At 42.9% G+C, this 57,671-nt stretch carries 43 protein-coding genes (2 of these 43 cut by a window edge); 21 read left to right on the top strand and 22 right to left on the bottom strand.

What is annotated here, in order from left to right; translation table 11 throughout:
* The 5 genes from PJIAN_RS08180 to PJIAN_RS08160 form a co-directional block, all read left to right on the top strand.
* Positions 1–2,010: the 3' portion of a SusC/RagA family TonB-linked outer membrane protein gene (locus PJIAN_RS08180; RefSeq protein WP_068704663.1), read on the top strand. It extends 1,233 nt beyond the left edge of the window; the window shows 2,010 of its 3,243 coding nt (coding positions 1,234–3,243); the start codon falls outside the window, past its left edge; the stop codon is at positions 2,008–2,010.
* Between the two features lie 121 nt (positions 2,011–2,131).
* The gene (locus tag PJIAN_RS08175) at positions 2,132–3,586 is read left to right on the top strand and encodes a SusD/RagB family nutrient-binding outer membrane lipoprotein (protein WP_084252329.1); all 1,455 of its coding nucleotides are present in this window, start codon (positions 2,132–2,134) and stop codon (positions 3,584–3,586) included.
* A 30-nt stretch (positions 3,587–3,616) separates the two neighbouring features.
* Positions 3,617–4,168: a hypothetical protein gene (locus tag PJIAN_RS08170; RefSeq protein WP_068703916.1), complete on the top strand. Its 552-nt coding sequence runs from the start codon at positions 3,617–3,619 to the stop codon at positions 4,166–4,168.
* A 25-nt stretch (positions 4,169–4,193) separates the two neighbouring features.
* Positions 4,194–5,681 (top strand): calcineurin-like phosphoesterase C-terminal domain-containing protein, encoded by a 1,488-nt coding sequence (locus PJIAN_RS08165; RefSeq protein WP_084252370.1) that lies wholly within the window; start codon positions 4,194–4,196, stop codon positions 5,679–5,681.
* Between the two features lie 227 nt (positions 5,682–5,908).
* Positions 5,909–6,715, top strand: a complete 807-nt coding sequence (locus tag PJIAN_RS08160; RefSeq protein ID WP_068703913.1) for a hypothetical protein — start codon at positions 5,909–5,911, stop codon at positions 6,713–6,715.
* Positions 6,716–6,894: 179 nt separating this feature from the next.
* On the opposite strand, the gene cysK is transcribed toward PJIAN_RS08160, so the two are convergent.
* The 7 genes from cysK to PJIAN_RS08125 all read right to left on the bottom strand — a co-directional run bounded on the left by cysK (position 6,895) and on the right by PJIAN_RS08125 (position 15,582).
* Positions 6,895–7,845, bottom strand: a complete 951-nt coding sequence (cysK, locus tag PJIAN_RS08155) for a cysteine synthase A (RefSeq protein ID WP_068703911.1) — start codon at positions 7,843–7,845, stop codon at positions 6,895–6,897.
* 57 nt (positions 7,846–7,902) lie between these two features.
* A complete protein-coding gene (locus PJIAN_RS08150) occupies positions 7,903–9,204 on the bottom strand; it encodes an O-acetylhomoserine aminocarboxypropyltransferase/cysteine synthase family protein (RefSeq protein WP_068703909.1) in 1,302 nt (433 codons plus the stop codon).
* Between the two features lie 102 nt (positions 9,205–9,306).
* The gene (locus PJIAN_RS08145; protein ID WP_068703907.1) at positions 9,307–9,930 is read right to left on the bottom strand and encodes a thiamine diphosphokinase; all 624 of its coding nucleotides are present in this window, start codon (positions 9,928–9,930) and stop codon (positions 9,307–9,309) included.
* Positions 9,930–10,823: a hypothetical protein gene (locus tag PJIAN_RS08140; RefSeq protein ID WP_153802525.1), complete on the bottom strand. Its 894-nt coding sequence runs from the start codon at positions 10,821–10,823 to the stop codon at positions 9,930–9,932. The genes PJIAN_RS08145 and PJIAN_RS08140 overlap by 1 nt, the downstream gene beginning before the upstream one ends.
* Positions 10,824–10,833: 10 nt before the next feature.
* Entirely contained in the window at positions 10,834–11,496 is a 663-nt protein-coding gene (locus PJIAN_RS08135) for a helix-turn-helix transcriptional regulator (RefSeq protein WP_068703903.1), read from the bottom strand.
* A gap of 48 nt (positions 11,497–11,544) precedes the next feature.
* On the bottom strand, positions 11,545–13,479 hold the full coding sequence (locus tag PJIAN_RS08130) for a KUP/HAK/KT family potassium transporter (protein WP_068703901.1): 1,935 nt from the start codon (positions 13,477–13,479) through the stop codon (positions 11,545–11,547).
* Between the two features lie 192 nt (positions 13,480–13,671).
* Positions 13,672–15,582 (bottom strand): KUP/HAK/KT family potassium transporter, encoded by a 1,911-nt coding sequence (locus tag PJIAN_RS08125; protein ID WP_068703899.1) that lies wholly within the window; start codon positions 15,580–15,582, stop codon positions 13,672–13,674.
* A gap of 289 nt (positions 15,583–15,871) precedes the next feature.
* On the opposite strand from PJIAN_RS08125, the gene PJIAN_RS08120 reads away from it, so the two are divergent.
* The 4 genes from PJIAN_RS08120 to PJIAN_RS08100 all read left to right on the top strand — a co-directional run bounded on the left by PJIAN_RS08120 (position 15,872) and on the right by PJIAN_RS08100 (position 18,711).
* A complete protein-coding gene (locus tag PJIAN_RS08120) occupies positions 15,872–16,108 on the top strand; it encodes a CDGSH iron-sulfur domain-containing protein (protein WP_068704659.1) in 237 nt (78 codons plus the stop codon).
* A 212-nt stretch (positions 16,109–16,320) separates the two neighbouring features.
* Positions 16,321–16,812 carry a hypothetical protein gene (locus PJIAN_RS08115; RefSeq protein WP_068703897.1) on the top strand — a complete coding sequence of 164 codons (492 nt, stop codon included), beginning with the start codon at positions 16,321–16,323 and terminating at the stop codon, positions 16,810–16,812.
* Between the two features lie 754 nt (positions 16,813–17,566).
* Positions 17,567–18,079 carry a hypothetical protein gene (locus PJIAN_RS08105; protein WP_153802524.1) on the top strand — a complete coding sequence of 171 codons (513 nt, stop codon included), beginning with the start codon at positions 17,567–17,569 and terminating at the stop codon, positions 18,077–18,079.
* A 131-nt stretch (positions 18,080–18,210) separates the two neighbouring features.
* On the top strand, positions 18,211–18,711 hold the full coding sequence (locus PJIAN_RS08100; protein ID WP_068703885.1) for a hypothetical protein: 501 nt from the start codon (positions 18,211–18,213) through the stop codon (positions 18,709–18,711).
* Between the two features lie 74 nt (positions 18,712–18,785).
* Here PJIAN_RS08100 and alaS read toward each other — a convergent pair whose 3' ends face one another.
* From alaS to lepA, 6 genes are all read right to left on the bottom strand, one after another.
* The gene (gene alaS / locus PJIAN_RS08095) at positions 18,786–21,401 is read right to left on the bottom strand and encodes an alanine--tRNA ligase (RefSeq protein WP_068703883.1); all 2,616 of its coding nucleotides are present in this window, start codon (positions 21,399–21,401) and stop codon (positions 18,786–18,788) included.
* 24 nt (positions 21,402–21,425) lie between these two features.
* Positions 21,426–22,004: an adenylate kinase gene (locus tag PJIAN_RS08090; RefSeq protein ID WP_068703881.1), complete on the bottom strand. Its 579-nt coding sequence runs from the start codon at positions 22,002–22,004 to the stop codon at positions 21,426–21,428.
* A 59-nt stretch (positions 22,005–22,063) separates the two neighbouring features.
* Entirely contained in the window at positions 22,064–22,612 is a 549-nt protein-coding gene (hpt, locus tag PJIAN_RS08085) for a hypoxanthine phosphoribosyltransferase (protein ID WP_068703879.1), read from the bottom strand.
* Between the two features lie 109 nt (positions 22,613–22,721).
* Positions 22,722–24,728: a tetratricopeptide repeat protein gene (locus PJIAN_RS08080; RefSeq protein WP_068703877.1), complete on the bottom strand. Its 2,007-nt coding sequence runs from the start codon at positions 24,726–24,728 to the stop codon at positions 22,722–22,724.
* Between the two features lie 138 nt (positions 24,729–24,866).
* Positions 24,867–27,209: a transglycosylase domain-containing protein gene (locus PJIAN_RS08075; RefSeq protein ID WP_439951401.1), complete on the bottom strand. Its 2,343-nt coding sequence runs from the start codon at positions 27,207–27,209 to the stop codon at positions 24,867–24,869.
* Positions 27,210–27,275: 66 nt separating this feature from the next.
* Positions 27,276–29,063 (bottom strand): translation elongation factor 4, encoded by a 1,788-nt coding sequence (lepA, locus tag PJIAN_RS08070; protein ID WP_068703875.1) that lies wholly within the window; start codon positions 29,061–29,063, stop codon positions 27,276–27,278.
* 435 nt (positions 29,064–29,498) lie between these two features.
* Between lepA and PJIAN_RS08065 the strand changes: the two genes are divergently transcribed.
* Positions 29,499–32,660, top strand: a complete 3,162-nt coding sequence (locus PJIAN_RS08065; protein WP_068704655.1) for a TonB-dependent receptor — start codon at positions 29,499–29,501, stop codon at positions 32,658–32,660.
* A gap of 66 nt (positions 32,661–32,726) precedes the next feature.
* Here the strand turns inward: PJIAN_RS08065 and PJIAN_RS08060 are convergent, their stop codons facing one another.
* The 9 genes from PJIAN_RS08060 to PJIAN_RS08020 all read right to left on the bottom strand — a co-directional run bounded on the left by PJIAN_RS08060 (position 32,727) and on the right by PJIAN_RS08020 (position 41,100).
* Positions 32,727–33,950: a M16 family metallopeptidase gene (locus tag PJIAN_RS08060; protein ID WP_068703873.1), complete on the bottom strand. Its 1,224-nt coding sequence runs from the start codon at positions 33,948–33,950 to the stop codon at positions 32,727–32,729.
* Between the two features lie 168 nt (positions 33,951–34,118).
* Positions 34,119–34,469 carry a 50S ribosomal protein L20 gene (gene rplT / locus PJIAN_RS08055; protein ID WP_068703870.1) on the bottom strand — a complete coding sequence of 117 codons (351 nt, stop codon included), beginning with the start codon at positions 34,467–34,469 and terminating at the stop codon, positions 34,119–34,121.
* Positions 34,470–34,560: 91 nt separating this feature from the next.
* On the bottom strand, positions 34,561–34,758 hold the full coding sequence (gene rpmI, locus PJIAN_RS08050) for a 50S ribosomal protein L35 (protein WP_068703868.1): 198 nt from the start codon (positions 34,756–34,758) through the stop codon (positions 34,561–34,563).
* Between the two features lie 63 nt (positions 34,759–34,821).
* Positions 34,822–35,352 carry a translation initiation factor IF-3 gene (gene infC, locus PJIAN_RS08045; RefSeq protein WP_068703865.1) on the bottom strand — a complete coding sequence of 177 codons (531 nt, stop codon included), beginning with the start codon at positions 35,350–35,352 and terminating at the stop codon, positions 34,822–34,824.
* A gap of 148 nt (positions 35,353–35,500) precedes the next feature.
* The gene (locus PJIAN_RS08040; protein ID WP_084252328.1) at positions 35,501–36,808 is read right to left on the bottom strand and encodes an ABC transporter permease; all 1,308 of its coding nucleotides are present in this window, start codon (positions 36,806–36,808) and stop codon (positions 35,501–35,503) included.
* A 14-nt stretch (positions 36,809–36,822) separates the two neighbouring features.
* Positions 36,823–38,001 carry an ABC transporter permease gene (locus PJIAN_RS08035; protein ID WP_068703863.1) on the bottom strand — a complete coding sequence of 393 codons (1,179 nt, stop codon included), beginning with the start codon at positions 37,999–38,001 and terminating at the stop codon, positions 36,823–36,825.
* Positions 38,002–38,071: 70 nt separating this feature from the next.
* Positions 38,072–39,073 carry an HlyD family secretion protein gene (locus PJIAN_RS08030; protein WP_068703861.1) on the bottom strand — a complete coding sequence of 334 codons (1,002 nt, stop codon included), beginning with the start codon at positions 39,071–39,073 and terminating at the stop codon, positions 38,072–38,074.
* A 33-nt stretch (positions 39,074–39,106) separates the two neighbouring features.
* A complete protein-coding gene (locus tag PJIAN_RS08025; RefSeq protein WP_068703858.1) occupies positions 39,107–40,609 on the bottom strand; it encodes a TolC family protein in 1,503 nt (500 codons plus the stop codon).
* A 56-nt stretch (positions 40,610–40,665) separates the two neighbouring features.
* A complete protein-coding gene (locus PJIAN_RS08020; protein ID WP_068703856.1) occupies positions 40,666–41,100 on the bottom strand; it encodes a MarR family winged helix-turn-helix transcriptional regulator in 435 nt (144 codons plus the stop codon).
* Between the two features lie 250 nt (positions 41,101–41,350).
* Here PJIAN_RS08020 and PJIAN_RS08015 point away from each other — a divergent pair, with 250 nt between their 5' ends.
* The 11 genes from PJIAN_RS08015 to PJIAN_RS07965 all read left to right on the top strand — a co-directional run.
* Positions 41,351–42,574, top strand: a complete 1,224-nt coding sequence (locus PJIAN_RS08015; RefSeq protein WP_068703855.1) for a 3-deoxy-D-manno-octulosonic acid transferase — start codon at positions 41,351–41,353, stop codon at positions 42,572–42,574.
* A gap of 122 nt (positions 42,575–42,696) precedes the next feature.
* Positions 42,697–44,361 (top strand): nucleoside kinase, encoded by a 1,665-nt coding sequence (locus PJIAN_RS08010; RefSeq protein WP_068703852.1) that lies wholly within the window; start codon positions 42,697–42,699, stop codon positions 44,359–44,361.
* 24 nt (positions 44,362–44,385) lie between these two features.
* Positions 44,386–45,834: an RNA polymerase factor sigma-54 gene (rpoN, locus tag PJIAN_RS08005; protein WP_068703851.1), complete on the top strand. Its 1,449-nt coding sequence runs from the start codon at positions 44,386–44,388 to the stop codon at positions 45,832–45,834.
* Between the two features lie 22 nt (positions 45,835–45,856).
* Positions 45,857–46,882: an alpha/beta hydrolase gene (locus PJIAN_RS08000; RefSeq protein WP_201787353.1), complete on the top strand. Its 1,026-nt coding sequence runs from the start codon at positions 45,857–45,859 to the stop codon at positions 46,880–46,882.
* Positions 46,883–46,906: 24 nt separating this feature from the next.
* The gene (locus PJIAN_RS07995; RefSeq protein ID WP_068703850.1) at positions 46,907–47,632 is read left to right on the top strand and encodes a lysophospholipid acyltransferase family protein; all 726 of its coding nucleotides are present in this window, start codon (positions 46,907–46,909) and stop codon (positions 47,630–47,632) included.
* On the top strand, positions 47,595–49,145 hold the full coding sequence (locus PJIAN_RS07990) for an OmpA family protein (protein WP_172795590.1): 1,551 nt from the start codon (positions 47,595–47,597) through the stop codon (positions 49,143–49,145). Before PJIAN_RS07995 ends, PJIAN_RS07990 begins: the two co-directional genes overlap by 38 nt.
* A gap of 43 nt (positions 49,146–49,188) precedes the next feature.
* Positions 49,189–49,815, top strand: a complete 627-nt coding sequence (locus PJIAN_RS07985) for a hypothetical protein (RefSeq protein WP_068703845.1) — start codon at positions 49,189–49,191, stop codon at positions 49,813–49,815.
* Positions 49,816–49,831: 16 nt separating this feature from the next.
* Positions 49,832–50,599: a 3'-5' exonuclease gene (locus PJIAN_RS07980; RefSeq protein WP_068703843.1), complete on the top strand. Its 768-nt coding sequence runs from the start codon at positions 49,832–49,834 to the stop codon at positions 50,597–50,599.
* A gap of 253 nt (positions 50,600–50,852) precedes the next feature.
* A complete protein-coding gene (locus PJIAN_RS07975) occupies positions 50,853–55,142 on the top strand; it encodes a leucine-rich repeat protein (protein ID WP_068703841.1) in 4,290 nt (1,429 codons plus the stop codon).
* Positions 55,143–55,184: 42 nt separating this feature from the next.
* Positions 55,185–55,898, top strand: coding sequence for a hypothetical protein (locus PJIAN_RS07970; RefSeq protein ID WP_153802522.1), 714 nt, complete (start codon positions 55,185–55,187; stop codon positions 55,896–55,898).
* 311 nt (positions 55,899–56,209) lie between these two features.
* Positions 56,210–57,671, top strand: the 5' portion of a protein-coding gene (locus tag PJIAN_RS07965; protein ID WP_068703833.1) for a 2-isopropylmalate synthase. 35 nt of this gene lie beyond the right edge of the window; 1,462 of the gene's 1,497 nt are visible here — the first part of the coding sequence; it begins with the start codon at positions 56,210–56,212; the stop codon falls past the right edge of the window.

Here is a 57,671-nt window from a genome sequence, read left to right as displayed (position 1 = left end):
TCACGTGTGTTAAAAATCAGTGCTAAGAGCAGCTACACCTATCGTCAGTCTGACAATATTCCGGCGGTGGGATACAATAGCAACTCCATTTCCTATTTTCTGATTTTTCAGAACCCGAATGTCAATCTCGACTGGTTGCGCCCGATGTGGAGAACCGGACAGGAGAAGGTCAAGCAGTTGCAACCCTATAGCACCTTTATCGGGAATCCGTATGTGACGCTTTATGAAAATGTGAATCCTTCCGAAAAGCATAGCAACACGACATCGTTATCGGCCAACCTGCAACTGTCGCGCAAGCTGGAGTTAATGGTTCGTTCGGGCATCCAACTATCGGCAGAGATGTGTGAACAGCATCGGGCGGTGAGCGATGTGGTTTATCCCAACGGTTATTTCAAAAAGCAGAATATCCTGAATTATGAGTTGAACAGCGACGCGTTGCTCTCGTACCACGATAGTTTTACCAATGGAGTCCATATGAATGTATCGGGCGGAGGAAATATGATGTATCAATACTACGATATGCTGTCGGCTGCGGTCAACGGACTGATTACGCCGGGTGTATACATGCTGGCCAACGGCGCTTCCAATCCGTTCGTATCTACCGTGATAAAGAAAAAGGCGATCAACAGTGTCTACTACACCGCCAACTTCGATTATAAAAACAGACTGTTTCTGGATATCACAGGACGTAACGACTGGTCGTCGACTTTGCCCAAAAACAGTCGCTCGTTCTTTTATCCATCGGTGAGTACCAGTGCTTTGATGAATGAACTCTTTACCCTTCCGACGCAGATCAGCTATCTTAAACTGAGGGCTTCGTGGGCTCAGGTGGGTAACGATGCCGATCCGTATAAAACCTCGCCCTACTATACAACCAGCGCATTTGCCGGATCGGTAACGATGCCGACCACGTTGTATAACCAGAATTTCAAGCCTGAAATTTCGACGAACTTTGAGACAGGTATCGATTTCAGAATGTTCAAAAATCGTGTCGGTCTTGATCTGACATTTTACTACAACCGCACAAAAAACCAGATATTGGATGCGCCGATGGATCCCACCACAGGATATTCGCGGGCAACTATCAATTCGGGAAATGTGCGTAATCGCGGCATCGAGGTGGAGCTGAACGCGACGCCGGTTCAGACACGTTCTTTTCAGTGGAAATCGACCGTTACCTGGTCGAAGAATCAAAACAAAATTCTGGCTCTTGCTGCCGGATCGGACGAAAATCAGCTTATCAGCAGTATCGGTAGCGCTTCCATTATCGGTAAAGTGGGCGGAACCACAGGTGATTTGTGGGGATATAAACTGGTGCGTAATCCGAATGGTGATGTGATTATCGGATCCAACGGTTTGCCGGTACGTAGTGCTCAGATTGAATACGTGGGTTGTGCCTATCCTTCTTGGAAAGGTGGTTTTTACAACGAATTTACATATAAAAACGTGAAGTTTAGCTTCCTGCTCGATGGTCAGCTGGGCGGTCTGGTTTATTCGCATTCGTTCTACAAAATGGTGGAGCAGGGTAAACTGGCGTATACTCTGAACGGACGTTTACCGGGAACATCGTATTATATCGGATCAGACGATCCACGTATCAAAAACAATCCGAGCTTGTTTCAGCTGGGAGGTTACTATATGGTAGCCAAGGGCGTGGTGCAAAATGCCGATGGTTCCTACAGCCCGAATACAACCATGGTTACTGTGGGCTCTTTTTATCCCGAATATAACCGTATGGACAATGTGGAAACCAACTCTTTTTCGGCAACATATGTCAAGCTGAGAGAAGCTCGTGTTGAGTTTAATTTGTCGAAGAAACTGTTGAGCGCAACGCCGTTTACCAAAGCCTCGATTGCATTCTACGGCCGTAACCTGTTGTGCATATCGCACTATCCGATGTTCGATCCGGAGACAGTGGCATTAAACGGTTCTGCCCTTGTGCCGGGTATCGAAACCGGATCGCTGCCTACCACACGCTCGTTCGGCGCAAACATCAATATCAGTTTCTAATTCATACGCAAACAAAGAATAACGATGAAACGAACATGTCGCTTCACAGCACTCAAGAGAATTGGGATAAGTTCAGCGACATGAAGTTCCATACTACCTAACACGAAAAAATTATTATAGTATGAAAACAACAAAGACAATACTGTTCGGTTTATTGGCAACCATTACCTTGCTGATAACATCTTGTGGTAATTTCGACACACTCAATACCGATCCTACCCGCCTCACCAGCTCCAATCCGGGAACGTTTCTGAATCCCGTTTTGTATGGCATGGCTACTTACAACTGGAACCGATACGACGATTATACCTTCCCGTTGCTGCAAAGTGAGGTTTCTACCTCAAGCACAACCGGTGTAGGTTGGTATTTTATCAGCGATGCTGCCGGAGACGGTACCTGGACAAATTATTACCAGTGGTTGAATAATATCAAATCGATGCAAACCGTGGCGGAGACTATGCACGAGAATAATTATATCGCTGTCGCAATGACGCTGCGCAGCTGGATTTTTCAACTGCTTGCCGATTCGTTCGGTGATGTGCCCATGACAGAGGCTTGTCGGGGCGATGAGCAGCTGTTTACTCCAAAGTTTGACACGCAAAAAACGATTTACCAGAATGTGATTAATGATCTGGATTCGGCCAATAATCTTTTCAATACGGCGTCGGGCCTGAAATACAACACGGGAGGCGAGTTGTTGTATTCGACCGATGCGACGTTGACAGGCGGAGCATCTGCCGGCATTTTGAAATGGAAAAAATTCTGCAATTCACTTCGCATGCGGGTACTGCTTCGTGTTTTGAATGTGGATGGACTGAATGCTCAGGCTAAATTGGTGGAGATGGTAGGCAATCCGACCAAATACCCTGTATTTTCGTCCAATAGCGATGCAGCGTTGCTTTCGGTGTCGGGAGTTTCTCCACAGTTGGCTCCGCTGACACGTTCGCAGGACTTTACGGCGTATGCTTATCTGTCTGAGTTTTTTATCAACAACCTGAAGAACTGGAATGATCCGCGTCTTCCGATTTTTGCCACGCAGGCAACCAATAGCGGAGTGAAATCGTATATCGGTTATCCGAGTGGTTATAAGGTGGTGCCGTCTTTCAATGCTTCGCAGCCGAATGTGAACCTCGCGATTGCGCCCATGAAACTGACCCTAATGAATTATGCAGAGGTGGAACTGATTAAAGCCGAACTGGCACAGCGCGGAATTATAGCCGAAGATGCCAAAACGCATTATCAAAACGGTGTAAGTGCGGCTATCACACAATGGGGTGGGGTTGTACCTGCAAACTATTTTTCAAATAGTGCAGTTGCTTATGACGGCACGCTCGAACGTATCATGTTGCAAAAATTTTATGCGCTTTTTTTCTGCGATTGCCAGGCGTGGTACGAGATCAACCGGACAGGCTATCCAGTGTTGCCTCGTGGCGACGGTGTGGCTGTAGGAAATAATTTGCCTCATCGGTATAAATACCCAGCTGTATTGCAACGTACTAACATGAAAAATTATCAGGCAGCCAAAGCCAATATGGGAGGCGACGATTTCTCTGTGAAGCTTATATGGCAGAAATAAATTTTAAACTCAATAAAATAAATAGTAACGATGAAAAAATTGATTTACATTGGCCTGTTGCTGGTGGGAATGCCTCTGATTGCACGGGCGCAGACTTATACGGATATCGCGGCAGTAAGTCATGCCTCAGGAAACGAAGCAATCCGAAGTACAGCTTCGACGACAACAGAAAGTCGGACGCACTATCTCTTTACGATTTACGGCTCCATTCCAAATCCGAAGGTTTCTTTTGAAGAGGAACACTTTCTTGGTGGTGAGCTGACGGCAAAATGGAATGCTTTCAATCAAAACTACACGCATGTGTATAGTGTTTCAATCGGACCCTCTACATCGAATACGGAAATTGTGAAACCAGCTGTTTACAATGCTGTAAATAAGGTGAATGCTTACTATAAAAAAGCGGTCAAAAAAGGATTGGTTTCTAAAGAAGAGGCGATCCGTAAACTGAACCACATCTTCGATTGTGCTAATGTGATTTGCTTTGACGACCAATCGGAGCCGTTTGAACATGCAGTGAGTAAGGCAAATTCTCCTGAAGATATTATTTCCCTGTTTGATTGTGTGGATATAAAAGTAATTTGATGCAATGGTACATAAAATAATGAAAATGAGAAGATTTATTGAGTGTGTTGCTCTGTGTTGTTTGATGTTGCTATTGCCTCTGGCTGCTTGTCAGGCTCAGTTTGTGGGCGGGGAATCGCAGCAATTGTCAGGTGTAGTTTTGCCCGAAAAAGAGGGGATGACCGTCAAAGGGATAGTGGCAGATGAGGCAGGAAAGCCGGTTGCCGGTGTGGTGGTGAATGACGGATTTCATTTTACGACAACCGATGCTGCGGGAGTCTATTACCTGCCGTCTGATTTGATACGCAGTAAATATGTTTCTGTATCGGTGCCGGCGGCTTACCGGATTCACGCAAGCAAAGGCGTGGCCGATGGCTATTACGCCCGACTGTCCGGAGGGCAGGCAACAAATCGATGCGACTTTGTGTTGCAGACACGTCCCGATCGTTTATCTGCGTTTGAATATGTTGCCATGTCGGATCCACAGGTGCGTAACTACACGCAGTTGGATCGTTTTCAGAAGGAAACGGTTCCCGATTTGAAAAAGACATTTGCTCAGTTGGGGAATCGCGAAGTGTACGTCATGACTCTGGGTGATAACGTATGGGATGCCATGGATCTTTTCCCTGCCTATAAATCGGCTATCGGTTCGTTGGGCGTTCCGGTCTTTTCTACTATAGGAAACCACGATTTTAATCTGGCATATAATAGTCTTCAGAATTCGGAAGATCCGTCAAAGCCTTTTGCCGAAGAGATTTATGAAGCGACTTTCGGTCCTGTGGCGTACTCTTTTGATCTCGGAAAAATACATGTGGTAACGATCAGCGATATCGACTATTTTCAGGATAAAAAATACAAGGAACGAGTTCCTCAGGATCAGCTTGAATGGCTGAAAAATGATTTAAGCTACGTAAAACCCGGAACCACGGTATTTCTGAATATGCATGCTCCGGTTTTGAACAGAACATTCAATGGATCGGGAAACATTAAAAATCCGGCAGAGCTGTTGGATATACTGAAAAATTACAATGTGCATATATTTACCGGTCATACTCATTTTTATGAAAATGAGGAGGCAGCGCCATCGATATACGAACATAATATCGGCGCGGCTTGCGGAGCCTGGTGGGTCGGCGAAGTGAATCGTTGTGGTGCGCCGAATGGCTATCTGGTGGTGGATGTGAATGGTGACAGTGTAACGTGGCATTACAAAGCAACCGGACAAGATTTGTCGTATCAGTTTCGTGTATACAAACCGGGAGATTTTCAGATGCAGCCGGAATATCTGGTGGCAAATGTGTGGGATTGGGATCCGGCGTGGAAGGTGCAATATTATGAAAACGGAGAGCTTCGGGGGGCAATGGAGCAGTTTGCCGACGAAGATCAGGCCTTTATTGATATGAAAAAAGGTAAGCCGGAAGGCTATAAAACGGCTCATTTGTTTCGCATCAAGCCGACCAAAGGTGTTAAATATATTAAAATAGAGGTTGTGAATCGATTTGGAGAAGTTTATGATAAGAATATAAAGCTTTAATATTGAGTGATTTTGGCAAAGCCATCTGTAATGTAAAATGCAGGTGGCTTTTTTTTTGTATTGGCAATTGCTCTCTCTCTCTTGCAACGTTTATTTCTTTTATTTCATCTGTATATTAAAGCTATTTGACAAATATTAGATTAAAATACACAGGATCCCTTTGGTTTCTTCATTTTGTCAGAGTACTTTTATCTTATATAATGATTCAATCAATAAAGAGATTTGCTATGCGGAACTATTTCTTGTTATTTTGTGTTGTATTATTGGGGGCATGCACCCAATATCAGTACATTACTATCGATAGTAAGGTGTATCGGCCAGATCAACAGTCTTTTGTCTGGGAGAACGATACGGTAAGAATACGTTATGTCTTTTCCGGGTATAACTGTCCGTTGACTATTCAGGTGTATAATAAAATGACGCAACCTTTGTATGTCGACTGGAAAAAATCGGCAGTAGTTTATGGAGATGGTTCGCGTCTTAGCCTCTGGAATGATCAGATGAGTGTTAGTTCTACCACAGTTGGTGGGACGATGCGTATGGGCAACATTGCAGTAAATAGTGCTCAGACGGTCGGTATGATTGATAAAAGAGAACAAATTAGCTTTATTCCTCCCGATTCATACGTTTCTGTACGCCCGTTGGCCATTATGAGCAACTTTATAAAGCCCTTACCACAAGAATTGAAGAAAAGAGTGCCATTTGGCGATGAGGACGGCTCAAAAGTAGATAAATATAATTTTACTCCGGAGAATACACCTTTTACTTTCAGGTGTTTTCTGACATTGTCGACCAACGATAGCTTCAATAATTCGATTTACATTGATCAGCCGTTTTGGGTGTCCGAAATTATGCAGACATCTATGGGGCCATCTTCTGTGCTGGCTTCAGACAAGATGTTTTATGTCAATAGAACAACAACTTTCGGGCATATCATAGGAGGTGTTGGTACGGTCGCTGTCGTGGCTGGAGCTGTTTATCTGGAAGCTGCAACCGAACCCGGTCCTCCACCGCCACCGCATCACAGAAGATAAGAATTTTGGTTTGGGTGCAATAAAAAAAGAGTCGTCCGTTGCTGTAATGGCAAGGACGACTCTTTTCACAATCACTCACTTTTCAACCGTCAGGTATTTCTCAATACATGATGGTTTTTTTGATTCAGAGGGCTGAATCGATATATTTCAGAATTGGCAAAACATGATTTGGTTTGAGATCAGGGTATAGGATACTCATCAAAAGCGTAAAGCACCGTCGACAGGTATCGTTCGCCGGTGTCGGGCAACAGTGCAACAATGGTTTTGCCTTCGTTTTCAGGACGCTGTGCAAGCTCTAAAGCTGCATAAGCGGCAGCTCCGGAGGAAATACCAACCAGTAAACCTTCTGTCTGTGCCAGTTCGCGGCTTGTTTTGATAGCATCGTTGTCGGCAACCTGGAGTATTTCGTCTACCACTGCCGGATTATAGGTTTTGGGTTGGAAACCAGCTCCGATTCCCTGTATTTTGTGCGGACCAGGAGCGCCTCCTGATAAGACTGGCGACGATTTCGGTTCTACGGCAACAATCTTTACCGAAGGGTTAAATTCTTTCAGCGCTTCGCCGACACCACTAACGGTTCCTCCGGTGCCTACACCGGCAACAAAAATGTCAACTTTACCATCGGTGTCGCGCCATATTTCCGGTCCGGTGGTACTTTTGTGAATAGCGGGGTTGGCGGGGTTTTCAAACTGTTGCAAAATAATTGAGCCTGGGGTTTTCTCTTTCACCTCTTCGGCAATACGGATTGCTCCTTTCATGCCTTCGGTTCCCGGAGTCAGTACAATTTCGGCACCCAATGCTTTCAGCAGGTTGCGTCGTTCGATGCTCATGGTTTCGGGCATGGTCAGAATCAGCTTGTATTCTTTCACAGCCGATACAAAAGCCAGGCCGATACCAGTATTTCCACTGGTCGGTTCAATGATGGTTGCTCCCGGTTTCAGGGTTCCTTTTGCTTCCGCATCTTCAATCATTGATTTCGCAATACGTTCTTTTACACACCCAAGCGGGTTGAAATATTCGAGTTTGAAAACAACATTGGCTTTGAGGCCATGATTCTTAGCGAAATTAGCCGGTGCCAATAGCGGCGTATTACCGACTAAGTCTGTCAGTTGTGTTACAATTTTTGCCATGATAATAATATTATTATGAGGTAGATACGCACGGCCGTGTGTATCTACAATGGATTATTAAATTTTATCCAATGCCTGGGCCAGATCGCCCTTGATGTCTTCGATATGTTCGATACCCACCGAAATACGCAACAGGCCAGGTTCCACACCCGATGCCTTTTGTTCTTCGGGTGAGAGTTGCTCGTGAGTGGTCGCTGCCGGGTGTATAATCAACGATTTGGCATCGCCTACGTTGGCCAGATGACTCAGTAGTTGTACGTTGTCAATCAGTTTGTCTGCATTAGCAGGATCTCCTTTTACCTTGAAAGTGAGCACACCGCCAAAGCCGTTTTTGAAATATTTGGTAGCCAGTTGGTGGTATTTGCTGCTTTTCAGTCCGGGATAGTTTACATATTCCACTTTCGGATGCTGTTCAAGCCATTCGGCCAATGCCAGAGCATTACTTACATGACGTTCAACCCGCAAAGAGAGTGTTTCCAATCCCTGGATTAACAGAAATGAGTTGAATGGACTGATGGCGTTTCCCCAGTCGCGAAGGCCTTCAACACGGGCACGAATATTAAATGCGATATTTCCGAAAGGGCCGTTGAAACCAAATACATCCCAGAATACCAATCCGTGATAGCTTGGTGATGGCTCGGTAAATGCCGGAAATTTTCCATTCCCCCAGTTGAATTTGCCACTATCTACTATTACACCTCCAAGCGAAGTTCCGTGGCCTCCGATCCATTTGGTTGCCGATTCTACTACGATGGTAGCTCCGTGTTCGAGTGGCTTGAAGATCGCACCACCGGCGCCAAACGTGTTGTCCACAATCAGTGGAATGCCGTGTTTGTCGGCAACGGCGGCAATGGCTTCAAAATCGGGTACATTGAGGTCGGGATTACCGATAGTCTCCAGATAGATGGCTTTCGTTTTGTCGTCGATCAGCGCTTCAAACTCTTCAGGTTGATCGTATACAGTAAAGCGGACGTCAACACCCAGACGTTTGAATTGATTCTTGAATTGGTTATAAGTTCCTCCGTAGAGGTGTGGGGTTGAAACAAAGTTGTCTCCTGCTTCAACAATATTGTTGAGGGCAATGAACTGAGCTGATTGCCCTGATGAGGTGGCCAAAGCACTTACTCCGCCTTCGAGAGCTGCAACACGTTTTTCAAACACGTCGGTGGTAGGGTTCATCAAACGAGTGTAAATGTTTCCGAATTTACGTAGTCCGAACAGATCGGCGCCTTCTTTTGCGTCGTCGAAAACATACGAACTGGTTTGATAAATAGGCACTGCCCTCGATTTTGTGGTTGGGTCTGCCTCTTGTCCTGCGTGTACCTGCAGCGTTTCGAATCGTAAGTCTTGTGTAGCCATTTCTTTTTGTTTTAGTATAAATTTATACTGCAAAGGTAAAGGGTTAGTCCATGCCGGAAAATCCCCCAAGAATGGTAATTTTATACCACATGTGTGGTAGGTTCAGTAGCATCGGAACACAATCCAGCGTCCTTCTTCAAAGTTCAGAGAAAAAGATTCTCCCAAAGCTTCGTTCAGTGTGCCCTGCCACCACGACGATAACGGCTTCCCTGGAATCGGATATTTCAGATTGCCCACTGTGAGCCGGGCCCGACTGTCGAGTGCAAAGATAGATATTTGTTGCCCCTTGTGACTGGGCAGAGAACCACTCCGGGTCATTACGGTGAAAACGCCGTAATCGGTCATCATTTCAATGTCGGGAAATGTTTCGGCATAGTCGGTCAACAGGGAAATGTTGCCGAGTGTGTGGTCTTCGCGTAATCCGGTGGCTCCGATAATGGTGATGGCTGTAGCGCCCTGCTCTTTACAAAACAGCACAGCTTTGGTCTGGTCGTTGGTCTCCTGATCGGCCGAAGGGTAGAGCCTGTCGGCATATTTTTCCTTGAATGTTTCGGGCAGACTGTCGAGATCCCCTACAATATAATCGGGTTCGCGGCCGAATTCCGTCAGCTTTACCGCCGCGCCGTCGCAGCATACCACGCATTGGGCATTCCGTAAATGAGCCAAAGGAGTCTCATGCGTGGGAAAACATCCGTCGGCCAGTATGGTAAACGATTTTTGAGACATCAGAATGAATAAGCTATTTGAAATGAAAAGATGAGAGACCGGCTGCTTTTCAAATCACTGGGCTGGTTGAATGGAATCTGATACGATACCGACGGTGTAAATGAAAAGTCCGCGATTTTGTACGATATGGATGTGCCGAACGCCAGTCCGGTCAGGGTATATTTTGTATTAATAGTCGTGTAATCAACTACTTCGGTGGTGGTAGTAGTTGTTGTCCCGGTGTTGTTTTTTGCCTTCCCGTTTGCATTGGCGTTGGCTTTTGCAATCTTTTTGGTAATCTTATTCTGCTTCACATACTCCTTGTAAAAATTGGTAGTACCGAAGCTTGCGGACATACTTAGCGGAATTGATAGCTTGTCTGATGAACAAAAAATATGTTCGAAGTCAAATGAATGAGACAGATCCAGTCCGGTGTAGATATCCTGAATAGAACCGAAACTATACGACAGATTCAACGAAGGAGCTATGACCGGATTGTCCCAGCCGAATGACGAGGAAAGCTCGTTCGGAGAACTCGCACTTACTTCCAGATCGGAATAATACTTGGTAAACGTATATCCCAGACTGGAAGACAGGTTGCTTCCCAAATCAAAATTATAGCCGATACCGATGGCAAAATTATCGATGTTTGATTTTTTGAATGTGGGAAAGTATGCGCAGGAAAAGTCGGCGAAGAGTCCTTCCTTATAACTGTAGTGCAGAGCCGGTTTCAGATAAAAAATATTCGCTTCCTGCTTCTTTCCCTTGTTTATCTGATTGTTCCCTGTGGTAACCGATACCTGAAAAGAATGTGCCGTAGTGGTGTCGGTCTTTGCATCATTGGCAAACAGAAAAGGAACGTTTATAAACAGAGAAGACAGTGTTAGTATGAAAATAAAAAGTCTGATTTTCATAAGAAATAGTTTAAATGTAATAATCGGCCACATCTATAATTCCTGCCCGAATAGCGTATTTGGTGGCTTCGTGTATGTTATTTACCTCCAGTTTTCGAAAAATATTCTTCCGGTGTGCGTTGATGGTGTGAAAACTCAGGTTTCGCTCGGCAGCAATTTCTTTAGTGGTTTTGCCCGAAGCAATCATTTGGAGGACTTCCCGTTCTGTAGCCGTCAGTTTGTGCTCTTCGCCTGCAGGTTCCGGGGTTGATTTGCTGGTGAGAATGTTGAATGCTTTGCTGCATATAAACCGTTCTCCACGAGAGGCTTGTTCTAATGTCAAAACCAGTTCGTTATAAGAGCAGTCTTTGAAGATTACGCTGAAATTTTCGCTGCTGTATACCACCCGTTTCAGAAAGTCGCTGCTCAGATCTTCGGAAAGCATTATCCAATGGGCATTCCGGAAGCGATCGGAAAGATTTATCAGTTCCGATGCGTCGGAGAAGTCGAATAGTGTATAATCTAAAATAACGATAGCATCATGTCGTTGCAGAAGGTGTGTTGTAAGTTCTTTTTTAGAGACAATTTCAACGATTTCATCCACCCACTTCATGCCTACCAGCGCATGGAGAATGCCTAACTTGGTTAAATCCTGATTGTCGCCGAGAAGTATCCGTTTTTTGTCGTTTTGCATAGCGGGAAGGTGTTGAAATGATGTTTGGAAAGAGTCCTTTTTCTTCCTCTAACTTTTTGCTTTTGCATTGGAAGGAGAAATATTGAACAAAGGTACCATTTCTACGGTTACATTCGACGGATCGAGGTCTAAAATTTGTGTGTCGGAGGTCGAAAGTTTCTTGATCAGGTAATAAAGCGTGAGTATTGTCTTTTTGATTGGAGGCATTTGCATGTCGCCGCGAAGTACCCGTTCTACCACCACAAACCTGAAATCGCCTTCTATGTGGTTGGCGGCCAATGATGGATAACGGCTTTCTAGATCTACCTGACCCTTGTTTTCCATCTCTTTGGCAATCTCATGAATATAGCGGTCGATATGAAGTCCCCGTTTGAATCCCGCATTGATGTCAATTCTGAATATCTTCTTGGGGAAGAAGGTTTTAACTGTATAGCTGAATTCATACGGCTCGTCACTGCGTGTCAGATACACAAACCAGTAGGTGTCGGCGCGCTTGGGTTGTTTATTGATCAGCGAATAGAGAACCTTGCTCTCCATCTCGTTCGGATATTTTGCCCGGGTAACATATACCAGGTGAGTCGCAAATTTAGGAATCGTAAGGTCGTTGCTGATCTGCTCCAGCACGGGAATGGATCCTTTAATCGGTTCGTAGGTCACACAACGGTTTTTGATGCGTCGGCCGTTGTACCAAACGTACATAAAGGTAAACATACAGCCCGCAATGATGATACTTGCAAAACCGCCATGCATGAATTTATTTAGGTTGGCTATCAAAAACGAAGTCTCCACCGTCAGGAAAAAGAGCGTGAGCGGTATGGCCATCCAGAGCGAATATTGCTTGCTGCGGAAGTACAGGAACAACAACGAGGTGGTCATCAGCATGGTGATGGTAATGGAGAGTCCGTAAGCCGCTTCCATATTCGCCGAAGAACGGAATCCTAGTACCATGACCAGACAGAGTACCATCAGCATGTGGTTGATAGCTGGGATGTACATCTGTCCCTTGAATTCGGAGGGATATTTAATGTAGATGTTGGGCCATATATCCATGGAGATGGCTTCACTGATAATGGTAAACGAGCCGGTAATCATTGCCTGACTGGCGATGATTGCCGCCAATGGAGCCATGACAACTCCAAACGGTGAAATCCAGTCCGGCATAATGGCGTAAAACGGATTCACATCGGCAGGTATATTTCCTCCCTGTGAGATGATCCATGCTCCCTGTCCGAGATAGTTCAGAATTAGCATTGTTTTGACGAAACCCCACGAAACCCGTATGTTTTTCATGCCGCAATGCCCCAGATCGGAATAGAGCGCATCGGCTCCGGTAGTGGCCAAAAACACAGCACCCAAAATAACGAAGGCGCTGGGAACTTCTGTCAGAAACCGGATGGCATACCAGGGGTTGAAAGCCTTGATGATCCAGGGATTATAAGAGATGGCCATTGCACCGAGAAAACCCAGCAACAGAAACCAGACTAACATTACGCTGCCGAACATTTTTCCCAGTGATGAAGTGCCGTAGGGTTGCAGCATAAAAAGCACCAGCAGAATGGCTATGGTAACGGGCAGTACCGGAACATACGGCAGATAGGTGTGTACTCCTTCTATGGCTGAAGTAACGGTAATGGCAGGTGTGGTAATGCCGTCAGCCAGTAGGGTGGAGGCTCCAATGGCGGCAAACACATATCCCCATCTGAACTTTTTCCGGATAAGAGCGTACAGCGATAACACGCCGCCTTCTCCTTTGTTGTTGGCCCGGAGGGTAATAATAACGTATTTGAGTGTGGTTTGAAGAGTCAACGTCCAGATTACGCATGATATGGCTCCCACAACAGCATCGGCGGCCGGCATGTTGAGACCGCTCATAATAGCTCGCATTACGTAAAGTGGAGAGGTGCCGATGTCACCATAAACGATGCCCATCGCGACAATTAATCCGATGGAACTGAAAGGTACTTTTTGAGTTTTATCTGCCATGTGTTTTTCGCGAATTGCGGGACGCTAATTTACACAAAACTTTGATAGGAAGAATGGATCTCCGACAGAAAGATTGCGGTAGAGGATAAATTGTCTGGTTGTGAACTGTTTTGAGCAGTTGGTGGTGTGTTTGGACGAAAAAGAGGTTGCATTTTGTCAGAATGCAACCTCTTGTGAAATTTTTAATTCTCGTTATTTTATCTGAGCCATTGGAACATTTTCTACCGTAACGTTCGTTGGGTCGAGATCCAATATCTGCGTGTCGGAGGTTGACATGCGTTTCATCAGATGATACAATACCAGAATAGAACGTTTGAAGGCCGGCATTTGTGCATGCATACGCAAGATGCGTTCTACCACCACGAACCGGAAATCGCCTTCGATATTGTGGTGCGACAGCGAACTGTAGCGACTTCCCAAATCAACAAGACCTTTTTCTTCCATCTCTTTGGCAATTTTATGAACGTAAGCATCCATGTGAACGCCCAGCTTAAAGCCGGAAGTGATATCAATCCGGAAGATTTTTTGAGAAGCAAATGTCTTTACTGTGTAGTGGAATTCGTACGGATCGTCACTACGATATAAATACACGAACCAATAGGTGTCGGCACGTTTGGGTTGTTTGTTTATGATGGAGTAGAGGATTTTGCTCTCCATTTCGTTCGGATACTTCGCGCGGGTAACATATACCAAATGGGTTGCAAATTTAGGTATGCCTTCGTCGTTGCTGATATCTTCAATGACAGGAATATAGCTGCGTATTGGCTCGTAGCTCACGCAACGGTTTTTGATACGTCGGCCGTTGTACCAGATGTACATCAGAGCGAACAAAATACCGGCAATAATCAGGGTGGCAAAACCACCATGAGCGAATTTGTGTAGATTGGCAATAAGGAACGAGGTTTCCACCGTTAGGAAGAACAACGATAAGGGGATGCTCATCCAAAGCGGTTTGTTGGTCGCTTTGAAATAAATAAAGAGCAAAAGCGTTGTCATCAGCATGGTAATGGTAATTGACAGTCCGTAGGCAGCTTCCATATTGGTTGAAGACTGGAATGTGATTACCATCAGAATGCAAAGTATCATCAGCATGTGATTGACGGCCGGGATGTACATTTGGCCTTTTACTTCCGAAGGATATTTGATGTAAATGTTAGGCCAAATATCCATTGAAATAGCTTCGCTAATGATAGTGAACGAACCGCTGATCAGAGCCTGACTGGCAATGATTGCCGCCAAAGTAGCCATAATTACCCCGAAGAGAGAAAACCAGTCTGGCATCATTGCAAAGAAGGGATTAACACCCGGTACTATTTTAGCCGGAGTGGAAATGATCCAGGCTCCCTGCCCAAGATAGTTGAGAATAAGGGCGGTTTTTACAAAAATCCATGATACACGGATGTTGTTGTAGCCGCAGTGTCCCAAATCAGAATAGAGGGCTTCAGCTCCGGTAGTACAAAGGAATACAGCTCCCAAAATTACAAAGGCGCTGGGCACAGTCAGAAGGAAATGTATCGCATGCCATGGATTAAAGGCTTGTATGATAGCCGGAAATGCAAATATATGGGTTATTCCCATCACCCCCAGCATGGTAAACCATATAAGCATAATGCTACCGAAGGATTTCCCCAGCCAGGCAGTTCCAAAGGGTTGTATGAAGAAAAGGATCAGCAGGATTCCAATGGTAGTGGGTAATATTGGCATGGAGGGTAATATGCCATGCATACCTTCTACTGCTGTAATAACTGTAATAGACGGGGTTATAACACCATCGGCGAGCAATGTGGCTGCTCCGATGGCGGCAATGACATACGCCCAACGGTATTTCTTACGCAAAAGGGCAAACAAAGAAAGAATGCCACCTTCACCTTTGTTATTGGCTCGTAACGTAATTAATACATATTTGACCGTAGTTTGGAGAGTCAGTGTCCAAATGATACAGGAGATGGAGCCTATGATGTAATCCGGAGTTACGTGATGGGTGTCGCCTAAAATGGCCTGCATTACATACAAAGGAGAGGTCCCGATGTCACCGTAAACGATGCCGATAGCAACTATCAGGCCGATAACGCCAAAAGGCACTTTGTGTTTAACGTCACTCATATGATAGAATATGTGGAAAATGGCTGCAAATGTACGTTATTCTCTGTACGTATGAAAATAAACGGCTCAAAATTGTCTGTTTTTGTAAGTAAAGGTGAAAAAATGAAAGCGAATTTAACTCCAAACTATTATTTTAATGTAAAATGATAGTTAAAAATACAATCCTGTCAGATTTGTGCTACATTTTTTCTTAAATATGCAATCGGATTTTTCTTTCAATAGCTTACATTTGCTGGCGAAAGATTTATTACATATTCTTTTATATATTCATTTTAAAATTCAAAACATTATGGAACCAGAAGTAGCAAAGAAAGGCCCTTTTGCTGTAGAACTTGAAGCCGGGAAAGAGTACCACTGGTGCGCCTGTGGTAAAAGTAAAAATCAACCATTTTGCGACGGATCGCACCACGGCAGCGAATTTACTCCGGTAGCTTTTATTCCCGAGAAGGCCGGAAAATATTTCTTGTGCGGTTGCAAGCATTCGCAAAACAAACCATTCTGTGATGGCACTCATGCCAAACTTTGAGTAACCGGCAACCATTACAGCAAGGAAGACGAATTTTACCGCCTTCCTTTTTTTGTGCTTAATACCGGATTAACTTACCGTTTGGTTTGTTTTCTTATCTTTTGATTGTGAGTTAATTATTCCTTATTGGATTAAACTTGTCGATGGCCGGTAAGTCAAACTGACAAACACTCTCAAAATAGAGTTAGTATTAACGTTTAATTTTTTGACTTATGAAGACAAACAAAATTCTGGGCTTAGCCCTATTGTTCTCTGCCATTAGTGTGGGAGTTGTATCTGCTCAACAAGAACAGAAGCCTGTTAATAATCCGCAGGACAGGATTGCAAAACATGTTGACCGTATGAAACAGGAACTGAAACTGACTGATGCCCAGGTTGCCATGATGAAAGATCTGGAACTGTCAATGCTGAAAGAGCGCCAACAAATGCAGAAGAATGTTCAGGATCTCCGCAAAGATTTTATGTCTAAGATGAAAGGACATGAAGCTGATATGCAGAAAATTTTAACTCCTGAACAATTTCAGAAATATCAGGCTAAAATGCAGCGTATGAAGGGCCGCATGGAAGGATATAAAATGGGAATGCGTGATGCACGAAAAATGGATCGTCCGGCAATGCGACATGGTATGAATGGCAACGACAAAAAGCATCAGGCTCCGTCTGATGTTCCATCAACTGATAAGGATGCCCAATCGCAGAAATAAACTGGCGTTTCTTTATTGGCACTTATGATGGTTCCGGGTTTGTTTGGAACTGTCATCAATCCTTTTGTCTGCTCTTTCTTTATGGAAGGGTGGATGAAAGGATTTTTTTTGCATGAAATTTTACCTGACTCCGGCTCTATCATAGATTACGCATATAAGAAATTGGCAAGGAAAAGATGCTAAATTTGTAATAAAGGCTAAGTCAGATTAGAGCGGCCTTGTCCGGAGAGCCAAAAAACAAGAGAGGCAAGCGTAAAATTGTCCATTGTTTGAAGCTCCTGACGCAAGGAAGGGGCAAGTTTGGACAATTTAGCTTGACGAGCGCCGGTTTTTTGAGCGAAGCGGGCATAGCCTTGAATTTTTTGCTTCCTTTTTGTTTTAAGACAAAAAGGAAGTCAGGGTTACAGGGGCAGAAGCCCCTTATTTAATTCTTATAATGCGTAAACCCTACCGACTCTATTCAACTTTTGGAAGGATCATACTATCCACTCTTTTTTCCTCGCTTTTCCACATTGTTCCACACCTGAATGAAGGTATTTGATGTTGATTAATAGTGGTTTGTCTATATTGGCATGGTTGTTGATCGTTATTGGGATATAACCAATACAAATCACGAAACACTATTTTGAAATGGAGTGTTAACCCTTTAATTTTTTTGATTATGAAACGAGCATGTTTTTACCAGAACACAAACTTGCATGAAAATCAGGACATGCGAGTTCCATCCGGCAACTTAAAAACAAATTATTTTCGGATGAAAAGGACTAAGATTATCTTTTTTATTTGTGCCCTTAGTTTAGTTTGTTTTTCTTCGGCACATGCGCAGGTAAGGGTAAATGTGAATCTTGGAATACAACCAACCTGGGGGCCCGCATCATATGACTATGCAGAGTATTATTTTCTGCCCGAATTGGGGATCTATTATTCGGTTCCTGAACGTGTGTTTATCTATCCTCATGGCAACGGATGGAAGTTTGCCAAAAGGCTGCCGGGGCGTTACCGCCATTTTGATCTTTACTCAACGTATAAAGTTGTGGTAAATGAGCCCAGACCGTACATGCGTCACGGATATTACGTAGAGCACTACCGCGACTACAGAAATATGCATCAGGAGAACCGTCGTGATTTTCAAGGTGATAATGGACTGCACAGGGGGTGGGAGAAAAATGGGAAAGCTCGTGGCTATGACAGAGATGATGATCGGGGCTACGATCACGACAATGGTCGAGGTAACAGAGGTCATGGTCACGGACACGACAGAGATTGATGTTCGATTTTTTTTAACTCAATAAATCATACTATAAATATGAAACGAGCATGTAAATGCTTTACATCCAAGGTGATGATAATATTAGCATGCGAGTTCCATACTTCCTTAAACAAATAAATTATTATCGTATGAAAAAGTATCTTGTACTAGCAGTATTTGCATTTGTTTCGGTAGTCGCTTTCAGCCAAAATTCATTGGCAATGGGACGCACGCAGTTGAATTTTGGTGTCGGTTTTTCCGATTGGGGAGTGCCGGTTTATTTCGGCTTCGACCATGCTGTGAGTCGGGATGTGACTCTGGGAGGAGAACTTTCTTATCGCTCTTACCGCGAGGATTGGGATAACTATTATTACGATCACTCGATAGTCGGAATTTCGGGTAATGCGAATTACCATTTCAATAATCTTTTGAGAATTCCCCGTAACTGGGATTTCTATGCCGGACTTAACCTCGGGTTTTATGTCTGGAATTCTCCCGATATATACCACGGTTCGCATACTTCGGGTCTTGGCCTTGGAGCACAGATCGGGGGACGCTATTTTATTTCCCGAACTGTTGCTCTTAATCTCGAATTCGGCGGTGGCAATGCTTTCTCCGATGGAAAAATTGGTTTGACAGTGAAGTTGTAATTTGTTTTTTACAAACGAAAAGCCCCTTGAACAGATTATCCGTTCAAGGGGCTTTTTTATGGTTTAATGAGCTATTAAATCAACTCAATAACTTTGGCTACAGCCTGATCGAGTCCTTCCGGTTTTTTACCTCCGGCAGTTGCCAGGAACGGTTGTCCGCCGCCACCGCCGTTGATAAACTTGGCAGCTTCGCGTACCATGTTGGAGGCATTGTATCCGGCATCCACCATCGGTTGACTGAGGAAAATCGTGAGTGACGGTTTGCCTTCGAATACGGTTCCGGCAACGAACAGGAATTTCACATCGCTGAATTTACCTTTGAACTGTGAAGCAAGGCCACGTACCAGATCGGGGTTTTCGTCGCCCTGATGACGAATCACTTTCACACCGTTGATCTCTTCCGCACGTTGTATAAGAATGTCGCGCAATTGCAGCATCTTTTCCTGCATGAAGCTTTCTATCTGCTTCTTCAAGGATGCATTTTCGTCCAGCGCTTTTTGTACGGACTGGAACATGTTCGGCGCGTTATTGAACAACAAGTGGATGCCTTTCAACAGGTCCTGCTGATTCTGAACAAATTTTTCGGCACCAACACCGGTTACAGCTTCAATTCGGCGAATCCCGGCAGCTACTGAACTTTCGGCAGCAACTTTGAAGAATCCGATTTCGCCGGTAGCCTGAACGTGTGTACCACCACATAGTTCAACGGAAGAACCGAATTTCACCACGCGGACATGATCGCCGTATTTTTCGCCAAACAGCGCCATGGCTCCCAAAGCACGTGCTTCGGCAATCGGCATGTTACGGTGTTCGTCGAGCGGACGGTTTTCACGAATCTTGGCATTTACCAGCTCTTCCACCTTGCGAATCTCTTCGTCGGTCACTTTCTGGAAGTGAGAGAAGTCGAAACGCAATGTGTCGGGCGAAACGAACGAACCTTTTTGTTCAACATGGCTTCCCAATACTTCGCGCAATGCTTCGTGCAGCAGGTGAGTTGCCGAGTGGTTGTTCTCCGTAGCCTGACGTTTGTCTCCGTTTACTTTTACGTTGAACGTTGCCGTAAAATCGGAGGGTAATTTAGCCGTCAGGTGAACGGGTAGGTTGTTTTCGCGTTTGGTATCGAAAATTTCTATCGTCTCGTTGCCGTCGGCCATGATGCCGCTGTCGCCAACCTGACCACCCATTTCTGCATAGAAAGGAGTCTGGTCGAGCACTATCTGATAGAATGATTTGTTCTTTTGTTTTACAAGGCGGTAGCGAAGAATGTGAGCTTCGGTTTCCAGCAAGTCGTAACCTACGAAAGCCGTTTCTCCGTCGCGAACGCTCACCCAGTCCCCGGTTTCCACGGCAGCTGCGTTGCGGGCACGTTCCTTCTGCTTCTGCATTTCGGTGTTGAACTCATCGATGTTGACTGTCATTCCGTTTTCGCGCAAAATCAGTTCCGTCAAATCGAGAGGAAATCCGAATGTGTCGTAAAGTGTAAAGGCATTTACCCCGCTGATTTCGGTTTTGCCTTCTGCTTTCGTTTCGTCAATCACTTTGTCGAGCAAACGGATGCCGGTTTCGAGCGTGCGAAGGAACGATTCTTCTTCTTCCTTAATTACTTTCGAAATGAGTGATTGTTGAGCCTGTAATTCAGGATAAGCAATACCCATGCTGTCGATCAGAGCAGGCAACAGTTTGTACAGGAATGCCTGTTTTTGGTCAAGGAAAGTATACCCGTAACGCACGGCGCGGCGCAGAATACGTCGAATAACGTAACCTGCCTTTGCATTCGATGGTAATTGCCCGTCGGTAATTGAAAATGAGATGGTGCGGATATGGTCGGCAATAACGCGCATTGCGATATCCGTTTTGTCGTTAGCACCATACTTGATGCCGCACAACTTGCCGATTTCGCCGATGATCGGTTGGAATACGTCGGTGTCGTAGTTCGACAGTTTGCCCTGCATAGCCATACAAAGGCGTTCGAAGCCCATTCCGGTGTCGATTACCTTGGCTGGCAGCGGTTCGAGCGAACCATCGGCTTTGCGGTTGTATTGCATAAACACCAGATTCCATATTTCGATTACCTGCGGATGGCTTTGGTTGACTAAAGTCAGACCGTTCACCTTAGCCCGTTCACTGTCGGGACGGATGTCAATATGAATTTCGGAGCAGGGACCGCAAGGTCCTGTATCACCCATTTCCCAAAAGTTGTCGTGGCGGTTGCCGTTGATGATGCGGTCGGCAGCGATGTGCTGTTCCCAGTATCCGGCAGCTTCGTTGTCACGTTCCAGCCCTTCGTCGGGCGATCCTTCAAAAACGGTAACGTAAAGGCGGTTTTTATCCAAACCAAGAACTTCGGTAAGGTATTCCCACGCCCATTCAATGGCTTCCTTCTTGAAATAGTCGCCGAACGACCAGTTGCCCAACATTTCGAACATGGTGTGGTGGTAGGTATCGTGTCCTACTTCCTCCAGGTCGTTGTGTTTTCCGCTCACACGCAAACATTTTTGCGAATCGGCGATGCGCGGGTACTTAATCGGGTCATTCCCCAGAATAATATTCTTGAATTGGTTCATCCCGGCATTGGTGAACATCAGCGTGGGGTCATCCTTGATAACCATCGGCGCCGACGGCACGATGTGGTGCTGCTTGGATTGAAAGAAATCGAGAAACGATTGGCGAATTTCTTTAGAAGTCTTCATTGTATTGAGTTTGTAAACGGTTTCTTAGTTAGCTACCTTGTCGAGGGTAGTTGCAATGCGTCCGAAAATTTCATCAATTGTGCCGGTACCTTTGATGTGTGTGTATTTGCCGGCTTCCTTGTAATAGTCCATTACAGGAGTGGTTTGGTTGTGATATACTTCGAGACGGTTTTGAATTACTTCGAGGTTGTCGTCCGAACGACCGGTTTCCTGTCCGCGTTTCAAAAGACGGGTAATCAGTTCCTCTTTTTCAACGTCGAGTTCGAGCATGACAGAAACATCCTGATTGTTCTTTTTCAGCAGAACGTCGAGCGCTTCTGCCTGAGCAACCGTGCGGGGAAATCCATCAAAAATAACACCTTTGCGTCCGGCGGCCGTGTCGGTAAGTTTCTTGGCAAGCATATCGATAATTACCTGGTCGGGCAACAATTGACCTTTGGAAATGTAGCTGTGGGCCAGTTCTCCAAGCTCGGTTTTTGCTGCGATTTCGGCACGAAGCATATCGCCGGTCGAAATATGAAGCAGGTTATACTTTTCTGTGATACGTTCGCTTTGGGTTCCTTTACCTGAGCCCGGAGCTCCAAAAATGATAATGTTAAGCATGATGTAAATCCTTTTGCGCCTTCACCCTCGTGGAGACAGTTCATTAAAATGGTTAGCTTTTAATGTGCTTTTTCCGGTATTAATGTATAGATTTCTTTAAGGTTACGGCCATAGCCGTCATAATCGAGACCATACCCTACAATAAAATCGTTGGGTATTTCCATTGCAACATAGTTTAGTTCAATATCGCATTGCAATGAGTTCGGTTTCAGGAAGAAAGTGGCAACGCGAATATCGGCAGCTTTCTTCTCTTTCAACGAATTGATAATTTTTTGCATCGTGAAGCCTGTGTCAACAATGTCTTCAACGATTACAACCGTGCGGCCTTCCACGCTTTCGTTCAGACCGAAAATTTCTTTCACAACACCTGTCGTCGAAGTTCCCTGATATGAAGACAATTTGATAAACGTGATTTCGCTCGGGATATTGACGCTTTTCATCAAATCGGCGGCAAACATAAATGCACCGTTGAGTACAACAAGAAATAACGGGTCTTTGCCAGCCAAATCCCAGTTGATACGTTCAGCAACATTCTTAACGGCTTCCTGAATTTTTTCGTCAGGGATTGATACCGAAAATACTTTGTCTTTTATTTTTATAGTCTTCATACAGAGTTACTTTTGTAATATATCTCAATTGAAATAATTTTTTCATTCCGCGAAAAAATTAAGTTGCAAAATTACAAAAAAGAGACTGAAACACGGTATAAATAAGGAATTAATTGTCGTTAAGTCTCTTGATAATGTTATAAGCCTGATATATACCCAATTCGCCGGCTTTGCTCAGATCAATGTTCGCTTTTTTTGCATCGTTGAGAAACAGATAGGCAAGGCCTCTGTTGAAAAATGCTTCAGCAAAATCAGGTTGAGATCTTAGAGCTTCTGTATAAATATCGATAGCTGATTCAAAGTCTTTTTCCTGACAGTACAAATTACCAAGGTTGAAGCGGGCAAAAGCAAATTCAGGAGCCAACTCTATCACTTTTTTGTAATCCTTCGCAATGGTTTCGAAGTCATGTTTATAGAGTTTTTCATCTTTAAACTCTGATTTAACCTCTTTGTTTTCAGGATTGTTTAGCTTGAAGTCTAATAACTTATACAATATGTTGGCTCGGCAAAAATAGGCCATCGTAAAGTCAGGACGTAGCTCAATAACCTTGGAGAAATCCTGAACGGCATTCGTATAATCCTTTACCAACGCATAGTTTATGCCACGTACAAAATAAGCGTCGGCATTTGGCTTTCTATTGATTTCGGTGGTCATGTTATCAATTGCCTGAAAATGCATTTGAATCATCTCCTGAGTGAGCGAAATTTCGTCATTCGTGATTTTTAACTTAGCGTTCAGCTTGTGCTGCTTGTTGTAATCGTCTATTACAGAGAAATAATATCCCAGACGCTTCAGTTCGTTTTCTTTGCTGTAATAGCTTAAAACAAAGTTGGGTTCGTTCGAAATTTCTATGTTGACATTCTGTATTGCACCCCTTAAACCACCTTTTTTAGGAGCCTCGTCGGAAGGATTTCCTCCCCGGGCCAGTACGTCGTTGAAGATAGAAGCCTTAGTTTCATTGCTCTTGGTACTTTTTGCCATCTGAGCCTGAGTATTAGGTTCTTCCTCTTTCTTAACCGTATTTCTGGGCTTTTTCTTCTCAATTTCCTGTGCCGTCATTTGGTCAAGATAAGCGCCTTTTGCATCATGCTGTAGTTGCTTTACTTTGGCTCGTCCCCAAAAGGCAGGAGAGAATCCTGGGTAGCGGGCAATGATTTTGTTGAAATCCAGTGTAGCCTGACGATAATCTCCAATTTCGGTGTTAAGTAGAGCCCGTTGGTAGAGCGCTTCGTAATTTTCCGGTTCAGCCGCAATTACCTTGTTGAAGTCCGAAACGGCATTATTCAGGTCACCGACTTCCGAACGCAACATCCCCCGGTTGAGGTGGGCAATAATGCTTTTGTCATCGAGTTCTATAGCTTTGTCATAGTCCGCAAATGCTCCGCGATAATTTTTGTTCCAGTAATTTAGAAGTCCGCGGTTGATGTAGTCTCCTGCATATTTTGATTTCAGGGCGATGGCTTTATCAAAATCGTGCAAAGCGCCTGAGTTGTCGTGTTGCATCATCTTCAATGTTGCCAAAGCACTCCAGCCGTTACATTTGGTGCTGTCGGCCTTGATGGCATCAGTGAAGTAGGTCATTGCTCCAATGGTATCGTTTTTCTCCATCAGAATCTGGCCTTTGTCCATCAGTAGATCGCTGTCTTTGTTCTTTTTCGTCAGTTGGTCTATGTCCTTCAGCGCCAGATCGTATTTCTTCTGTAAATCGTAGACCCATATCCTCAATCGCAACAAATCGTCGTTCACCGGGTTGTATTCCAGGTACTTGTTGAGGTCCGATTCTGCTCCTTCGAGTTCCTTTAGCTTAATGCGCGAAAATCCTCTGGCATAATATGCTCCCGGAATAAAAGGGTTCAGGGCCAGTGCCGAAGAACAGTCGGCTTCAGCTCCCGCAAAATCTCCCAGTTGAATCTTGGCAATACCTCTGTACAAATATGGATCCGGCAAATAAGGTTTTACGCTGATAATTTGGTTGAAATATTGGATGGCTAACACATAGTCTTCAAAGTAGAGGGCATTTTGAGCGATAGCCATTACCCTGTCTGTATTGAGTTGAGACCAGGAGGTTCCTACTGAAAACAGGATAAAGAGGAGTGAAACAATCTTTTTTTTCATACAGGTTTTCTAAATGTTCTTTAATTCTCCAAGGTGTGGTTTTGAATTTGACTTTATACCTATAAAAAGAGTGCAATCACGCCAAAGTGAGAATTCTCACTTTAGCATGATTGACTTATATCAGCTGTGCATTTTCTGCTAGAATTGTTCCACAGCGGTAGAAGAAGGTTCTTCAGGAGGTGCTTGTCCTCCGCATCCTTCATCCGGATTATATGTTGGTGGAACTTTGAAGGTTTCCGTTTCAGAATATCCCAGCGTCGGGTCTCCATAAACTTTTCGCATGAATATTGCCCAAATAGGTAATGCCATGCTGGCTCCCTGTCCATCACTCGTGTAATCGAAGTGGACGGCTCTGTCTTCTCCACCGACCCAGGCACCGGCTACAAGACTGGGCGAGAATCCGATAAACCAACCGTCGGAGTTGTTTTGGGTTGTACCGGTTTTACCTCCAAGCTGTCCGCTGAAACGATAATTATATCTTAATCGCCCGGCGGTTCCGTTGTCAACAACGCCGCGAAGCAATGTCAGCATTTTATAAGAGGTTTGCTCACTCAGAATTTCATTCATTTTTGGTTCAAAGGAGGCAACTACAGCTCCGTTGTTGTCTTCAATGCGGGTCACGTACATAGGGTCAACGCGAACGCCTTTGTTGGGGAATGCAGTGTAAGCATCCACCATTTCCTGTAAAGAAACTTCAGCCGGACCAACACATAGCGACCATACCGGAGGAATATATCCCCGTATACCAAACGAGCGCATCATTTTTACCATTGCCATTGGTGTGAAATTGCTCATCAGTCGGGCAGTGATGTAGTTGTTCGACTGGGAAAGACCCCATTTCAGAGAAACCATTTCGCCAACTCTGCTCTGGCTGCCGTTTCTTGGTGTCCAGCTTTCGCCGTTGCCCAGATTTAACGTAATTGGCGCACACAGTATCTGGCTACAGGGCCAAAAACCTTCTTCCATGGCTAACGAATAGAGGAATGGTTTGATGGTAGAACCGACCTGACGCCGTCCCATCGAAGCCATATCATATTGGAACATATTGAAATCGGGGCCTCCTACGTATGCTTTTACGTGACCATTGTTTGGATCCATACACATAAAACCACATCGCAAGAAATATTTCAGATAACGGATGGAGTCCATCGGAGACATTACCGTATCTATTTGTCCTCTGTACGAGAAAACCTGCATGGAAACTTTCGTGCTGAAAGCTTTTTTGATGTCAGCAGCGCTTGCACCTGCACGCTTCATATTACGATACCGGTCGGATAATTTCATTGACCGGTTCATGATATCGTCAATATCCTGCTCGCGTAAAGTGCGGGAGAACGGAGCGTAACTCCGGCCTTTCTTTTCTTTGAAGAATTTGTCCTGAAGTGATGTTATTTGTTCATGTACAGCTTCTTCAGCATATTTCTGCATCCTTGAATCTATCGTCGTGTAAATCTTTAATCCGTCAGTATAAAGATTGTATGGCGAACCGTCCGATTTGTGGTTTTTATTGCAGAATCCGTATAAAGGATTGGTTGCCCAGGCAATAGAGTCATCCACATATTGTTGCTTTTGCCATGATGCATAATCTGCTTTTTCGGGTTTATCGGCAGTCAGAATTCTTCTCAGGTATTCACGGAAATAAGGAGCCGCACCAATCTTATGGTCTACACGCTGGTATTTAAGTGTAAGCGGTAGTTTGCTTAACGAATCTACCTGAGCATGAGATAGCATGTTGGCTTTTTCCATCTGTTGGAAAACCGTGTTGCGTCGTCCCCGGGTTCTTTCGTTGAAACGTAAAGGATTATAATAAGCAGGGTTTTTGCACATCCCAATCAGAGTAGCTGCCTGTTCAATAGTCAGTTTATCCGGTGTAGTGCTGAAGTAAACCTGAGCTGCAGTGCGTATTCCAACGGCATTGTTGAGGAAGTCGAACTGGTTCAGGTACATGTTGATGATCTCTTCTTTGGTATACAGCCGCTCCAGCTTGACGGCAATCACCCATTCGTTGGGCTTCTGCAACAAGCGCGTTATGAAGTTGGGCGCATGAGGAGAATAAAGCTGTTTGGCTAGCTGTTGTGTCAGCGTACTGGCACCACCGGCACTTTTAATTTGAAAAATACCGCGAAGAACCAGAGAGCGTGCCAGTGCCCAGCCGTCGATACCGGAGTGATCGTAAAATCTTGAATCTTCCGTTGCTACTAACGCATTAATCAGGTTTGGCGAAAGATTCTGGTAGATTTCGCTCATTCTGTTGCCTGAGCTCAAAGAGAAACTTCCCAACAGCTTCATGTCCGACGAATAAATCTCAGAAGCGTAACGGTTGCGGGGATTTTGCAATTCGCTGATTGGAGGCAAATAGCCAATCCATCCGAAAGATATGGCAATAAACAGCAGTACAACAGCCAATAAAAAACCTGCAAAACTTAGCCAAAACCATTTCAGCATTTTTCGGGCTTGTGGCGTTATTTCTTTCTTGGTCATATTATCTATTATTTTTCAAGTTCAAAGCTTCAAGTTTAATAACCTTTCAACCTTCAAATCTATATATTAATCCAGTTTCAGCACCGCTAAGAATGCTTTCTGAGGTACTTCTACCGAACCGATTTGTTTCATTTTTTTCTTTCCCTTCTTCTGCTTTTCAAGCAATTTACGCTTTCGGGAGATGTCACCACCGTAACATTTGGCCGTCACATCCTTACGTACAGCTTTTATAGTTTCACGGGCAATGATTTTAGCACCAATGGCAGCCTGTATGGCAATGTCAAATTGCTGACGTGGGATAAGCTCTTTCAGCTTTTCGCACATCCGGCGGCCGAGAGTATACGCATTGTCAACGTGAGTAAGCGAAGATAAGGCATCTACAGGTTCTCCATTCAATAAAATATCCAGTTTCGCCAGTTTTGATTCACGAAAATCGTGCATATGATAGTCGAATGAAGCATAACCTTTCGAGATACTTTTCAGTTTGTCGTAAAAGTCAAACACGATTTCTCCCAGTGGAATATCGTAAATCAGTTCTACTCTGTTGGATGAAATGTAATCTTGTTTGATCAAAATGCCACGTTTACCCAGGCAAAGTGTCATGATCGCACCAAGAAAGTTGGTCTGCGTAATAACAGAAGCCCTGATATAAGGTTCTTCGATATGGTCGATAAGAGTAATGTCGGGCAACCCGGAAGGGTTGTGTACCTCAATCATATCGCCTTTTTTAGTGAAAACACGGTAGCTTACATTCGGAACGGTTGTAATAACATTCATGTCGAACTCACGATCGAGTCGTTCCTGAATAATCTCCATGTGGAGTAATCCCAGGAAGCCGCAGCGGAATCCGAACCCAAGCGCGATGGAAGATTCCGGTTCGAAGGTGAGCGAAGCGTCGTTAAGCTGAAGCTTTTCAATGGACGAACGAAGATCTTCAAAATCTTCCGTTTCAATCGGGTAAACTCCGGCAAATACCATCGGTTTTACCTCTTCAAATCCGGCAATGGCTTTTTCGCAGGGACGTTTTACATGCGTAATCGTATCACCCACTTTTACTTCTTTAGAGGTCTTGATCCCCGAAATAATGTATCCTACATCTCCGGCGCTCAATGAAGTGCGTGGTGACATATCCAGTTTGAGTACGCCGATTTCATCCGCTTCGTACTCTTTCTGGGTAGCAACAAATTTAACTAGATCGCCTTTGCTGATAGTCCCGTTGATGATTTTATAGTAAGCAATAATTCCGCGGAATGAATTGAAGACCGAGTCGAAAATAAGGCATTGAAGAGGAGCTTCAGGATCGCCGACCGGTGGTTTTATCCTGGTTACGATGGCCTCCAGAATTTCATCAACGCCAAGACCGGTTTTACCGCTGGCACGAATAATTTCTTCCCGCTTGCATCCTAGCAATTCAACAATCTGGTCTTCTACTTCTTCGGGCATGGCGCTGTCCATATCCATCTTGTTCATCACCGGAATAATCTCCAGATCATGTTCAATGGCCATGTAGAGGTTGGAAATGGTTTGTGCCTGAATGCCTTGTGTGGCATCAACAATCAACAGAGCGCCTTCGCAGGCAGCTATGGAGCGGGAAACTTCGTAAGAAAAGTCTACGTGACCCGGAGTGTCAATCAGATTGAGAATATAGTTATCGCCATTGTGCAGATATTCCATCTGAATGGCATGGCTTTTAATAGTTATACCTCGTTCACGCTCCAGGTCCATGTTATCGAGTACCTGAGCCTGCAAATCTTTTTGAGAAATGGTATTGGTAACTTCCAGTAGACGATCTGCCAGAGTACTTTTGCCATGATCGATGTGGGCAATAATGCAAAAATTTCGTATATGCTTCATTCAAAAGGGTTTGTCTTTCTTCGAGTGTGAAGTGTATTTAGAAGCAAAAGTAAAAATAATATCTGTCGTGAGCAATAGCTGGATTGGCAATTTTCAAACCGGCTATAATTGGGCTTAAATGGTATGATTCTTCATTAAATTGTAATGATTTTTTAGATTTGCTGACGTACTTTTGTAGTCCAAATTAAGGAACTATACGTAAAGAATTAACATTTGAAAGTGAGTTGTTGTTGAAAACTTCTAAAGAAAAATGTGTGTAAATTGAATATTTATAGATATTTTTGTGGCGTTCAATTTGTTATCTTCTTGCTAATGAACATTTTTGCATTTTCAGCAGATTATGTTTATTATAAATCCTTTCCTTTAAAAATAATACTAGACAAAATCAGCCTTTATACTGGAAATTATTTAAACGTCCAATTTAATTTTATTTTTATGAAAAAAACAGGTAAACGATTAGTGCTAATGGCGTTGGGGTGCATCATGGCTTTATCGGCTATGGCGCAGGTCACAACAGCGAGTATTAACGGTCGTGTTGGAGATGATAAAGAGGCGATAATCGGGGCTACGGTTCAGGCTATCCACCAACCTTCTGGTACGTCGTATGGTGCAATTACAAATGAAAAAGGGAGATATTCCATTCAGGGTATGCGTGTGGGGGGACCATACAAAATTATCATTTCTTATGTGGGATATAAAAAAGTTGAATACAATAATATTCAATTGTCGCTTGGTGACCCATTGACATTAAATGTGAATCTTAAAGAGAACGTAAAAGAATTAAATGAGGTTGTTGTGAGAGCTAACGCAGGTGTAAAAAGTGCCGGCGGTGGAGCTGCCACAAACTTCAAAGAAAATCAAATTGTAAATGCCCCTACCATTGACCGTAGTATTTACGATGTGGCCAAGTTGTCTCCACTCGTTTCTTCTGCTAAAATTGGTGGGATCTCAATTGCAGGTTCCAATAACCGTTATAACTCTTTCCAGATTGACGGTATGGTAAGTAATGATGTGTTCGGATTGGCCAGTTCAGGTACCAACGGAGGACAGACAGGAGCAAACCCCATTTCACTGGATGCTATTCAGGAAATTCAGGTCGTAGTTTCTCCTTTTGATGTTCGTCAGAGTGGTTTTACCGGTGGTGGTATCAATGCAATTACGAAGTCAGGTACGAATAAATTTTCTGGTTCTGCTTACGGATACTACACCGATCAAAATATGTATGGAAAATGGGATCAGATCAATAATGTGAAAGCAAAATTGGGTACACAATCTACCAAAACAGCGGGATTCACATTCGGTGGACCGATTATTAAAAACAAATTGTTCTTCTTTACAAGTGCGGAATACAAGTACGATACTTATCCTTCTACCTACTTCCCCGATTATACTACAGGTTATTTGACTGCTGGTGAAGCTAAAGCTATTGCCGATAGATATGCTCAGATTACCGGGAATGCAGATACTTATGGAAAGCGTAGTGTTAATACAAAGGGATTGTCTCTTATGGGCCGTATTGACTGGAATATCAATGCCAATAACAAGTTCTCTTTGCGTTATCAATACAACGACTCTTATAAAGATACTTACAGTTCTGGTTCTACTACCTATTATTTTGAAAATAGTGGTTATCGCATGCTCGATAAAACCAATTCGTTTGTTGCAGAATTGAATTCTAAACTCAGTAATGTATTGAGCAATGAAGCTCGTTTTGGTGTTACGTTTGTTCGGGATAGTCGTGATGTTGCTTATCAAGGACCTAACATAAGCATTAGTAAGCTTGGTGGTGGTGTAGGAACAACTACAGGTAAGACCACAGCTTATATTGGAACGGAGTATTCTTCTGGAGCGAACAGACTGGATCAAAATATTTATACATTAGAAGATAACCTGACATGGTATCACGGAGACCATACTTTTACCTTCGGTACGCATAATGAATTTTATCGAATGAATAATTTGTTCATTCAGGCATCAACCGGAGCATATTATTATAACTCGCTGACAGATTTCGTGAACGACAATGCTTATCAATTCAAGTATAACTATTCTGACTATGATTTGACAGGTAGCTATAAGTGGGCTGGTACAGTAAAAGCAGGACAGTTTGGTCTCTATCTGCAAGACAAATGGAGTATAAATAACAACTTTAACGTTACTTATGGTGTACGATTCGATGTTCCTATGTGTTTCAATAAACCTACAGCTAATGACGCATTTAACCTTAGTACCTATTCCACTACTTATGGTGTAAAGGTCGGAGAAGTTCCTTCTACAAAAGTTATGATTTCTCCTCGTGTAGGTTTCCGTTGGTATACCGATGACAGTCATAAAACATTGGTTCGTGGTGGTGCTGGTTTATTTACAGGTCGTGTACCTTTTGTATGGTTGTCGAACATGTGGAATAATACCGGTATGGAAATGAAGGGAACTACTATTACAACGAATGTTCCTAAATTTGGTACTTTTGGTAATGATGCAGTTGCAGCTATGAAATCGGCAAGTGGCTCTGCTTCAAAACCGACTATCAACACCGTTTCTAAAGATTTCAAATATCCGCAAGTATTCCGTGCGAACCTAGCAGTAGAACAAGCATTGCCGTATGATGTTAAAATGACGGTGGAAGGTTTGTACTCCAAAACATTAAATAATGTGTGGTTTGAAAATCTGGCTCTTGTTGACAATGGTAAAAAAGTTTACGCTGTTAGTGCAGATGTTCCTAACTCGGCTACCAATTATTTCGCTACAAATGCCGGTAGCTATTACGCTATTATCAATCTTAAGAATACCAACAAAGGTTACTCATATTCATTAAGCGGTAAATTGGAAAAGAGCTTTAAGTTTGGGCTCGATCTTATGGCAAGCTACACCTTTGGTCATGCTTATTCTGTTAACGATGGAACAAGTTCTGTTGCTCTTTCTAACTGGCAGTATAACTACGCCAAAAATCCGAATAATTCCAGCGAAATGTCTTATTCTGTATTTGATATTCCTCATCGTGTATTGGCACAGGCATCATATACAACGCCTAAATATTTGGATAATCGTTTGGCAACGACAGTTTCTCTTATGTATAATGGAAGTACAGGTATGCGCTATTGCTTAACCATGAACGAAAGTGTTGACTTTAATGGTGATACACAAAAAGGTAACTCCTTATTGTATATCCCAACTCAGGATGAATTGGCAAAAATGACCTTTGCTTCAGCGGCAGATCGTACCAGTTTTGGTAACTGGATTGAAGGTGATAGCTATGCAAAGAATCACCGTGGACAATATGCTGAACGTTATTCAAACAGTGCACCATGGGAAAATCACTTTGATCTTCATTTTGCAGAAAGCTTCTACTATCTAAAAGGCAAGAGCAATAAGATTGAATTGTCTTTAGACATTATCAACTTTGGAAATATGCTGAATAAAGAATGGGGTGCTGTTTATGGTAGTGACTATACAGTACAGCCATTAAAAGTTACTGCAATGACGAAAAATGCTAATGGAGATTATGTTCCTACTTATTCTTATCAGGATGATAAGGTGTACAAAAGTAGTTTCTCAAGTCGCTGGCACATGCAGGTTGGTTTGAAAGTTACTTTCTAATCTCGAATTTTTATATCAACAAAAAAGGCGTCCATTGGACGCCTTTTTTGTTGAATAACCAAGAACTTACTCAGTATAAATCAGTTTGCTGAGAAGTTCTGGAGCAAAAACTTCCTGAGCTATTTGTTGTAATTTTTCCGGGGTGATGAGTTTTAGTTTTTCGGCTGACTCTTCAATGGAATCAAACCTGTTGAAGTGAAGGATGCTTCGGCCTAAACTCAGAGCCAGATTTTCCTTGCTTTCTGTTGCAATGGTCATTTGCCCAAGGAGCTGTTTTTTTGCTTTCTCAACGAAATTTGACGTCAGAGGTGCTTCCCTAAGCCTCGACAGCTCTTTTTCGATAAGTCGGGCACATCGGTTCATATTCTTAGGGTCTGAGCCAAAATAGATGGTCAGAGCACCGGTATCGGTATAGGGCGCGAAGTTTGATTCGACGTTATAAACTAATCCGCTTCTTTCGCGCAACGAAAGGTTGAGCATGCTGTTCATGCCTGGACCTCCCAGGATATTATTCAGCAGGTGCAGGGCTATTCTGTCGGGGTGATGAAGCGTATATGCCCGGTTGCCGAGTATGTAATGAGTCTGGTGGGTGTCGCGGTTTGCTTTTTTTGATTGAGGCTTGTAAAGCTCCGGTAATTGACGAATGAGAGGTGCTGATCCGGCTGGAATCCCACTGAGGTGCTTTTCTGCCAAACGAACAATCTTCTTAAAATCGGTATTGCCAAGCGAAAAGAAAACCATTCTGTCGGCGGTGTAGTTGCGATGGTGGAATTCCACGATGTCTTTATGGGTGAAATTCTTCAGGGAATCGACACTTCCTAATATGTTTCGTCCGATGGCGTATTCGTCGAAAAGTATTTCTTCAATTTCGTCGAATATCAGGTCGGAGGGCGAATCGTTGTATGATTCTATTTCATCCAATACAATATCAGTTTCTTTAATCGTTTCCTTTTCGGGGAAAATAGAGTTGGCCGCCATATCCGAAACTAATCCAATCGCTTTTTCAAAATAACGCTCCAGGAAAACGGAGTAAAGAAATGTTTCTTCCTTGGTGGTGTATGCATTCAGTTCACCGCCAACCTCTTCCATGGAGGTGATGATGTGCCATGATTTGCGGTGTGAAGTGCCTTTGAAAATAAGATGTTCTATGAAATGAGCCATGCCATGTTCATGGGGCAATTCGTCGCGGGTGCCGACATTGATTGCCAGCCCACAATAGGATACAGGTGATGGATCGGGCTTATGAACTATCCGGAGTCCGTTAGAAAGGGTATGTGTCAGATATTGCATGTGTAGTGTGCTGGTTTGGAAATATGCCAACGGTTAATTCTTCCTCGTAGAGTAGGGAAGGCCTACGGCTGTGGAGTCTTGCAAGCTGAAATGTTGAGCCTATTCGTTGGTATTCAAAAATAAAAGCCGCCCGTATAGGCGGCTTTTCCCAATTATATAAGTTCTTAATTAAGCGTTTTTAGCTTTGGTAACGATAGCTTTGAAAGCTTCCGGATGGTTCATAGCTAAATCAGCTAATACTTTACGGTTCATTTCGATACCGGCTTTGTGGAGAGCTCCCATTAGTTTAGAATAAGAAAGTCCTTCCAAACGTGCAGCTGCGTTGATACGCTGAATCCATAATGCACGGAAGTTGCGTTTTTTGTTTTTGCGGTCACGGTATGCATACTGTAACCCTTTTTCCCATGTGTTTTTTGCTACGGTCCAAACGTTGCGGCGAGCACCGAAGTAACCACGGGTAAGTTTCAATACTTTTTTACGTCTTGCCCTTGAGGCGACATGATTTACTGATCTTGGCATAATAAAATGTTTTGTGAATGGTAGCGCCGCATTTTACTGCGAACTTGAGGCTAAACATTCGGTTACTAAAGTGGAATTAAAGAGAGTGTGCTTATTTAAGACACAACATGAATTTAACGTTATTCAAGTCTGTTGAATCAACCAAACCTGCGTGGGTAAGGTTACGTTTTTGCTTGTTGGTCTTTTTAGTCAAGATATGGCTTTTGTAAGCATGTTTTCTCTTGATTTTTCCTGTTCCGGTAAGGGTGAACCTTTTTTTAGCACCGGAATTAGTTTTCATTTTTGGCATGTTCTGTTTTTATTTTAATTGAATAATTGGGACATTTTTAGCGAATATCGGAGATGCTCATTTTTATTTCGCAGGCTTTTTCGGCGAAAACATAATAATCATTCGTTTGCCTTCGAGTGTGGGTAATGAGTCTACTTTTGCCAAATCTTCGAGATCGCTCGCAAAACGAAGCAGAAGCACTTCTCCCTGCTCTTTAAACAGGATGGAACGACCTTTGAAGAATACGTAAGCTTTAACTTTGCACCCTTCTTTCAGAAATTCCTGAGCGTGTTTTAGTTTGAAATTATAGTCGTGATCGTCTGTTTGCGGTCCGAAACGGATTTCCTTCAAAACCACTTTCGAGGCTTTCAGTTTCATCTCTTTTTCGCGTTTCTTTTGCTGATAAAGAAACTTTTGATAATCTGTAATCCTGCAAACAGGAGGAGCTGCATTCGGGGATATTTCGACCAAATCTAACCCCAAATCATCGGCTTTACGTAAAGCTACTTCAATAGAATAAACACCCTGTTCGACGTTTTCGCCTACTAACCGAACTTCTCTTTCGCGGATGCGTTCGTTAATCCGGTGCAGTTCTTTTTTTTCGACTCTTGTTATCCTTGGCGCTGCTATGGCTTGGTTCCTCCTTTAGTTTTAATAGTGAAATGATTATCTTTTTTTGAGCGTGCAAATATAGTGGTTTTTTTGTTTCAAAACAAGTTATAACATTCTATTTGAAAGAAATATCTTGTTTTCTATGACAAACTTATGATTGCGAATTGGAGTTTTTGATATTGTTTGCTTGTTCACCTGACTCGTTTATTGCTGTTTCTCTTTTGTGAGAAACCATTTGGTGTGCTCTGGCTTTGGCAAGGCTTTTCTTTATTTGCCGGTGATATGCCCATACGCATAACAACAAATAGATCAATGCTTGCAACCAAAGTGTGTGATATTCTTTTGAAATTGTCTGGATATCAGCTCCCAGCGTATTTATTTTTATATAACCCTGAATTCCGTGCGTGCTTGGGAAAATCCATCCGAAAGCTTTCCAGAAACCATTCATATTGTAGTAAGGCCATGAAACTCCTCCCAAAAACAGAAGTATAAGTGAGAAAATTCCGAATGTCAGCATTCCCGTTTCCCTGTTTGGCAGGAATGTGGAAATGGTCATGGCAAAGAATATCGATGCAAGCAAAAACGGGATTACCAATCCGATTATATCTATCGAATCGCCGAGATGCGGCAGAGAGAACAGTTGTGGTATCACCTTGAGCACATAAATACTCCAGGCCAGATAGATGATAAAATATGCCGCACTTTTGCCCAGGACTACCCTAAGCGTTTTCCCTTTGTGGACAGAGGTGCTTACGAGGGCGTGAAACCGGTTTTCTTCGCGGGCCGTACCGGCAAGAATGGTGATTCCGAAGAAAAGTGTCTGGTAAAGAATCAGTACGAGTACGGCCGGAACCAAAAAGCTTGCATATCCGGCTGTCTCGTTGTATAGTACAACATCATTGTAGGGGACCGGTTCTGTAATGATTTTAGCCGATTCTCCGGTGATGCCCTGTTCACCCAGACGTTTTACCTGAATGTCTTTCCCCATATCAAGGACAACATGGTTGGTGGCTTGCAATACAGTTCGATAGTAGAGAAAACTGCTCATGTCGCAATACACAGAAATATTGGCTTTTTGCCCAGTATTAATGTTTTTGCCGAAATTGTCGGGTATGTAGATGACTCCGTTTACAAGTCGTTGGTTAAATGCTTTTTGAGCGTCATAAAGCGAAGTGTATGTGCTGAATACGTCTACTTCGGGAGTGGCGTTCAGGTGTCTGATTAATTCTGTCGATTCATGGCTGCGGGAATTATCTACAACAGCAACAGGAAGATTTATCAGGGTTTCATTTTTGTAAACAAGAGAATAGAGCAGAGGATATGCTAATACGGCCATGATGAAAATGATCACAACGCCTCTGTCGTGCGAAATCATTTTCATCTCATTGACGAAAATGTCGAACGTGTCTTTGCTGTTGGATTTTAATCGCTTGATTCCGGAAAATCGGGTTATCTTCATTTGATTGATTCCTTTTATTTGATAGGGTAATTCTGATAAATGGCTGCCTTTTTCAGTCGGACGAAAATGATTGCCGGCAGCAATGTAAATGCAAGCAAAATAACATACGATCCGAACGAATATCTAATGTCTACTCCATGCAAAGCCTGATTGACGTAAATGTTGAAATAGTGCCTGATCGGATAGATGTAGCTGAAAATACGCACAGGGTATGCCATTTGTTCAATGGGGAATGTGAATCCGGTAAACGTAAAACCGAACATGCCGTAAATCATAACGATTGATACTGAATCGCGCAATACCGGGAGAATTCCGATGATAAGTAGTCCTACAGACTGGCATGCTATCACATAAAACACGGTTGCCAGCAGCATCCAAAACAGGCTGGAGTTGAGTGGAAAATGCAAATATCCGAACAGAATAATGTTGGATAAAAATCCCAGGCAGATGAAAATGGCCGTGTAGGGCAGTAGTTTGCCGATCAGTGCTTTTGAAAAAGAGTTATTAGCCGTTCGTAACCAGTGGCGTGATGTACGTTCCTTGAATTCGATGCCAATGACGAAAACCGTAGTCATCAGTATTACGAACTCCAGCACTCCGGGAAAGAAAACGTTCAGGAAATAATCGCTGTAGTTCGACCATGGATTGCCAATCATATGGGTGTCGATGGAGACCGGTTGGACGATGCCGGGAATGAGGCTTTCGTCCACTCCCTTGGCTCTTAAAACCTTCTGCTGAACTCCGCCGGAAGTCAGAAGACTCATCGTGGAAATGTCTTTTAGCAATAAAGATCCTGCTGTGAGGAAAGCGTCGTTGATGTAGAATGTGATGGGCGGTCTTTTATTTGCCTGTAATTTTTCGGAGAACCCCTTTTCAATCTCCACAAAAGCGTAGATGTTTCCTTTTTGCATTTCAACCCGCGCCTCTTTGAAATTACTCAGTCTCATCACAATTCTGGCTTGTTGTGTTGCATCAAGATTACGGCAGAATTGTCGTGAAATTTTGGAGTTGTCATGGTCGATAATACCAACAGGCATTTTCATTAATTGCCCTTCGTTGAAGAAAGATATGAAAAAGATATAGCAAAAACTCATGATCCCAAGTGTGAGAATCAGGTACATGGGACGGCTTTTCATTTTTGCCAACTCTCGTCTGAGTGTGGCGCCGATGACTGATGCTTTTTTATCGGGCATGTAAGTTCTGAATTTAGTGATGAAAATAATCGGTTTAAGATAGTGGGTGCGATAGCGCCTGAACGAGGCGTTATTTCAATGTTTCTTCCAAAAGGGCACTCATTCCGGGACGAAGACCTTCAACTTTGCTTGTCGGACGGGCACGTACTTCGAATGTCTTGATGTCAAATTGTCCGGTCGTTTTGGTTGCTTTCCAGGTGGCGTAAGAAGCCAATGCTTTGATGTATGTTACTTTTACCTGTACGGTTTTATTCCCCAAAGCGGGAACTTTTACGTTGAACGTCGATCCCATTTTTATAGAGGAAAGCAAATCTTCACGGATGTTGAAGGTGAACCAGATGTCGTTCAGGTCAACAATGCTCATGATAGGAGCGCCAGTGCCGACCAGTTCTCCGCGTTTGGGATATATCTCGGTAACTTCGCCGTCAATCGGAGATACAAGACAGGTTTCATGAAGATATGCCCTAACTTCCTGTACGGCACCTTTGGCTCTGTTTACCATTGCCAGTGCTGCGGCTTTGTCTTCGTTTTCGGTACCGTTCATAGCCATGTCGTATTGTGTTTTTGCAGCATTTGCCTGAGCCACGGCTGCTTTGTACTGCGCTTCTGCTTCATCGTGTTTTTGGGCAGTTACAACCCCTTTGTCGAACAGTCGCTGAACACGGTCGTACGATTTTTTTGCAATATCAACACCCACGACTGCTTTTTGCCACATCTCATAAGCACCAGCTATTTGTTCCTTACGGGCACCTTTATTGGCTTTTCTGTCCTGCGCCAGAGCTGCATCTTCTGCTGCTGTTGCCTGTTCCAGTTTTGCATTCAGTTCAGGACTGTCAATGACAACAACGGTGTCGCCGGCTTTAACCTTTGCTCCTTCTTCGGTCAGGAATAGTTTTATTCTGCCCGGAACTTTTCCCGAAACTCTCACTTCGGTAGCATCGGCTTCTCCCTGAATGGTAATAGGTTCTGGCCTGAAAACGAATAATCCGATAATGAACAGAATGACGAGAGCCCCCAAAAGGCTGATAAGTCCTATTCTCAAATCTTTATTGTTGATGTTTTCTTTTTTCATGTCAGTGCGAATTTAGATATTTAATGAGTTTGGTTATTTTTTTATTGTATTGTTTGTTGCGGGAGCTTTAAGTGTTCCTAACGACTTCTCGAGGTATAAGTTGCAAAGTTTTACATCGATGATGGCATCGATGTTTTCGGATTTCGCAGATAACCATGCTGTTTGAGCTGCTAACAAATCGGTCGAAGTAATTACTCCGGCTTCAAATCCTTCGGTAGCATAGCGCAGATTTTCTACAGCCTGATCGATGTTGTGTTGAGTGGTGGTTTGCTTTTTGATGCTTTCCGCTGTTTTGTACGAGCTTTGTTTGATTTGGAGCTCCATCTTTTCTTTTGCTTCCTGTAACTGAAGTGTTGCAATGCGATATTGCGATTTTGCAGCATTTAGCGTGTGCAATTTGTCTCCGAAATGGAACAACGGAATATTGGCAACCACTCCGACGGTGAACATTCCTCCGAATTTGGTCTCAAAACCATTGAATGAGTTGGGATTGGACACAAGATAATTGCCTGTTAATGCAATGTTGGGCAGAAACCGTGAGAACATCGCCTTTTGATTGGCTTTGGCAATGCTTTGCATCTGTGTCAGTGCTTTTATTTCGGGGCGGTTTGCCAATGCCTGATCTATGGGAATTAATTGAGGTTCCACAGCTTTTGTGTCAAGACTCTGGTCTGCCAGACGGTATTGTTCATCCAGCGGCATTCCGCATACCTGATTCAGGGCCATACGCGACAGGTTTAGTCCGTCTTCAGCTTTGGTGAGGGCAACATCGGCTTCGTTGAGCTTAACTCTCACCTTGAGAGCATCTGCTTTTGTGGCAACTCCTTCGTCTACCATTGTTCGGATGTCGGAATCCATTTTTGCAATCAATCCCTTGTATTCTTTGGCTAAAGCAACTTTGCTTTCAAGCGATACTACGCGCCAATAGTCTTCGTCTACTTCCTGCAAGAGTTCGGTCATTTTGTTTTCCTGTTGTGCACTCGCAAGGTGTTCTCCGTATTTTGCAATGTCGTATAAAGCTTTGATTTTGCCTCCCATAAATATAGGTTGTGTGAAACCGATGGTTCCGACAAATACATTCTTCATATCGAATTCCATTGCTTCTTTCGGGAGTAAGGCTTTGTTTTTCCATTCGATTTTATCCGGGCTGGTGGAAGGGTTGAAAGGTTTACCGTTGGCATCTAGTGGAACAGGAGTCCCGTTGACGACAGTCCACGAATTGTTCCAGGATGCTCCATAATTGGGCGTGCCGTTGGCATTGAGCGAGTACACCGGCAGGTATGCATCTTCAGCAAGAAGAGATACATTTTTCTGGTTCCATGTGTATGCTGCGTTTGCCGAGAAGTTCGGGAAGAATTGTGTAAAAGCGGCTTGTTTGTATTGTTGAGCGACTTTTACATTTTCTTGTGCTATCTGGATGCTTTTATTGTGCGCAATTGCCATCTGTCTGCACTCTTCCAGTTGAAGTGTCTTTTGACTATACAGCGATGTTGCAAAAAGTGTAGATAAAACTAAAACACAGATTTTTCTTGCCATAATCGTAAGTTGAGATTTGAATAGAAGTTGTTTGTGCAACTATTAGTATAAAAAATTTATTGGAGGTTAGTCATTATTTTTTTGAGCACAACGCGGCAAACGTTCAGCTCGTCTTCAGTAATATTATTCAGGGTCTTTGTTGCAATGTTCTGGACTATATCCGTTGCTTTCTGTTGGAGTTTGTAACCGTCATCCGTGAGATGGATGAGATTGTTGCGCCGGTCGTTCTTGTCAGCCATTCGCATTACAAGGCTTCGTTTTTCCAAATTGTCAATTAGCCGGGTCATGCTGGGCTTGTCTTTGGAGGTGAGGCTGCAAAGAGTTTGCTGACTTACTTTGTCTTTTTTCCATAAGCAGGCCATTACCGACCATTGTTCTGTAGTGATGTCGATGCCTTGTTGGGAAAATGAGCGTAGAAATGTTCGGTTTATAGCATTGGAAACTTTGCCGGTTAATATGCTAAAAACTTCGTCTTCATGTACTTGTACCATATAGTTAGTTCTTTTATAGTTGCATAAACAACTGTGCAAATATACAACGAAACTTTCGGGTGATATTTTGTTTGTGAATAAAATATAGTTAAAAAATACAAATAAGATAATTAATATGGTTAGGTGTTTGATAATTAAATAGATGAATAATATTGTTTGTGCGTTGGTGGATGTTTCGACCTTGGAATATTAATGGCCAATTTAGGAGCAAAAAGGTTATCTTTGCAGCCTTGATTTACAAACTTTCATTATGTTTTTATTGTATAATTCGGGCATTGCCCTGTATCAGGCTGGTATTAAATTAGCCGCCAAATGGAATGAAAAAGCCGGATTGCTGGCGAAGGGGCAAAACAGTAGTTTCTCCATACTTCAGGATAAGATTATTCCGGGACAAAAATATGTGTGGTTCCACGCATCATCATTGGGTGAATTTGAGCAGGGACGTCCTCTTATTGAGGAACTAAAACGCCGTTCTCCCGAGAAAAAGGTGGTTCTGACATTCTTTTCGCCTTCAGGTTACGAGGTTCGGAAAAACTATACAGGAGCGGACGTTGTTGTCTATCTTCCAATGGATACTCCGGGTAACGTGTGCCGTTTTCTGGATATTGTAAAGCCCGAAAAAGCCGTGTTTATTAAATACGAGTTTTGGGCAAATTATCTGACAGAGTTGAAGAAGAGAGGAATCCCCACATATCTTGTTTCTGCTATTTTTCGTCCGCAGCAGGCATTCTTCAAATGGTATGGTGGTTGGTACCGCAAGCTTTTGTCTGCTTTTACGCATTTGTATGTTCAGGACAATTCATCGGAAGAATTACTCAAGACCATAGGTGTAACTAATGTAACTGTTGCTGGTGATACCCGTTTCGATCGGGTTGCCGAAATAGCTGCACAGGCGAAAGAGTTGCCTTTAGTTGAAGCCTTTGCTAAAGGACGACGCGTTTTGGTGGCTGGTAGTTCCTGGCCTTTGGATGAAGATATTTTGTTCGATTATTTTAATTCGCACGACGACTTATTTCTGATTGTAGCTCCACACGTCACAAGCGAATCTCACATTGAGGATATATGTCGCAAGCTGAAACGTCCTTTTGCCCGTTATACCAAAACAGACGAACAATATGCTGCTCAGGCCGATTGTCTGATCATAGACTGCATAGGATTGCTTTCGTCCATTTACCGGTACGGACAGATTGCCTATATCGGTGGTGGTTTTGGCGTGGGAATTCATAATGTGCTCGAAGCTGCCGTGTATGGCGTACCTGTTATTTTTGGCCCAAATTATCATAAGTTCAGAGAGGCTTGCGGACTGATTGATGCCGGAGGTAGTTTCTCTGTTTCTGAATCGCAACAATATGTAACCCTGATGGATAAGCTGCTGCAGAATAACGACTATTTATTGGAATGTGGAAAGAACTCGGCAGATTTTGTGAATGGAAATTTAGGCGCAACAGATTTAATAATGCATAAACTGGCATAATTATTGTAGTAATATCGGCTTTGAGCAGTGTAACCTGACCGTTTTTTCGCTAATTTTATAGCCCGATAGAGAATTTCTCCAAAGTTTATTCTCAGTTTTATTGTAGACGAATATATTCAGTTATGGATAAAATAGTAACCATCTATTGCAAAAACACTAAATCGTACCATGATTTTCAGGCCGGTAGTTCCCTTCTCGAGATTTATCGGAAATTGCAGGTAAAACTCCCGTTTCAGGTAGTGGCAGCATTGGTGAATAATAAGGTGGAAAGCCTTAATTTTTTGGTGTTTAAGCCTAAAGATATTTCATTTATCGATTTGAGCACTTCATCCGGAATGCGTGTATATGTACGCACATTGTCCATGGTGATGGCTAAAGCCGTAAATAACCTGTATCCCAATGCTATTCTTCATATTGAGCATCCTGTCTCAAAAGGGTATTACGGCAATGTGACGCAGGATGGAAAGGTGATAGCTGTAGATCTGGAGGCTATAAAAGAGAGGATGCGGGAGACTATCGAAGAAGATCTGCCCATCATGCGCGAAGAACGACAGACTCCCGAAGTGATTGAAATGTTTCGTCAGCGCGGACAATTTGATAAAGTGCGTTTGCTCGGAACTCTTGGCGTTCCTTATGCCCGTTATTTTCGTATGGGACATTTTATTGACTACTACAGCAGTGCTCTTTTGCCTTCAACCGGACAGGTGTCCATATTCGATGTAGAACCTTATCAGGATGGTTTTCTGCTGAGAGTTCCCAATCGCGATAATCCTGTGAAACTGGAAGATTTTGTAGATCAGCCGGTAATGTTCAATGTTTTCAAAGAGTTTATTGCATGGAATTCGTTGATGGGTATGCGTAATATCGGAGATCTTAATCATGCAGGTAAAAAAAACCTGACCTACACCTTGATAAATGTAGCAGAGGCGTTGCATGAGAAGAAAGTGTCGCAAATTGCCGATATGATTGCTCAACGTAAAGAGACCGCTCGCTTTGTATTTATTGCCGGACCATCGTCGTCGGGGAAGACTACTTTTTGCAAACGGTTGGGCGTTCAATTGGCTGTTGCCGGGATTCATCCGATCAGTATTTCGCTCGATAATTATTTCGTGAGCCGTGATCAAACACCGAAAGACGAAAATGGCGATTACGATTACGAAGCGCTGGCTGCTCTTGATCTGGAGTTGTTCAACGACCATCTTCGTCGTTTGTTGAAAGGTGAAGAGGTGGAGATTCCGACTTACAATTTTGACGATGGTAAACGTTATTATAAAGGTGATAAAATAAAATTGAAACCGGAAAATGTGCTGTTAATGGAGGGTATTCATGCATTGAATCCTGACCTGACAACCGCCATCCCGGATGAGAACAAATTTAAAATATACGTCTCGGCGCTGACAACTATAGCGCTTGACGACCATAACTGGATATCGACTACGGACAATCGTTTGATACGAAGAATAGTACGTGATTACAGGTTTCGGAATTACAGTGCGCGCGAAACCATCTCACGTTGGCCCAGTGTACGTAAAGGAGAAGATAAATGGATTTTCCCTTATCAGGAAAATGCGGATGTGATGTTCAATTCTGCTTTAATCTTTGAACTTGCAGTTTTGAAGAAACACGTGGAGCCCATTCTAGCCGAGGTGCCGCAGAATTGCGATGAATATACCGAAGCGCACCGCCTGATTAAATTTATGCGGTACTTTACGCCTATACGCGACCGTGAAATTCCCCCGACATCGCTTCTGCGTGAATTCTTGGGCGGAAGTAGTTTCAGATATTAAAAAGGAATTACCGTATTTTGAAATATGCTTAAACAACAACTGGCACAAAAACAACAACTTAAGCTGTTGCCTCAACAACTTATGCTGGTGAAGCTCCTCGAAGCCACTACAGTCGAGTTGGATGAGCGTGTCATTCAGGAACTGGAAAGTAATCCGGCGCTCGAAGAATCGGCCGGAGAAGACTCAAATAATGATTCTGACAATCAGGATGATTTCGGATCGAATCAGGATAACGGAGATATGGATCTGGGAGATTATCGGAATGAGGATGATATTCCAGATTATAAGTTAATTGCCAATAACCGTTCGAGAGATGAGAAAAAAGAGGACATACCGTTTTCGGCCGATCTTACCTTTCATGAGTTTTTGCAGGATCAGGTAGGACTTCGTTCGCTGACGGAATATGAACGTACTTTGGTGGAATACATTATTGGAAATATTGACAATGATGGTTATTTACGACGTTCGACCGACGACATGAGCAACGACCTGTTGTTTCAACTTGGACAGGATATAAGCGAAAAGGATCTGAATATTGCAATTGCTTGTGTGCAGGAATTTGATCCGCCCGGGGTTTGCGCGCGTTCTTTGCAGGAATGTTTGCTGCTTCAGCTACGTAGGGAAGAGTCCGATTCAGAAGCTTGTAGATTGGCACAGGTAGTCATAGAGAAGTATTTTGAAGAGTTTGCCCGTAAGAATTATCAAAAAATAATGTCGGAATTGGGGATCAAAGATGAGGCGATGAAACAGATCGTTCATGAAGTGTTACGTCTCAATCCAAAGCCCGGAAACGCATGGAGTACCTTGCTCGAAAAAAACAAGGAGATTGTTGTTCCTGATTTTATTGTTGAAAATGATAACGGCGTTCTGATAGTTACTCTTAATGACCGAAATCAGCATTCGTTGCGCGTGAATCCGGATTACCAACAGATGCAACAGCAACTGACCTCCGATAAAGCAGTTAACAGAAATGTAAAAGAAGCCGCGCAATACGTGAAGCAACAAATTGAGTCAGCTGAGATCTTTATTGATACTTTAAACCGGAGAAATACAACGCTGCTCACTACCATGCGGGCGATTATAGAACTCCAGCGTCCGTTCTTTCTGGATGGAAATGAGGCCTTGTTGAAGCCTATGATATTGAAAGATATAGCGGAGATAACAGGCTTTGATCTTTCGACGATTTCCCGTGTGAGCAATAGCAAATATGTGCAAACTGAGTTTGGAACCTTTCCGTTGAAATATTTCTTTTCTCAATTGGTGCAGACCGAATCGGGCGAGGAGTTCTCAATTCATGAAGTGAAAAATGCGCTACAGGATATTATTGAAAACGAAGATAAAAAGCATCCTTATTCGGATGAGAAATTGGCCGAATTGCTTACCAAAGAAGGTTTTGATATTGCCCGGAGAACGGTAGCTAAATATCGCGACCAGTTGGGGTTGCCTACTGCTCAATTGCGAAAACAGATTTAACAAGTTAAACTACGATAGAAAAATGATTAGAAAATTAAGTGTTATAGTATTGATATTGATCTCGTGCCTGAGTGTAAATGCGCAACTCAAACGTGAATATGTGCCGGATAGTTTATGTCAGGGTTTTCAGAAAACAACACTTGACATGGGCAATGACTACAACGGCAGGGTGGTGGCAACTCTTGTCAGAAAACTGGCTCCAGATACAACTACCCGTAAAGCAGTACTCTATATTCATGGCTACAACGATTATTTTTTTCAGGCTGAAATGGCCGAAGAATATATTAAGCATGGGTATAACTTTTATGCGGTCGATTTGAGAAAAAACGGTCGGTCAATTTTACCGGGTCAGGTGAGGGGCGATGTTAGAAATCTTGTTGAATATTACAACGAAATAGACGAGGCTCTGAATATCATCCATCGCGAAAAGAATACCTTTGTTGTGCTCAACGGCCATTCCATGGGAGGACTAATAGCTGCGCTATACGCGGAAGACCGCATTGGAAAAGAGAAATTCGATGCTGTTTTTCTGAATAGCCCATTTTTTGCATGGAATTTAAGTCCGATCCTCAGGGCAACCATTTTGCCGATTGCAGCAAGTGAAGGAGCTACCCGCCCGGAGAAAACACGTAAGGCTTCTGATGTGAGTTGGTACGGCGAAAGTCTTCATAAAAACTTTAAGGGAGAATGGGATTATAGCCTCACTTTGAAACCGTTGATTGCCCCAGATGTAACTTATGGCTGGATTCATGCCGTGAATGATGGCATCAAACGGGTGCAGGCCGGACTGCATATCGCAAAACCGGTATTGGTAATGCATTCCGATCGATCCATCAATACTAAGAAGTGGAATGATGATCTGTTTAATGCCGATGCAGTGCTCAATGTTGAAGATATTCACAAATATGCACGCAACATCTCGACCAATGTCAAAATTATCGGAATCACAGGAGGGATGCACGACTTGGTACTCTCCCGTAAGCCGGTACGCGATCAGGTCTACAGTCAGTTGTTCGACTATTTGAAGCAATATGAGCCGAAAAAATAACTAGATACTTAATTATCACGGCAAATGAAACGCAGATTTAATCCGGTTCTTTTTTTATATCAATGGCTGATATTCATTCCATTGTTTGCAGTTGCCACTGTTTTAACAGCATTGTTTACGATGTTGTTTGCGGCATTGTTTCGCGATAAGGAGATAACTTATCTGCCAGCCCGTGCCTGGTCGCGTTTTGCATGTTATGGAATGTTTATTACCGTACATGTGGAAGGGGCGGAAAATATCTCGAAAGAGGAATCGTATATCTTTGCTGCTAATCATCAGAGCGGATACGATATTTTTCTTGTCTACGGATGGCTCGATTCGCGTTTCAAATGGATCATGAAGAAAGAGCTGCGCAAGATTCCGCTCGTGGGAGCAGCATGCGAAGCCGCCGGCCATATTTTTATAGATCGTACCAGTCCGATGTCGGCAAAAAAAAGCATAGACGATGCTAGTCGTAAATTGGTGAACGGTTCGTCGGTGGTTATTTTCCCTGAAGGAACCCGTTCCAAAGATGGCAAATTGGGCAAATTCAAGCGCGGGGCTTTCTTTCTTGCTTCCGAAATAAAACTGCCGATCGTTCCTTTGACGATAAAGGGAACATACAAGGCATTACCTATATGGAGCTATCTGATCCATCCGGCCAAACTGACTTTGGTCATTCACAAGCCAATACCTTATGAACCTCTTTTTGATCAGGATCAACAATTACTAATTGAAAGGGTTAGAACCGAAGTTGAAAAAGGCATTTAAATATCGGATTGTTTTTTGCGTGCTGCTTTTTACAGTGGCTTGGATTTCTGTTTGCGGACAGGCACCCGTCATGTCATCGAAACCGATAAATGTTTCATCGGTCAATTCTCCGGATGATGATTATTGGCCGACGATCTCAGCAGATAACCATTACTTTGCAACAACGGTAAGCCATCGGGGAGAGTCTGTATATCAGGCAACACAGGAAGATTTGACGATATTTGAAAAAGATTCTGTCGGAAACTGGAAACCCGATAGCGTGTTGACCAAACCTTTGAATACACCTTATAACGAGGGATCGCCTGCATTTTCAGCTGACGGGCGTTACCTCTTTTTTGTTGCTGCCGATCGAAAAGACGGCTTGGGCAGTTGCGATATCTATTATGTCATTCGGCACGGCAACCGTTGGTCGCAACCGATTCATGCAGATGCTCCGTTGAATACCCGTTTTTGGGAGAGTAATCCATCACTCTCAGCCGATGGGCGAACGCTCTTTTTTGTATCCAACAGGACGGGCGGAAAAGGCGGAATGGATATATGGAAGTGTGCGGTAGCCGTGCAATCGGATGGACTGCTACGGTTTTTTAATGCGGAAAATCTGGGCGATAGCATCAATACGGCAAAAAATGAAATGTCGCCGTTTATTCATCCGGATAACGAAACGCTCTATTTCTCGTCCAACGGACATGGTGGATATGGCGGAAACGATATTTTTGTTGCCCGGAAAAATCAAATAGGACAATGGAAACAACCTGTAAACCTAGGCAATACGATCAATACTCCGGGAGATGATACCGGCTTTGTTGTTGAAACAGGAGGTCGTTACGGTTTTTTTTCGACCAATGGTTTGGAACAGAATGGGAAAGGCCGTGAGATTTACAAGGTGGAGCTTCCGGTAGAAGTCCGTCCCCGATCTGTGATTTGCTTTGAAGGGATCACTACTGATGCTGCAAACAAGGAACCGTTAAGGGCATTGGTTGAGGTGACTGATTTAAGTTCCGGACAAAAAATACAGACTCTTTATGCGGATGACGTTACCGGAAAGTTCTCAGTATGTTATCCGGTTGGTAAAAAATACGGACTCACGGTGTCAGCCAAACCTTATTTGTTTGAATCGTTTGAGCTTGGAGACTCGTCAAAGAATGTGAAAGTAGCGCTGCAAAAGATTGCCAAAGGCAGGAAAACGACGTTGAGGAATGTCTATTTCGCCTTTAATTCCTGGCAGTTGCAGCCCGAATCGATGCCCGAACTTAAACGCTTGGGGCGCTTTTTGCTCGAATATCCTTCGGTGAAAATTTTAATAGAAGGACATACCGATAATGTTGGCACAGAGAGCTATAACATGGAGCTTTCAGGAAAAAGAGCCAAAGCGGTTGTCGACTTTTTGATGACGGGAGGAATTGCAGCCGACCGTGTCAATTTCAAAGGGTATGGCGCGACACGTCCGCTTGCTACGAATGACACCGAGCAAGGCAGGGCATTGAACAGGAGAACGGAAATTGAGATAGAGTAGTGAATTACTGAAAAATAAATAGTTGACAAATTCAAGAATAACTATGTATCGTGTATTTATTTCTTTAGCTATTGTGTTGGCTTTGTGTACCGGATGTTCAAAAAAAGATCAGGTGAAGCGGGTGCACTCCAAACATACGGTTTACGAAATGTATCTTCAGCGGGGAATCGGAAGTCTGAATAACTTTAACGCTACCCACGATTCTTTACAATTGATTGCTGCCGGGCATTATCTTGACAGTGCGTCTCATCAGAAAAATTTGCTGAATTTCATCGTGGTACCCAGAGTGACGGTTTATCTTTTGAGGGCACAACTGGATCTGGGGCGTAAGTATGTGGAAAGTATTGATGCTCGTCAATTTCCGCGGCCTTATTTGAAAGAGATGTACCGGCATTTTTTGGATGCATTGATGTACAACAAACAACGTGATATTGAAAACCGGGATGCAAGTATGAAAAAAGCGATGGAGAGTGTTGAGCAGTATCTCTCAACTCATCCCAAGGATAAAGATGCAATTTCGGATATGTTCTCTTTGAAATTGTATTCAGAACCTTCTGAAAAGTTATTTGCAGATATGGATGCCTATGTGAAAAAATATCCTGAAAGTAAGTTGGTTGTGGAGGATTTGAGGAAATCGCTGAAAGCCGTTATGAAAAAAGCAAGACAATAATAAAATTCTAATTATAATGCAGTTAAATTTAAAAAATCCGTTGGTCATTTTCGACCTGGAAACAACAGGTATGAATATTGCTTCCGATCGGATAGTTGAAATCTCGTACCTGAAAGTTTCTCCAAACGGGAAAGAAGAGTGTAAAACTTTAAGACTAAACCCCGAAATGCCTATTCCGCCTCAGTCGACTGAAATTCACGGTATTTCGGACGCAGATGTGGCCGATTGTCCGACATTTGTCGAAGTGGCTAAAAATTTGGCAAAGGACATCGAAGGATGCGATTTGGCGGGCTACAATTCCAACCGTTTCGATATTCCGCTGTTGGCCGAAGAGTTTATTCGTGCCGATGTGGATATTGATTTGATGAAACGCAAATTTATTGATGTACAGACTATTTTCTACAAAAAAGAACCCCGAACACTCTCTGCCGCTTTCAAATTCTACTGCGACGGTGATCTGGAAAATGCCCATAGCGCAGAGGCCGACACCCGTGCAACCTACGAAGTGTTGAAAGCTCAGCTTGATCGTTATGAAGACCTGGAGAACGATGTGAACTATCTCTCTAAATTCTCGTCGTTTAACCGTAATGCCGATTTTGCAGGGCGTATTGTGCTGGATGATAATGATGAAGAAATTTTCAACTTTGGAAAATACAAAGGACAAAAGGTGGCTGATGTTTTGAAACGTGATCCCGGTTATTACGGCTGGATTTTGCAGGGCGACTTTACCCTTCATACCAAAAAGGTAATTACGAATGTGAAACTGAGGAGTTTCAATAAATAAGTAGATAAAAGCTGTGGTTGTAAAATCACAGCTTTTTTTATGCATTCAAATGTTTTCTGATTGGTGGTTTTGTTTTGGGGTCATTTTAAGCTAAAATAAATTATCTTATATTTGTTGGATTCATTCAAATGTTTTATTTTTACAGCTTAAATTAGAAAAATAAAAAACATTTTCTGTTGTGTGCTGCTGTAGACAGAAAATGTTTGTTTTTTTTCTATGTGATCTCTGAATTATACCTGTAAAAACACCACTAATGAGAAAAATAGTACTCTTCTTTGTTTTAATTCTATTTAGCCTGCAAGCTTGGGCCGGCGACACTTTCACCGTAGATGGCGTAACCTATACCATTACCGATGCCACTAATAAAAAGGTGGCAATAGGAGATAGATCAACCGCCGCTATCAGTACATCCACATCCGGAGCATTTACAATTCCTTCTTCGGTAAGTTATAATGGAGATACATATGCGGTAACCCAAATATACTCTTTTGCTTTTTCTTGTTGCTACAGTTTAAACTCGATTACCATTCCTTCATCTGTTACGGCAATAGATAAAACTGCTTTTGTTTACAGTTCTTTAGCATCTGTTTCGGTCGATAGTGAAAATTTGAATTTTAGTAGCAATGATGGTGTGTTGTTTAATAAAGCACAGACTGCGTTGATTCGATATCCACCGAATAAATCCGGAGCATCCTATGTTATCCCTTCATCTGTTACTTCGATTGGAGATGGTGCTTTTGAGGAATGTTCTATGTTGACATCTATTAATATTCCTTTTTCTGTAACCTCAATTGGAAGTTCAGCTTTTGCATTTTGTGATAAAATAACAAATATTAATATATCTTCATCGGTGACGTTTATAGGTGATCAGGCTTTTTATTATAATGAAGCTTTAGCATTCATTTCAGTCGATAGTAATAATTTGAATTATAGTAGTAATGATGGAGTGTTGTTCAATAAAGCACAGACAACGTTGATTCAATATCCATGGAAAAAGCCGGGCGTAGCCTATGATATTCCTTTATCTGTTGCTTCTATAGGGGATTATGCTTTTAGTGGTACCGCTTTGACCTCCATTAGTATCCCCCGATCTGTTACTTCAATTCGGCATAGTGCTTTTGCTAATTGCGATGCTTTAATCTCTATTACCATCCCTTCTTCTGTAACCTCGATTGGAAGTAATGCTTTTTTTGGTTGTGCCGCCTTAAACTCTTTGTCTGTAAATAATGTTTCTCCGTCTAATATTACGTTAGATCTTTTGGTATTCTCGGGAGTTTCCACTACCATCTGCACGCTTTACGTTCCAACCGGTTCGAAACCGCTCTATGCTGCTGCCAATCAATGGAAAGACTTTGTCAATCTCATTGAGGGTAGGTTAACTCCGCGGATTGACATCAGTGTATCCCAATCAAACATATGTTCAGGTAGCCCAGCTACTTTTACAGCAACATCAACGGATGGAGGTGATAGCCCGGCTTATCAATGGAAATTAAATACAAAAAATATTCCGGGAGCAACAAACTGTATCTACTCTACTACGACGCTAGCTAATAACGATATTATCTCGTGCGATGTTTCTAGTACATTGTCTTTTTTAGTATCTAACTCGGCAATGAGTAATGTGATAACAATGAAGGTTACTCCTAGTGTTGCACCTGTGGTGAGCATTGCCTCTTCGGTATCCAAAATTTACCCGGGGGGATCAGTTACTTTTACGGCGACTCCAATAAATGGAGGTACAACACCTTCTTATCAGTGGTATCTCAATGGAGATGCTATTTCTGGAGCCACAAATAGCACCTATACAAGTACAACTATTAAGGATAATGATGAGATTTACTGTGTTTTGACCAGTAGCTTTCCGTGTGCCACAATACCGACTGCAACCAGTAATACCATAACAATGTCGATGATTTCTGTTGCACCATTGGTGAGCATCAAATCTTCGACAACCAAAATTTATTCCGAAGGGTCGGTTACTTTTACTGCAACTCCGACTAATGGAGGTACAGCTCCGGCTTATCAGTGGTATTTGAATGGCGTTGCTATTTCAGGTGCTACAAATAATGTTTATGAGAGTGCAACCCTAAAGGATAATGATGAGATTTCCTGTGTTATGACTAGTAACTTTCCTTATGTAACGACATCATCAGCAACCAGTAATACCATAACAATGGAGGTAAGTAACTTTTTTACATCCGCTGGAATTGGCTATTATGTTACATCACCTTCATATCCTTATACTGCCAAGGTAGCAAATGATGGTGAGGTTTCTTATACCGGGAATGTTGTGATACCATCTTCGGTGTCTTATTGTGGTACAACATTTAGAGTTACATCTATTGGCAATTTGGCTTTTTGTGGAAGTAACGATTTACTTTCGGTGACCATACCATCGTCGGTTACTACAATTGAAAACGGTGCTTTTATTGATACTAATGGTTTGACATCTATTGCTGTTGATGCTTCAAATCCAAATTATTATAGTAATAATGGTGTTTTATTCAATAAGCAAGCAACAATGTTAATTACATGTCCGGAAGGTAAATCTGGAAGTTACACAATTCCTTCGGGAGTTACTACCATAGCGGATAGTGCCTTTATTCAATGTGATAGATTAACATCGGTAACGCTACCTTCTTCATTGACGACCATAGGGGATAAAGCTTTTATGAATTGTAGCAATATTACATCAATCACATTTCCTCTTTCAATAAAGAACATAAAAGATGAAGTATTTACTAATTGTACCGGATTGAAGGATATTCATGTTAAAAATGCATCGCCTTCTGATATAGAATTAGGTGTTAGCGTTTTTTATGGAGTATCCGGTTCTGATTGTATTTTGTATGTTCCAACGGGATCTAAATCTTTTTATTTGGATGTTTATCCATGGAATACGTTTCAAATAGTAGAAGATGCTAATTTATTTGCAGTGTATGTCACAACAGGTAGTGTCGGTGGAGTCGCAACGGGCGGAGGAACCTATGAATTAGGCTCGTTTTGTAGTCTTAAAGCTACTCCATCTGTAGGTTATGGATTTCTGGCTTGGATGGAAAATGATACAATAAGATCTACAAGTCCAATTTATTGTTTTCCTGTAAGCGGAACGCATACTTTTGTTCCTAACTATGGTAAAATCTGTACAATTTCTGCATCTGTAAATCCGAGTGTCTGTGGAGTTGTAAACGGTGCAAGGTCTTATGTTGCTGGGCAATTGTGTTTACTTACCGCTACAGCAAGTTCTTCATACGTTTTTGCTAACTGGACGGAGGGTGGCTCTGAGGTTTCAAAAGATGCCAATTATACATTTAAAGTAGACGGGGATAGAACCTTGGTTGCTAATTTTGTTCCTTTGAATAATACGATTTCTGCGACATCAAGTTCAATATCAAATGGTGCAGTGTCAGGAGGTGCAATATATACCTACGGTTCTTCCTGTACCCTAACTGCCATTCCAAAATCAGGGTATGTCTTTACAGGTTGGACGGAGAGTGGAAGCGTGGTGTCCACTAAGTCTAAATATACGTTTACAGTCACTTCGGCACGTGCGCTGGTTGCTAATTTTGAGGCTGTTAAAGTAGTGGTGACTCAGCCTGATGGCAGTTCGGTAACCAGCTATCCATCCTTTTTCTCTAGTACTGCCACGGTAACTCCGGCAACCGGATTTGTGTATAGTGTGGATGGTAGGGCTTATCAATCAGCTAATGTGTTTGATTATTTGGCTATCGGTACTCATTCTATCATACTGAAGAGTGTCGCTGATAGCGTGGTGTCGTCTCCTGTATTGGTTTTTGTCAATGCGGCAGGCGTTGCTACATCTAAAAACTATAAGGTGAAGGGAACTAACTGTAGTTGTCGTGATACAAATGACGGCAAAATAGAGGTTACTCTGGATAAACTGTATGAATATGAAGTTAGAGTGGTTGGTACTAATAATAAAACGTATGATAATTCAATCATATTTACAGATAAAACATTTAGTTTGTCCAATCTCCCGGCGGATACCTACACCCTGACTTTTAAAATTGATTTTCTGGAGAACTATGAGCAAACATTCAAGGTTATAATCTCTCAACCCGAAGATTTGAGTGTATTGAAAGTAAGCGCAGCCCCGAATAGTGCACAGTATTCTGTAAGCGGAGGAAGCAATTATTTCGTTGTGGTAAACGATCAAACCACAGAGAATAATGATGGAAATATAAATGTCTCTTTGCAGCCGGGCGAAAACAGGATAAAAATATATACGGATAAGCTTTGTCAGGGTGTGTATGAAGAAACGATATATAACGATGTGAGCGGGCAGCTTTCGTTCTTTCCTAATCCGACAAAGGGTAAAATAACAATAGGTATTCCCGAAGAGGACAAGGATGTGACGATAGATTTGTTTTCGTTGAATGGTCAATTATTGCGAAAATATAAATACCAGATTCCTCAAAACAAATTGGTCAATATGGATATTTCTGACTTCTCAAATGGAACATATATCGTTAAAGTTAACGGCTCTGTTATTCACAGAAGCCTGAGGGTGGTTAAGCAATAGATTCATGATGAGCACGAAATTATTAATGATAACACAAAACAAATGATACATAATATAAGAATATCCAGCATTGGCAGTTTAATACTTGGCTTTATTTTGTTGAGTTGTGGTGGGGGAAGCGACGAGCCCACTCCGGTTCCGGTGCCGGCTCCGGGTATTACTACGCTATCTTTGCCGGCAAATAATACCGCCTGCTTACAGGGGACTTCGGCAACTACCACCACCGCTTCTGTAATTTTTTCGTGGGGGACGGCGAGTAATGCCGTGAGTTATCAATTGGTGATTAAGAATTTGAAAACGCAAATTTCTGCTGCATATACAACTACAAAAACGGGTGATACTATTAGTTTGGCGATCAATACCCCGTATGCATGGAGTGTGTCGGCAATAAATTCGACAGGCAAAACAACCAGTGATAGTTGGAAATTTTACTTGTCGGGTACGGCATCAAGTAGTTATGCTCCGTTTGCAGCCGATCTTACGTCTCCAGCCTCGGGAGCTGTTATTAATTCAAACGGAGCGGCTTCGGTTTCAGTGGCGTTTTCGTGGACTGGGAGCGATCCGGATAATGATATAGCTAGCTATGCTCTTTATTTGGATAATGTCAATGCTTCGACACAGGTGGTTGCTTCCCAAACAGTAACCACATCAACGCAAATATTGGCAAGGGCGAAAACGTATTATTGGAAAGTCATAACAACCGATAAAATGGGTAATACTTCGATATCAGCGATTAATTCATTCAGAATAAACTAGACACTAGTCAAGCTGGTGTGTAATTTGATATTTTTTATTGGCATAAAATTTCGGATTTTATCTTTTTGAGCAGAAAAAGTTACAAATCATTTGCATAATCCAAATAAAGAGCTTATCTTTGCACCCGTAAAATCAAATAAATGACATCATTCAATTCGATACTACTAAGCCTACTACTCTTGTGCTACAAAAAGCAGAAGTGAGTCGGCATGTGATTATAAAAACATTATCTCAGAAAACGAAAAAGCCTTTCTCACTTTGGTGTGAGGAGGCTTTTTTAATAATATGACAATCAACTAACACTTCATCTTATGGACAAATTATTTATTTTTGATACAACGCTTCGCGACGGCGAACAAGTGCCGGGCTGCCAGTTGAACACCGTGGAAAAAATTCAGGTGGCAAAGGCGCTCGAGGGTTTGGGTGTCGATGTGATCGAGGCCGGGTTCCCGATTTCCAGTCCGGGCGATTTCAACTCGGTGGTCGAAATTTCGAAAGCCGTTACCTGGCCAACCATTTGCGCGCTGACCCGTGGTGTGGAGAAAGATATTGAAGTGGCTGCAGAGGCATTGAAATATGCCAAAAATAAACGTATTCATACCGGTATCGGGACTTCCGATTATCATATCCGCTATAAATTCAATTCCAATCAGGAAGAGATTCTTCAACGTGCCGTAGCTGCCGTGAAATATGCAAAACGCTATGTGGAAGATGTGGAATTTTATGCCGAAGATGCCGGTCGTACCGACAACGAATACCTGGCCCGCGTGGTGGAAGCTGTGATCAAAGCCGGTGCTACCGTGGTCAACATTCCTGATACGACAGGTTATTGTTTGCCGGTAGATTATGCTGCTAAAATCAAATATCTGTTCGAGCATGTTAACGGTATTCAGAATGCGATTATATCGACACATTGTCATAACGACCTGGGTATGGCAACTGCTAATACGTTGGCTGGTGTGATGAATGGTGCCCGTCAGGTGGAAGTTACCATCAACGGTATCGGTGAACGTGCCGGTAATACTTCTCTGGAAGAAATTGCCATGATTTTGAAGAGCCACAAAGAGTTGCTGATCGATACCAATATCAACACGCAGAAGATTACGCCGATGAGCCGCATGATTTCGAGTCTGATGAATATGCCGGTTCAGCCCAATAAAGCCATTGTGGGGCGGAATGCATTTGCACACTCATCCGGGATTCATCAGGATGGCGTGTTGAAGAATCGCGAAAGCTACGAAATCATCGATCCGAAAGATGTGGGACTGGACGAAAATTCTATTGTACTGACAGCCAGAAGCGGACGTGCTGCATTGAAACACCGGTTGAGCGTACTGGGCGTGGATGTTAAAGATAATGAACGTTTGGACGAAATCTATCAGGAGTTTCTTAAATTAGCAGACCGTAAGAAAGATATCAACGACAATGATATCCTAATGCTTGCCGGTAAAGAGCGTTTGGAAAAACAACGCATCAAACTGGAATATTTGCAGGTAACTTCGGGCGTCGGCATTCGTTCGGTGGCCAGCATCGGACTCAATATTGCCGGTGAACATTTCGAAGCCGCAGCAACCGGGAACGGACCTGTAGATGCGGGAATCAATGCGTTGAAACAAATTATCAAACGCAAAATGACTTTGCACGATTTCCTTATTCAGGCAATTACAAAGGGGAGCGACGATGTTGGAAAAGTACACATGCAGGTTGAATATGAAGGCAATATGTACTACGGATTTTCGGGTAATACGGATATCGTTGCAGCTTCGGTAGAGG

Origin of the sequence: Paludibacter jiangxiensis (assembly GCF_001618385.1) — a bacterium.
Lineage (GTDB): Bacteria > Bacteroidota > Bacteroidia > Bacteroidales > Paludibacteraceae > Microbacter > Microbacter jiangxiensis.
This window is presented reverse-complemented; position numbering and strand designations above follow the sequence as displayed.

Bases quoted from the DNA above. Each gene is read 5' to 3' on its own strand.
- PJIAN_RS08175 (WP_084252329.1), top strand. From the start codon at position 2,132: ATGAAAACAACAAAGACAATACTGTTCGGTTTATTGGCAACCATTACC.
- PJIAN_RS08170 (WP_068703916.1), top strand. From the start codon at position 3,617: ATGAAAAAATTGATTTACATTGGCCTGTTGCTGGTGGGAATGCCTCTG.
- PJIAN_RS08165 (WP_084252370.1), top strand. From the start codon at position 4,194: ATGAGAAGATTTATTGAGTGTGTTGCTCTGTGTTGTTTGATGTTGCTA.
- PJIAN_RS08160 (WP_068703913.1), top strand. From the start codon at position 5,909: ATGCGGAACTATTTCTTGTTATTTTGTGTTGTATTATTGGGGGCATGC.
- cysK (WP_068703911.1), bottom strand. From the start codon at position 7,845: ATGGCAAAAATTGTAACACAACTGACAGACTTAGTCGGTAATACGCCG.
- PJIAN_RS08150 (WP_068703909.1), bottom strand. From the start codon at position 9,204: ATGGCTACACAAGACTTACGATTCGAAACGCTGCAGGTACACGCAGGA.
- PJIAN_RS08145 (WP_068703907.1), bottom strand. From the start codon at position 9,930: ATGTCTCAAAAATCGTTTACCATACTGGCCGACGGATGTTTTCCCACG.
- PJIAN_RS08140 (WP_153802525.1), bottom strand. From the start codon at position 10,823: ATGAAAATCAGACTTTTTATTTTCATACTAACACTGTCTTCTCTGTTT.
- PJIAN_RS08135 (WP_068703903.1), bottom strand. From the start codon at position 11,496: ATGCAAAACGACAAAAAACGGATACTTCTCGGCGACAATCAGGATTTA.
- PJIAN_RS08130 (WP_068703901.1), bottom strand. From the start codon at position 13,479: ATGGCAGATAAAACTCAAAAAGTACCTTTCAGTTCCATCGGATTAATT.
- PJIAN_RS08125 (WP_068703899.1), bottom strand. From the start codon at position 15,582: ATGAGTGACGTTAAACACAAAGTGCCTTTTGGCGTTATCGGCCTGATA.
- PJIAN_RS08120 (WP_068704659.1), top strand. From the start codon at position 15,872: ATGGAACCAGAAGTAGCAAAGAAAGGCCCTTTTGCTGTAGAACTTGAA.
- PJIAN_RS08115 (WP_068703897.1), top strand. From the start codon at position 16,321: ATGAAGACAAACAAAATTCTGGGCTTAGCCCTATTGTTCTCTGCCATT.
- PJIAN_RS08105 (WP_153802524.1), top strand. From the start codon at position 17,567: ATGAAAAGGACTAAGATTATCTTTTTTATTTGTGCCCTTAGTTTAGTT.
- PJIAN_RS08100 (WP_068703885.1), top strand. From the start codon at position 18,211: ATGAAAAAGTATCTTGTACTAGCAGTATTTGCATTTGTTTCGGTAGTC.
- alaS (WP_068703883.1), bottom strand. From the start codon at position 21,401: ATGAAGACTTCTAAAGAAATTCGCCAATCGTTTCTCGATTTCTTTCAA.
- PJIAN_RS08090 (WP_068703881.1), bottom strand. From the start codon at position 22,004: ATGCTTAACATTATCATTTTTGGAGCTCCGGGCTCAGGTAAAGGAACC.
- hpt (WP_068703879.1), bottom strand. From the start codon at position 22,612: ATGAAGACTATAAAAATAAAAGACAAAGTATTTTCGGTATCAATCCCT.
- PJIAN_RS08080 (WP_068703877.1), bottom strand. From the start codon at position 24,728: ATGAAAAAAAAGATTGTTTCACTCCTCTTTATCCTGTTTTCAGTAGGA.
- PJIAN_RS08075 (WP_439951401.1), bottom strand. From the start codon at position 27,209: ATGACCAAGAAAGAAATAACGCCACAAGCCCGAAAAATGCTGAAATGG.
- lepA (WP_068703875.1), bottom strand. From the start codon at position 29,063: ATGAAGCATATACGAAATTTTTGCATTATTGCCCACATCGATCATGGC.
- PJIAN_RS08065 (WP_068704655.1), top strand. From the start codon at position 29,499: ATGAAAAAAACAGGTAAACGATTAGTGCTAATGGCGTTGGGGTGCATC.
- PJIAN_RS08060 (WP_068703873.1), bottom strand. From the start codon at position 33,950: ATGCAATATCTGACACATACCCTTTCTAACGGACTCCGGATAGTTCAT.
- rplT (WP_068703870.1), bottom strand. From the start codon at position 34,469: ATGCCAAGATCAGTAAATCATGTCGCCTCAAGGGCAAGACGTAAAAAA.
- rpmI (WP_068703868.1), bottom strand. From the start codon at position 34,758: ATGCCAAAAATGAAAACTAATTCCGGTGCTAAAAAAAGGTTCACCCTT.
- PJIAN_RS08040 (WP_084252328.1), bottom strand. From the start codon at position 36,808: ATGAAGATAACCCGATTTTCCGGAATCAAGCGATTAAAATCCAACAGC.
- PJIAN_RS08035 (WP_068703863.1), bottom strand. From the start codon at position 38,001: ATGCCCGATAAAAAAGCATCAGTCATCGGCGCCACACTCAGACGAGAG.
- PJIAN_RS08030 (WP_068703861.1), bottom strand. From the start codon at position 39,073: ATGAAAAAAGAAAACATCAACAATAAAGATTTGAGAATAGGACTTATC.
- PJIAN_RS08025 (WP_068703858.1), bottom strand. From the start codon at position 40,609: ATGGCAAGAAAAATCTGTGTTTTAGTTTTATCTACACTTTTTGCAACA.
- PJIAN_RS08020 (WP_068703856.1), bottom strand. From the start codon at position 41,100: ATGGTACAAGTACATGAAGACGAAGTTTTTAGCATATTAACCGGCAAA.
- PJIAN_RS08015 (WP_068703855.1), top strand. From the start codon at position 41,351: ATGTTTTTATTGTATAATTCGGGCATTGCCCTGTATCAGGCTGGTATT.
- PJIAN_RS08010 (WP_068703852.1), top strand. From the start codon at position 42,697: ATGGATAAAATAGTAACCATCTATTGCAAAAACACTAAATCGTACCAT.
- rpoN (WP_068703851.1), top strand. From the start codon at position 44,386: ATGCTTAAACAACAACTGGCACAAAAACAACAACTTAAGCTGTTGCCT.
- PJIAN_RS08000 (WP_201787353.1), top strand. From the start codon at position 45,857: ATGATTAGAAAATTAAGTGTTATAGTATTGATATTGATCTCGTGCCTG.
- PJIAN_RS07995 (WP_068703850.1), top strand. From the start codon at position 46,907: ATGAAACGCAGATTTAATCCGGTTCTTTTTTTATATCAATGGCTGATA.
- PJIAN_RS07985 (WP_068703845.1), top strand. From the start codon at position 49,189: ATGTATCGTGTATTTATTTCTTTAGCTATTGTGTTGGCTTTGTGTACC.
- PJIAN_RS07980 (WP_068703843.1), top strand. From the start codon at position 49,832: ATGCAGTTAAATTTAAAAAATCCGTTGGTCATTTTCGACCTGGAAACA.
- PJIAN_RS07975 (WP_068703841.1), top strand. From the start codon at position 50,853: ATGAGAAAAATAGTACTCTTCTTTGTTTTAATTCTATTTAGCCTGCAA.
- PJIAN_RS07970 (WP_153802522.1), top strand. From the start codon at position 55,185: ATGATACATAATATAAGAATATCCAGCATTGGCAGTTTAATACTTGGC.